The sequence below is a fragment of the Rhodococcus sp. NPDC058505 genome (assembly GCF_042720095.1).
GTDB lineage: Bacteria > Actinomycetota > Actinomycetes > Mycobacteriales > Mycobacteriaceae > Rhodococcus_G.
Map to the genome: position 1 here is coordinate 187,599 of NZ_JBHXNB010000004.1, position 56,695 is coordinate 244,293.

Consider the following 56,695-nt stretch of genomic DNA (forward strand, 5'->3'; position numbering starts at 1 on the left):
CGCTCGGGCAGGCGTCGAGTGCACTTGACTCGTTGGCGGCACTGCTGCCCGACGAGGCCGAACGACTCGGAGCCGACGGCAGCACCGACACCGTGCCCCTGACGGCGCTGCGCGCGGACGACCTGGTGATCGTCCGGCCCGGTGGGCGGGTGCCCGCGGACGGGACCGTCGTCGACGGCGCGGCCGACGTCGACGAGTCGATGATCACCGGCGAGTCCGTCACCGTCCGCCGCGCCGTCGGGGACCGGGTCGTCGCAGGCACCGTCACCACCGATTCGGCGCTGCGGGTGCGGGTCACGGCGATCGGGGAGGACACCGCGCTCGCCGGGATCCGGCGCCTGGTCGCCGAGGCGCAGACCTCGACCTCCCGCGCCCAGGTCCTCGCGGACCGGGCCGCAGGCTGGTTGTTCTGGTTCGCGCTGGGGGCCGCGCTGCTCACCGCCGCGACCTGGCTGCTGCTCGGTCAGCCGGAGTCCGCCGTCACCCGCACCATCACCGTCCTGGTCATCGCGTGCCCGCACGCGCTCGGACTCGCGATCCCGCTGGTGGTGTCCATCGCCACCGAACGCGCGGCGCGGGGCGGGGTGCTGATCACCGACCGCCGCGCACTCGAGGCCATGCGGACCGTGGATGCGGTGCTGTTCGACAAGACCGGAACCCTCACCCGGGGCGAACCCGCGGTCGTCGAGGTGGTGCCCGCGCCAGGCAGCACCCCGGACGAGGTGGTCGCGGCGGCCGCCGCGGTCGAGCGGGACAGCGAACACCCGCTGGGGCGCGCCATCGTCGCCGCGGCCGACGAGCGGGGACTGCCCGCGGCGGCGGCGTCGGACTTCCGGGCGCGCAACGGGGTCGGGGTCACCGCCGTCGTCGGCGGCGCGACCGTCAGCGTCGGCGGCCCCGGCATGCTCGCCGCGCATGGGATCGCGGCGCAGCACGTTGCGCCGACGGCCTCGGGCGCGACGGTGCTGCAGGTGATCCGGGGCGACGCCGTGATCGGGGCACTGGCGCTGGCCGACGCGGTCCGCCCGGAGTCGCGGCAGGCGATCGACGCGCTGCACGCCCGCGGGGTGCACGTCGCGATGATCACCGGGGACGCGCAGGCGGTGGCGGATGCCGTCGCGGCGGACCTGGGTATCGACGAGGTGTTCGCGGGCGTGCTCCCCGAGGACAAGGGTGCCAAGGTCACGGCGCTGCAGGAGGCGGGGCACACCGTGGCCATGGTCGGTGACGGCGTCAACGACGCGCCCGCGTTGGCACAGGCCGACGTCGGTCTCGCGATCGGCGCGGGTACCGACGTCGCGATCGCCTCGGCCGGGGTGGTGCTCGCCGGGGACGACCCGCGGTCCGTGCTGTCGGTCATCGAGCTCTCCACCGCCACCTACCGCAAGATGATCCAGAACCTCACCTGGGCGGCCGGATACAACCTGATCGCGGTGCCGCTCGCGGCCGGTGTCCTCGCACCGTGGGGGATCACGATGCCGATGGAGGTGGGGGCGTTGCTGATGTCGGCGTCCACGGTGGTCGTTGCGCTCAACGCCCAGCTGCTGCGGCGTCTCGACCTGCGACCCGGCGTCGCCGCGCGGGGGACTACCCTCTCCCCGGGAACATGAGCACTGCGAAGGACAGGTCCGATTCGATGACGGCGACGGCAACGGCCACCCTCGGCGGTGTCGACATCCACTACCGGGACACCGGCGGCGCCGATCCCGCGCCGGTCCTGCTCGTGCACGGCATGGGCGGCGACGGCCGCACCTGGGACCGCTTCACCCGCACCCTGATCGGCCGCGGCCGTCGCGTGGTCGCCGCGGACCTGCGCGGGCACGGCCGCAGCGCCCACGCCCCCAGCTACCTGTTCCGCGAGTTCGGCGCCGATCTGCTTGCCCTGTGCGACCACCTCGCGCTGGACCGGGTGGACATCGTCGGGCACTCCCTCGGCGGTCACGCGGCGTCTCTCGTCGCGCAGTCCCGGCCCGCTCTGGTGCGGCGGTTGGTGCTCGAGGAGGCGCCGGTGCCGCTGCGACCGGGGGAGCAGATGGGGCCGCTGGCCCGGCACCTGCCGTCACCGGTGGAACTGTGGCACGCCGCGACCAGCATGGTGCGCAGCCCCCGCGCGACGCTGGCGTTCGACCGATCCATGACCGGCGGAATGCTGACCCAGTTCCACGCCCCGCACCCCGACTGGTGGGAGGCGCTGCCGTCGATCACCGCTTCGACCCTGCTCGTCACCGGCGGGCCGAGGGGCATGGTGGACCCCGCGCGGCTCGCCGCCGCGCTCGCCGCCATTCCCGACAGCAGGACCGTGACGATCGAGGTCGGGCACAGCGTGCACCGCGACCGGCACCGCGAGTTCGCGACGACGGTGGGGCGTTTCCTCGGCCGCTGAGGCGGTACCTGCTCGATCACCGCACGGCCGGGCACAATGGCGGGGTGAGCCAGGGCCCGATGACCGACGACACCACCGCGACCGTACTCGGGTCGGGCACCTGCGCCGCGCTGTCCGCGGTCGACGAGCCGCTGCCCGGCACCGCAGCGCAGGTGACGGCGTGGCTGTGCCTCGAGCATCCGGGTCCATGGGGTCGGGACGTGTTCTCCGGGGAGGCGTTCGGCCCGGAGTTGTCCGCGCGGCTGCAGGAACGGACCGAGCGGGCCGGGGTCCGGCTGATGTTGATCCGGAGGCCGGGTCGCACCGTCCACCGCGGCAGGCGCACGGTGCTGTTCGCCCGGTCCGCACCGGACGGCAGCTGGTGCGCACGGGTCGAGGTGGACGGTCCAGCAGACCTCCTCGACCTCGACCTGGCCGCCACCCCAGCCCCGCCCGGGTGGGGGACCGCGGTCACCGACCCCGTCGCGCTGGTGTGCGCGCACGGGAAACGCGACCAGTGCTGCGCGGTATTGGGTCGACCCGTCGCGGCGGAACTGGTCGCCGGGTTCGGTGACGCGGTGTGGGAGTGCTCGCACACCGGCGGGCACCGGTTCGCGCCGTCGATGATCGTGCTGCCCACCGGCTACACCTACGGCAGGCTCGGCCCGGCGGGGTCCGTCGCCGCGGTGACCGCCGCGGCCCGCGGCGAGGTCTCCCTGCCGGGGTTGCGGGGTCGCAGCTGCTGGACGCAGGCGGGGCAGGTCGCGGAGATCGCGGTCCGGCAGCGGGTGCCCGCAGGCGCCGCGGACCTGACGGTGGACGAGTCCGGCGCGGCACCGGTGGTGCGGCATCGCGACGGCCGATCCTGGGAGGTGACGGTCGACGGCGTCGACCTGCCGCCGCGCCCGGCGAGCTGCGGCGCCGCGGCCAAGCCGGTGCGTGCGCTCGTCGCCGGGGCAGTGCACGACCTCCCGCGCTGAGCGCCGCGACCGGACCGGGTCACCAGTGGGTGCCGGGAACTAGCCGGGCCAGCCTGCGGCAGGCGCGGGCCGCCGCCGACCGTCGGTGCCGCTCCGCGGCGCGGACCGGGGACCGCGTGTCCGGCGCCGCCGGCGCCTGCCCCCGTGCGGCGGGGGAATCGGGGTACGCCAGGTACAGCCGGTGCAGGATCCGATCCTTCGTGGCGGGCGCGAACAGGTTGCCGAACTCGCCGAGGGTGCCGAGGGGAACGTCGATGCGCTTGGGTCGTTCGACCAGCGCGCGCACGACCATCGCGGCGGCGTGCCCCGGGCTGAGCACCCGTCCGACGTTCGCCCTGCCGGACGGAGCGATCATCGGCGTGTGCACCAACGGCATGTGGATGGTGGTGAACGTGATTCCGTCCGACAGGGTTTCGGCGGCAACGGTGTCGGTAAACCCGTCCAGTGCCGACTTGCTCGCAACGTACGCCGAGAAGCGAGGCGTGCGACCCTGCACGCCGGCGGTGCTGATGTTGACGATGTGGCCGAAACGCCGGTCGCGCATCCCGGGGAGCAGCGCGAGGACCAGGCGCACCGCCCCGAAGTAGTTGACGGCCATCGTGCGTTCGTAGTCGTGGACGCGGCCGGTCGAGGCGTACACGCCGCGCCGGATCGAGCGGCCCGCGTTGTTGACCAGCATGTCGACGTGGTCGTGGTCGGCGAGGATGCGGGCGACGGTCGCGGTCACGGCGGCGTCGTCGGTGAGGTCGCACGGATAGCCGTGCGCGTCGCCGCCCGCGTCGCGGATCTCGGTGACCGTCGCGTCGAGATCCGCAGCGCCGCGGGCGATCAGCAGCACCCGTGCGCCCTTCGCCGCGACCGCGGTCGCCGTGGCCCGACCGATTCCCGACGATCCGCCGGTGATCAGCACGTGCCTGCCGACGAGGGGGCCCGCGGGGTCGGGTCTGCGGTGCCTGTCCGGATCGAGATGGCCCCGCCAGTAGCGCCAGAGGGTGTCGGCGTAGGACCCGAACGGGGGGACGGTGATGCCGGTGCCGTGCAGGGCGGCGCGGGTCGCGGTGGAGTCGAAGGTGGTGGGCAGGGCGAGGTGGTCGAGAATGACCGGCGGGATGCCGAGTCGGCGCAGCGCCTCGTTGCGGGCGGCGGTCGCGGCGTGGCCCGGCGGCCGCAGTACCGGTGCGGCAACCAGCGCGGGCAGGTCCGCGACCGGGTGCGGGGCGCCCGCGGCGGCCGCGAGTGCGGCGTAGATCTCCCGGATCGGCTGGGGCCGCGGGTTCACCAGGTGGAAGACCTCGCCGTCGCGGCCCGGTGTCATCATCAACTCCACGACTGCGTGCGCCACGTAGTCGACCGGAACGATGTTGGTGGCACCGAGATTCGGGACCGCGACCGGGAGCCGGGCGGGCAGCGCCGCCAGCGCCGCGATGGTCGGGAACAGGTAGTACGGGCCGTCGACCTTGTCCATCTCGCCGGTGACCGAATCCCCGACCACCGCCGCGGGCCGGTAGATCCGCCACGCGGCGCCGCGGTCCCGGACCAGCTTCTCGGCCTCGAATTTGGTGCGGTGATACGGGGTGGGGAAGGACTGGCCGAGGTCGAAATCGGCCTCGGTGAACGTGCCCCGGTGGTCACCGGCCACCGCGATCGAGGAGACGTGGTGCAGGGTGGCGCCCAGTCGATCGGCCAGGTCGATCACGGCGCGGGTGCCGTCGACGTTCGTCGCGGCCTGCTCGTCGCCTGCCGTCAGGTCGTAGATCGCGCCGAGGTGCAGGAGATGGTCGGCGGCGGGCGGCGGCGAACCGAGGCCGAGGCCGGGCGCGGTGAGATCACCGACCAGCGGGTGGATCCGGTCGCCGCCCAGCCAGCCCGCGGCCAGGTCGGTGAGCCGGTCGACGGACCCGGCCCGGACCAGGACGTGGATCCGGGCATCGGGCACCCGCGCGAGCAGCAGGGGCAGGATGTGGCGGCCGAGGAAGCCGGTGCCGCCGGTCACGAGGAAGGTCGGCATCGGCGCTCCTTCTGTGCGGGCAGGATGCCGCTAACTTACTCCATAGTCAGATGCGGGGGAAGGTTCGCGAACCCACCGGTCAGTGCCCGATGCCGACCTTCGCGTGGACCTTCCGCATCCACGCCGGTGCCCACCAGTTGGCCTCGCCCATCAGCTTCACCAGCGACGGCACCAGCAGCATCCGCACGACGGTCGCGTCGACGATCAGCGCGATGATCATGCCGACCCCGAGGAACCGCATGATCGACAGGCCCGACAGGGTGAAGGCGCCGGTGACGATGATCAGCAGGGCCGCCGCCGCGGTCACGATCCGGCCGGTGCGGGCGGTGCCGACCCGGACCGCTTCCTCGGTGCTCGCCCCGTTCGCGCGGGCCTCGACCATCCGCGACATCAGGAACACCTCGTAGTCGGTGGACAGCCCGAACACCACCGCGAGGATCAGCACCACGAACGTCGGTTCGAGGGGGTTCGGGGTCACCCCGAGCAGGCCCGCCCCGTACCCCAATTGGAAGATCCAGGTCAGCAGGCCGAACGTTGCGGCAAGGCTCAGGCCCGCCATCGCGACTGCCTTCAACGGCAGCACCACCGAGCCGAACGCAAGGAACAGCAGCACCAGCGTCGAGACCACCATGATCGCGATCATCAGCGGCAGGTGGGCGACGATCGAGGAGTTGGTGTCCTCGGTCAGCGCGGCGCCGCCACCGACCATCACGTCGGTGCCGGGCGGCGGTGTGATCGCCCGCAGGTCCCGCACCGCGTCGGCCGGGTCGACGTCGTTGCTGAAGGTGGCATTCAGCACCGACACGTCGCCGGTGGTCGCGGCGAGCTTCACCTGCGCGATGCCGTCGACGTCGCGGACCGCACGGCCGAACTCGGCAAGCTGGGGGGTGGTCGGCGGTGCGCCGTCCTCGCCGCGCAGCAGCACGCTCGCGCCGTCGCCCATGGAGGTGAACTCGGTGGCGAGGGTCTCGGTGGCGACGCGCGCCGGGTCCCCGGTCGGGAGCACCGTGTAGGTGACCTCACCGAGCGCGACCCGCAGCAGCGGGGACGCGAGCACCAGCAGGCCCGCGACGATGGTGACGGAGAAGAAGACCGGCCTGCGCATCACCCCGGTCACCACCCGCGACCAGAACCGCGCCGCCCGTTCCTCGCCGCGTTCGACGGCGCCGCGCCGCCACGCCAGCGCGTTGACGCGGCGGCCGAGGATCGCGAGCAGCGCGGGCACCGCGGTCAGCGACAGCAGCGCCGCGCTGGTCACTGCCGCGATCGCCCCGAAGCCGAGGGACCGGATCACCGGCTGCGGGAACACCAGCATCCCGGCGAACGCGCACGCGAGCAGGAGGCCGGAGAACAGCACCGTGCGGCCCGCGGTGAGGACGGTGCGTCGCACGGCGGCGGCGGGGTCGCTGCCCGCCGCGAGTTCCTCGCGGAAGCGGCTGACGATGAACAGGCCGTAGTCGATGGCCAGTCCGAGGCCGAGGAGGGACGCGACGTTCAACGCGAACGAGGAGACCTCGGTGATCTCGGTGAGCAGTCGCAGCGTGCCGAGCGCACTGAACACCGTGAGGATGCCGACGAACACCGGGATCGCGGCGGCGGTGACGGTGCCGAAGATCAGCACCAGCAGCAGCAGGGTGATCGGAAGGGCGATCGCCTCCGCCTTCACCAGGTCCTGCTGCAGGTGCTGGTTGAAGGCGTGCGCCACGAGGGTGCCGCCCGCGAACTGGGCGTCGATGCCGGGCGGGCTCAGCGACGCGGCCATCGCGTCCAGGTCGTTCAGCGTCGGGCCAGCGTCCCAGTCGACGAACACCGTCGCGAGGGCCTTCGTGCCGTCCTCGGACAGCAGTTGTCGCGCGGTCGCGGAATCCACCGACCAGTACGAGGTGACCGATCGCGTCGGCCAGGTCTGCTGGAAGTCGGCGAGGGTGCGCTGCACCTCGGGACCGATGTCCGCGGCCGTCCGACCGTCGGGAATCGTGTAGATCGCGACGATGTCGGGGGACTGCGGGCCGAGTTCCCTGCTGATCAGCGTGCCGACCTGTGCTGCTTCGCTGTTCGGGTCGAAATAGCCCTCCTGGCTCATCTTCCCGAATACCCCGAGGCCCCAGACGCCCGCGGCGAGCACCGCGAGCACCGCGAGTGCCAGCACCCACCATTTCCTCGCAACGACGAATGCGGCCCAGCGTGTCATGAAGTGGTGTCCTCGGGGGGTCGTGTGGTCGGCGGCGCCACGACTTTACAGACGTGACCGGCTGCCGGGGGCGCCGCCGAATGTGGTCTGGCGCACTGCCCGGGATCGGGGGACAGTGGACGGGTGGACCTCCCCGGCACGATGACCGGTTGGCGGGTGCGCGAGCCCGGACCGATGCGCGGCAGGCCGCTCGCGCGATTGACGATGCCGGTGCCGGATCCGGGACCCGACGAGTTGCTCCTCCGGGTGCGGGTGTGCGGGGTGTGCCGGACCGACCTGCATGTCGTGGAGGGGGACCTGGCGGTGCATGGGCCCTCCGTGGTCCCCGGTCACGAGGTGGTCGGGGAGATCGTGGCGTGGGGTGATCGGGTCGGTGCTCGTTACGGCCTTGGCGATCGGGTCGGGATCGGGTGGCTGCGCGGCACCTGCGGTGGGTGCCGGTATTGCCTGCGGGGCGACGAGAACCTGTGCCCCGACTCGCGGTACACCGGATGGGACGTCGACGGCGGGTACGCCCAGTACGCCGTCGTGCCCGCGGCCTTCGCGCACCGGTTGCCGGACGGCTACCTCGACGAGGAGGTGGCCCCGCTGCTGTGTGCGGGGATCATCGGCTACCGGGCGCTGCGGTGCGCTGCCGTCCCGGACGGCGGACGGCTGGGGATCTACGGGTTCGGCGGCAGCGCCCACCTGGCCGCGCAGGTCGCGTTGGCTCGCGGCGTCGAGGTGCACGTGATGACGCGCGGTGATCGGGCCAAGCGGCTGGCGCTCGACCTTGGGGTGGCGTCCGTGCAGGGAGCGGCGGATCCGCCGCCGGTGCCGCTGGATTCGGCGATCCTGTTCGCGCCGGTGGGTGCCCTGGTGCCCGCCGCGCTGGCCGCACTCGATAGGGGCGGCACCCTCGCAGTCGCGGGCATCCATCTGACTGACGTGCCGCGGCTGAACTATCGAAACCACCTATTCCAGGAGCGGACGCTGCGGTCGGTCACCGCGAACACCCGCGACGACGCCCGCGAGTTCCTCGACTTCGCGGCCGGTCATCGGCTGCGGGTCACCGCCAACGCCTACGCCCTCGACGAGGCCGACCGCGCGCTCACCGATCTGAAGGAGGGGCGCGTCGTCGGCGCCGCGGTGCTGATTACCGGTTGACCCATCCCGCCGCCCCGTGCAAAATAGAACGCATGTTCGAAGCGCTTCCCCGCTTCGGGTTCGCCGACGGTTGTCCCGTCGGCGGAAACCGAACGGGAGGAGTGCACGGTGGGATGGCACAACGGTCCGCCGACCTGGTCGGAGCTGGAGCGGGTGCTCTCGGGGCGGCCGGGGCGCACCCCGCCCGAGGCCATGCACCCCGGCGACGGCAGCGACAGCCCGGCGTGGTCACGCAAGCGCGGCGCCTATCGGGCAGGCGGGATCGCCCCCGGGCCGGGGCCGGTCGTGCCCTACGCCGAACTGCACGCGCACTCCGCGTTCAGCTTCCTCGACGGCGCGGCGCAGCCGGAGGAGATGGTGGAGGAGGCGGTCCGGCTCGGCCTCGAGTCGATCGCGCTGACCGACCACGACGGCCTCTACGGCGTGGTCCGGTTCGCCGAGGCGGCCAAGGAGTTGCGGATGCGGACCGTCTTCGGCGCCGAACTGTCCCTCCCCGCGCAGGGTGCCGGGTCCGCGCCGCCGCGCACCGGGGTGCCGGACCCGGGCGGGAACCATCTGCTGGTGCTGGCCAGGGGGCGAGAGGGGTACCGGCGGCTGTCCCGGCAGATCGCCGCCGCGCACCTGGCCGGGGGGACTAAGGGGAAGCCGACCTACGACCTGGACGAGCTCACCGAGGCCGCCGGTGGGCACTGGCAGATCCTCACCGGGTGCCGCAAGGGGCACGTGCGTGCGGCGCTCGCATCCGGGGGAGTGTCCGCTGCCGAGGCCGAAGTGCGGGGCCTGGTCGAGAGATTCGGCGCGGACCGGGTGGCCGTCGAGTTGACCGTTCACGGGGTTGCCGAGGACGGGGAGCGCAACGCCGCGCTCGCGGATCTGGCCCGCCGCTGCGGGCTTCCCGTGGTCGCGACCACCGCCGCGCACTTCGCCGGACCCGACCGGGGGCGGCTCGCGATGGCGATGGCGGCGGTCCGCGCCAGGCAGTCCCTCGACGAGGCCGCCGGATGGCTCGCCCCCACCGGCGGCGCGCACCTGCGCTCCGGGGCCGAGATGGCCCGCCTGTTCGCCGACCACCCGTCTGCGGTCCCGACCGCGGCCGACCTCGGGCGGGAGTGCGCATTCGACCTCGCGCTCATCGCGCCGAAGCTGCCGCCGTTCGACGTGCCCGACGGGCACACCGAGGACACCTGGCTTCGGGAACTGGCGCTGTCCGGTGCCCGGCGCCGCTACGGCGCACCGGCCGACCGCCCCGATGCCTACCGGCAGATCGACCACGAACTGGGAATCGTTGCGCAACTGGGGTTCCCGGGCTACTTCCTGGTGGTGCACGACATCGTGTCGTTCTGCAAGCGCAGCGACATCCTCTGCCAGGGCCGGGGCTCGGCGGCCAATTCGGCGGTCTGCTACGCCATCGGCATCACCAACGTGGACCCGGTCGGCAACAAACTGCTCTTCGAGCGGTTCCTGTCCCCGGAGCGGGACGGCCCGCCGGACATCGACGTGGACATCGAGTCGGACCGGCGGGAGGAGGCCATCCAGTACGTCTACCACCGGTACGGCCGCGAGTACGCCGCGCAGGTCGCCAACGTCATCACCTATCGCGGGAAGATGGCGGTCCGGGACATGGCCCGAGCCCTCGGCTACTCGCCGGGGCAGCAGGACGCGTGGAGCAAGCAGGTCAGCCGGTGGAGCGGCGTGAAGGACGAGGTAGGAACAGATATTCCGCCCGCCGTCCTCGACCTGGCCGGTCAGATCGAGGGCTTCCCCCGGCATCTCGGCATCCACTCCGGCGGCATGGTGATCTGCGACCGGCCGATCGCGGACGTGTGCCCGGTCGAGTGGGCGCGGATGGAGAACCGCAGCGTCCTGCAGTGGGACAAGGACGACTGCGCTGCGGTGGGGCTGGTCAAGTTCGACCTGCTCGGCCTCGGCATGCTGTCCGCGCTGCACTACATGATCGACCTGGTCGCCGAGCACAAGAACGTCGAGGTGGACCTCGCGCACCTGGACCTGTCCGAGGCCGCCGTCTACGAGATGCTGTGCCGCGCCGACTCGGTCGGCGTGTTCCAGGTGGAGTCCCGGGCCCAGATGGCGACGCTGCCGCGGCTGAAGCCCCGCACGTTCTACGACCTGGTGGTGGAGGTGGCGCTGATCCGGCCGGGCCCGATTCAGGGCGGCTCGGTGCACCCCTACATCCGGCGCCGCAACGGCCGCGAACCCGTCACCTACGACCACCCCAGCCTGGAGCGCTCGCTGAGCCGGACCCTGGGGGTGCCGCTGTTTCAGGAACAGTTGATGCAGATGGCCGTCGACGTGGCCGGGTTCACCGCGGCGGAGGCCGACCGGCTGCGGCGGGCGATGGGATCGAAACGGTCCCCGCAGAAGATGGAACGGCTCCGCGGCAGGCTGTACGAGGGCATGCGCGAGCTGCACGGCATCACCGGGGAGGTCGCCGACCGGATATACGAGAAGCTGTACGCCTTCGCGAATTTCGGTTTTCCCGAGAGTCATTCGCAGTCGTTCGCGGCGCTGGTGTTCTATTCGGCGTGGTTCAAGCTGCACCACCCCGCGGCCTTCTGTGCCGGGCTGCTGCGCGCCCAGCCGATGGGGTTCTATTCGCCGCAGTCCCTGGTCGCCGACGCCCGCAGGCACGGGGTGGTGGTGCACGGCCCGGACGTCAACGCCTCCGGAGCCAACGCCGGCCTGGAGGGCGGGGGTGCCGAGGTCCGGCTCGGGCTGGGGGCGGTGCGGCACATCGGTACCGCGCTGGCGGAGCGGATCGTCACGGCGCGACAGGAGGGCGGGCCGTACGCGTCCCTGCTCGACCTCACCGGACGGGTGGAACTGACTACCGCGCAGGCGGAGTCGCTGGCCACGGCGGGTGCCCTTGCCGGTGTCGCCGGGACCCGCAGGCAGGCGCTGTGGGCGGCGGGGGCGGCGGCGGGCGAACGACCCGACCGGCTGCCCGGCACCGGCGCCTCGGTGCTTGCGCCGACGCTGCCCGGAATGAGCGACGTGGAGCTGGCGGCCGCCGACGTGTGGGCGACCGGAATCTCCCCGGACTCCTACCCGACCCAGTTCCTGCGGCCGCAGCTCGATGCGCTCGGCGTGGTCCCGGCGGCGCGGCTGCTGTCGGTGCCGGACGGGGACCGGGTGCTCGTCGGCGGCGCGGTCACGCACCGGCAGCGGCCAGCCACCGCGGCGGGGGTGACCTTCATCAACCTCGAGGACGAGACCGGGATGGTCAACGTGGTCTGCTCGGTGGGGTTGTGGGCGCGGTACCGCACCCTCGCGCACACCGCGCCTGCGCTGCTGGTGCGCGGGCGGGTGCAGAACGCGGAGGGCGCGGTGACGGTGGTCGCGGACCGGTTGCAGCGGATGGACCTGCGGATGACGGGGAAATCCCGGGACTTCCGGTGACCCGCGCCACCTCGACGCCGGGCGGGGAACACGCCTCGACCCGTCGCCGTTCAGATACCCCAGGGGGTATGGTGTGGTGAACGAGCGAAGGGAGTCGACGTGAAGGTCGTCATCGTGGGTGGGGTCGCCGGTGGAATGTCCGCCGCGACCCGGTTGCGCCGACTGAACGAGGACGCGCGGATCGTGGTGTTCGAGCGGGGCGCGCACGTCTCGTTCGCGAACTGCGGCCTGCCGTACTACGCGGGCGGGGTGATTGAGGAGCGTGACGCCCTGCTGCTGCAGACGCCCGAGTCGCTCGCCGCCCGCTTCGACCTCGACGTGCGCGTGCACACCGAGGTGACCGCCGTCGACCCCACCGCGCGGACCGTCACCGTCCGCGACCTGCGCACCGGCGCCGAGGCCGTCGAGTCGTACGACGAGCTGGTGCTCAGCCCCGGCGCGAGCCCGATCGTCCCCGACCTGCCGGGTGTAGGGCGTGCCCTGGTGCTGCGCGACGTCGACGACGTCGACCGCCTCGTTGCCGCGCTGGATTCCGCCGCGGGCAGCGCGGTGATCGTCGGTGCGGGCTTCATCGGGGTCGAGCTGGCCGAGAATCTGCGCCGCCGCGACCTGGACGTCACGCTCGTCGAGCTCGCCGACCAGGTGCTCGCCCCGCTCGACCCGGAGATGGCGGCGCCCGTCGCGGACGAGTTGCGGGCCAACGGGGTGCGGATCGAACTCGGCACCCAGGTCGTCTCGATCGGCGCCGACGACGTGACCCTGGCCGATGGTCGGGTCCTCCCGGCCGAGGTGGTGGTGATGGCGATCGGCGTCCGTCCCGAATCCGGGCTCGCGGTCGCGGCCGGGATCGCCGTCGGCCCGCGTGGCGGCATCGCGGTCGACGACCGGATGCGCACCTCCGCCGACCGCGTATACGCGGTCGGTGACGCGGTGGAGAAGATCGACGCGGTGTCCGGGCAGGCCGGCCTCGTTCCGCTGGCCAACCCGGCGAACCGGCAGGGCAGGCTCGTTGCGGACGTCATCTCCGGGTTGCCGGTGCGTCCGCGTCCCGTCGTCGGGACCGCGATCGTCGGCGTGTTCGCGCTGATGGCCGCGGCCGTCGGCTGGAACGAGAAGCGGCTGCGTGCCGCAGGTCGGCCGTACCGGGCGATCCACACCCACCCGCAGTCGCACGCCGGGTACTACCCGGGTGCCGAGGGCATGTCGCTCAAGCTGCTCGTCGACCCGGATACCGACACGATCCTCGGCGCCCAGGGCGTCGGCGGCGACGGGGTGGACAAGCGCATCGACGTGATCGCGACCGCAATGGTCGGCGGCATCACCGCATCCGAGCTCGCCGATCTCGAGCTGGCGTACGCGCCGCAGTTCGGGTCGGCGAAGGATCCGGTGAACATGCTCGGCTACGTCGCGGACAACCTGCGTGCCGGCACCGCCGCCACGATCCAGTGGCACGAACTCGACGCCGCGCTGGCGGCCGGGGCCACGCTCGTCGACGTGCGCACCCCCGCGGAGTTCGCGACCGGGTCGATCCCCGGGGCGGTGAACATCGAACTCGACGCGCTGCGGTCGCGGGCCGGCGAGCTGCCTGTCGGGGAGATCGTCGTGCACTGCCAGGTCGGCCAGCGCGGGCACACCGCGGCCCGGCTGCTGCGTCAGCTCGGCCGCGACGTCCGCAACCTGGACGGCGGCTACCGCACCTGGCTCGCCGGCCGGTCACGCACCGACATCCTGGTCTGAGTCGCGAGGCAGCCCCGGTTCGCCGGGGCTTTTCTCGGCCCACCCATATACCCCCACCCGTATTCTGTGAAGGGTTCAGAAAGCCATGACCACCACCGACACCCACGCACCACCGGTACCGGGGCACGAACTGATGGCCCGGCTCGGCGCCACCATGGCCGACCGCTTCCGCCTCGTCGTCCTCGCCTGGATCGCCGTCGTCGTCGCGCTCGGCGCCGCCGCGCCGAGCGTGTTCAGTTCGCTCGCCGGCGCCGGCTGGCAGGCCAACGGTTCCGAGTCCGTCCAGGTCCGCGAACTCGCTCAGGAACAATTCGGTGGCACCGGGTCCGACGCCATCCAGGTCGTCGTGCACTCGCCGACCCGCACCGTCGACGACCCCGAGATGGCGGCCGCGATCGCCGGCGTCACCGACGTCCTGAACGCGGACGACCGCATCTCCGAGGTGGTGCCGCCGCGGCCGGGCATGACGATCAGCCCCGACGGGCACACCGCGATCGTGCTCGGCGGCGCAGGCGCCGACCCGAACGCCATGGTCACCGCGGCCGGTGACCTCGCCGACCCCCTCGCCGCGGTCGCGGGAGAGGGGATCGAGATCCACCCGACCGGCGCGTCGGCGTTGTGGAGCGACTTCAACGCCGCCAATCACGACGCGATGATCAAGGCCGAGATGCTGTCCTGGCCGGTCACCCTCGCGATCATGGTGCTGGCGTTCGGCTCGCTCGTCGCCGCCGGTCTACCGCTGCTGCTGACGATGGCCGGGCTGATCGCGTCCGCGGGCGCGCTGGTGTTGCTGAACGAACTCACGCCGATCTCGGTGTGGGCAATGAACTTCGCGATGATGTTCGCCCTCGCGCTCGGTATCGACTACGCGCTGTTCCTGGTCGTCCGGTTCCGGGACGCGCTGCGCGGCGGGGCGAGTGCCCGGCTGGCGGTCGCGCAGACGATGGCGACCGCGGGCAAGGCGGTGCTGCTGTCCGGGCTGACCGTGCTCGTCAGCCTGTCCGCGGTGCTGTTGGTGCCTGCTCCCGCGGTGCGGACGATGGCGGTCGGGATCATGCTGGCGGTGCTGTTCGTGCTCGCCGCGACCCTGACGCTGCTTCCCGCGGTGCTGGGCAGGCTCGGCGGCAAGATCAACGCGGGATCACTGCCCTACGCGAAGCGTCAGGAACACCGGTCGCCGCTGTTCGCCCGCTGGGGTGGGGTGGTGCACCGCAGGCCGTGGCCGCTGGCGCTCGGCGCCCTCGCCGTCCTTGCGCTGCTGTCGATCCCGGTGTTCGGGCTGAAGGTCGCGATGCCGTCGATCCAGGTGGTCCCGGAGGACGCCGCGGTGCGGCAGGGCTACGAGATCGTGCAGGAGCAGATGGGTGCGGGCGTGCCCGGCACGCTGCAGATCGTCGCGGATGCCCGGGACGCCGACGAGGTGGCCCGGGCCGCCGCCGCCACCGACGGCGTGGCAATGGTGAGCCCGGCCGTGTACTCCTCGGGTGACTCCGGCCTGGTGCTGGTGCAGGCGGTGCCGGACGTCGACCCGTCCGATCCGGCGCTCGCGGACACCCTGGACCGGCTGCGCAGCGACCTGCCCGCGTCCGCGCTCGTCGGCGGCGCCCCCGCCGAGAACCTCGACCTGCAGCAGGCGCTGAACGACTACCTGCCGATCGTGATGGCGGTGATCCTGGTGCTCGGCTTCCTGCTGCTGCTGGTCGCGCTGCGCGCCCCGCTGGTGGCGCTGCTGGGTACGGTCGTCAGCCTGCTGTCCACCGGTGCCGCGTTCGGTGTCGCGGCGCTGATCTTCCAGGACGGGCACGGCGCCGCGCTGCTCGGCTTCGAGCCGCAGGGCTTCCTCGATGGCTGGGGTCCGGTGTTCTTCTTCGCGATGATCTTTGCGATCGCGATGGACTACACGGTATTTCTGCTCTCCACCGTCAAGGAGCACTACGAGCGCACCGGCGACGCCGCGGCCGCTCAGGTCGAGGGCATGGCGCACTCGGGTCGGGTCATCTTCGCCGCTGCCGCGGTGATGGTCGGCGTGTTCTTCAGCTTCGCGCTGGCGCAGCCGCTGCCGCCGAAGGAGATGGGCATCATCCTCGGTGTCGCGGTGCTGCTGGACGCGGCGGCGATCCGACTGGTGCTACTGCCTGCGCTGCTGCGCATCACCGGCCAGGCGGCGTGGTGGTCACCGGCGTGGCTGCGCAGGCTGCTGCCGGAGATCAGCTTCTCGCACTGACGTCAGTGCTCCGGATCGGGTTCGGTGTACTCGTCCGGCCCCGGTTCGGTGTCCGATCCGGGGTCACGGTCGTCGTCGAGTGCACCGACCGCGATGCCGTATGGGAGGAACCGGACCCGGCGGCGCGGGTCGGTGTTGGACTTGTTGGCGCGCAGCGCGTCGAGTTCGGTCGCGTGGATCTGTTCGACCGTTGCTGCGCCGTCGTCTCCGACGACGAAGATCGCCCACACCCCGTCGCCGGTCTCGCCGGTGGTTCGCCGTCGACGCGGGTAGGTCACCGTGCTGGTGGGGCCGTGGTGGGTTGTCCACTCGAGCCCGGCATCGCCGATGATGTCGCCGATCCGGTCGACGGTCTCACGGATGCCCTCCCCGACCTGCCTCGCCAGGCGGTCGAGGTCGTCGGGATCGAATCCGAAGGGGCCATTGCTGGTCATGGAGGTCTCCTGTGGTCGTGGACGGGGGAGCGTTCGCCTCTGTGCCTCCAGTGTGAGCGTGCCACGGCCGCCCCGCCACGAGATCCGTCAAATACCCCGAGGGGTACCCTGGGGGTATCGGGACGTCGAGAGAAAGTGCAGGTGCCGAAAGATGACCGGAGACGAGGAGAGCATCGCCCAGGTGCTCAACCGATTGCGCCGGGCACAGGGACAGTTGGCGGGCGTGATCTCGATGATCGAGGACGGCCGCGACTGCAAGGACGTGGTCACCCAGCTCGCCGCGGTCTCCCGAGCGCTGGACCGCGCAGGCTTCAAGATCGTCGCGACCGGCCTGCGTGACTGCCTGCAGGGCGCCAGCAGGGAGAACCAGGAACCGATGACCGAGGCGGAGCTTGAGAAGCTCTTCCTCACACTGGCGTGACCGAGATGGACGCCGCGGCCTGGGACGAGCGCTACCGGGACCGGCCGGACCCGTGGGGCGGCGAACCCGCGGAGACCGTCCGCCAGCGGCTGGCTGGCGCGTCCCCGGGGCATGCGGTGGACCTGGCCTGCGGGGACGGCAGGCACGCCCGCTGGCTGGCCCGCCAGGGGTGGCGGGTCACCGCCGTCGACCACTCCGAGGTCGCGATCGAACAGGCCCGCGCCAAGGACCCCGACGGCCGGATCGACTGGCGGGTAGGCGATGTCACGAACCTGGTTCCGGACGGCGCCGCTGACCTGGTGCTGATCAGCTTCCTGCACCTGCCGATCCCGCAGCTGCAGGCGCTGATCGCGACGGCAGCGCGGTGGCTCGACCCGGGCGGGCGCCTGCTGTACCTGGGACACTCGATCGACAACCATCACCGCGGGACCGGCGGCCCACCGGACCCGACCATCCTGCCCGGCATCGCGGACCTCGCACCGGCCGCGCGGGGGCTGCGCGTCGACGCGCTCGAACACGTCCTGCGGCAGCAGGGCGACGGTACCGCCATCGACATCCTGCTCGAGTGCGGTCCGTGGGAGCAGCCCGAACACCACTGAGAAGGGAAGACGCACCATGGAACTCGGCATCGGAATCACCCTCACCGCGGACTTCGACGACGCGGTCGCCCGCACCAGGGACGCGCTGCAGCAGCAGGGGTTCGGCGTGCTCACGGAGATCGACATGCAGGCAACGCTGAAGGCGAAGATCGGCGCGGACCTGGACCGCTACCTCATCCTCGGCGCGTGCAATCCCGGACTGGCGAACCGGGCGGTCGGCGCCGACCCGCGGATCGGGCTGCTGCTGCCCTGCAATGTGGTGGTGCGGGCCGACGGTGACGCGGTGGTCGTTGAGGCGATGAACCCCCGGCTGATGGTCGAGGTCACCGGCAACCCGCAGCTCGCTGCCGTCGCCGACGAGGCGGCCGAACTGCTGGAGGCGGCGGTCGACGCGCTTCGCGCCTGACGTTCGATCCGCCGCGGCGGGCGCGTAGATTGCACTCTGTTCGTCACCGAATGGAGTGCGCATGTCTGTGGGAATTGGGGTCCGAATCGGCAGCCTGGTGTCGACGCTGGTTGTCGCGTCGAACGAGCCAGGCACCCCCGATCCGATCGTCATCGTCCGGGACACCGTGCTCTACGTTTGTTCGAACGGCGAGGTGGTCCTCGGGGGCGGCGATCCGCCGGAGGGTACCGAGTTCGTCGCAACGGTGTCGGGATTCGTTGGCCGAGTCGGAGATCCGGAAGGCATCGCCGCCAGTGACGGGACCCGGTATCGCGCCGAGGACGTCGTCGCGTCCGCGATGCGCGGACTGGTGCGCGAGTGTGAGCCCCTCCCCACCTTCGGCGGCCGCGACGGCGGCGCACCGACCGTGGTCGCCGCGTACCCGTCCATGTGGGACGGCGACCTCGTTGCGGACCTGCGCAACTCACTGAACTATGCGGGCCTGAACGATCTTTCGCTCGTCTCCGATGCGGAGGCGGCCTGCGCCTGGTTCGAGTCCGAGGTTGCCGAGAAGCCCGGCCAGCTGATCGGCAGCTATCACGTCGACGACGCGGGCGCGACGGTCACCCTGGTCCGGTCCGGAGTGTCCAGCGGCCGCTCGTTTTGGTTCGCCGCGGGCCGCGGATCGTCGCCGACCGCGCAGTTGTCCACCGCGCTCGGCGCATTCGGCTGGCTGCCGTCGAACCTGGACGCGGTGGTGGTGACCGGCGACGGACTGGTCGCCCGCGACGATGTCGCGCTGCGGGGGGTTGCCGACGCGCTCGCAGGCAAGTTCGGGGTGCACGTCGTCGTCGGCCCGGGGCCGGAGCAGGCCGCGGCGCTCGGTGCCGCGATCCTCGCCGCCGGGTTCCGCAGCTCCACCCGGCCGAACAAGCCGATCGGATTGCCGCCGTCCTACGACGTGACCGAGGTGTTGACCGCGATCCGGGGTCCGCTGCTGCCGCCCGAACTGACGGCGGAGGCGGCCGCGTCGGGTGCGGCGGCGGACGAGACGGTCACCCCGGACGTGGTGGTGATCGAGGCGGGGGCCAGCGCGGCGGCGGTCGCGACGGTCCTGCCCGAGGCGGCCACCGCCGCCGCGGACCCCGAGCCGGTCGGCAGGGACGCCGCCGTAATTTCGGGCGGCACCGCCGCCGTGCCCTCGGGCGGCACCGCCGCCGTGCCCTCGGGCGGCACCGCCGCCGTGCCCTCGGGCGGCACCGCCGCCGTGATCTCGGGCGACGATGACCCCGACTCGGAGCCGGGACCCGCCGGGCGAATCCTGCTGTGGGTGCTCGTCATCCTCGCGGGGGTCGCCCTGATCGTGGCGGCGCTGGCGGTCGTCGTCCTCTGATCCGGGTGGGCAGCTCACGGTTGTCACCCCACAAGCGCTGTTTGTTGCCGAGGTAGTCTGGCGGCCATGCCGCTCTCGCCCCGGGTCCCCGAACTGGCCGCACTCGACGTGCTGGTTTCCGTCGCCCGGCTGGGCAGCATGGGGGCGGCCGGACGCGAGCACGGCCTCAGTCAGCAGGCCGTCAGCGCCCGGGTCCGGTCGGCCGAACGGCAGCTCGGCATCAAGGTGTTCGACCGCACCACCACCGGCGTCACCCCCACCTACGAGGGCGGCCTGGTACTGGAATGGGCCACCGGAACACTCACCGCCGCAGAACATCTCGCCTCCGGCGTCTCCGCGCTCCGGGGGGAGCGGGAAGCGAACCTCACCGTTGCCGCGAGCATGACCATCGCCGAGTACCTGGTCCCGGCGTGGACCGTGACGATGCGCCGCAAGAACCCGAAGGTGGTGACCTCGGTGCGGCTGCTCAACTCCGCCGACGTCGCCGCCCACGTCCTCGGCGGTGACGCCGACCTCGGCTTCGTGGAGGGGCCCGAGGTGCCCGCGGGTCTCGACGCGCGGGAGGTGGCCCGCGACGAGCTGGTGGTCGTTGTTCCGCCCGGCCACCCGTGGGCCCGGTCCGGGCCGATCTCGCCCGCCGAACTCGCCCGCACCCCGCTGATCCAGCGGGAGTTCGGGTCCGGTACCCGCACCACCCTCGAGCAGGCCGTCCCGGGATGCGTGGCACCGCTGCTCGAGTTGACGTCCTGCACCGCCGTCAAGGCCGCCGTCGTCGCGGGCAACGCCCCCGCCGTGGTCTCGTCGCTGGCGGTCGCGGCGGACCTGACGGACGGCCGCCTCGTCGGCGTCGCGCTCGAGGGCCTGCGGATTCCGCGGCGGCTGCTCGCCGTCTGGGATCGCGACCGCGGGGTCCGCGGGTCCGCCCGCGAGTTCCTCGACATCGCGGCCGGGGCGCGGTGACCGCGTCCGGCTATTCGCTTCCGGCGCTGTGTCGCCTATTCGCCTCCCGCGCTGTGTCGTCTATTCGCCTCCCGCGAAGCCGTGCTGGCGCCAGGCCTCGTAGGTGACGACGGCGGCCGCGTTGGACAGGTTCAGTGACCGGCGGCCCGGCACCATCGGTATCCGCACCCGGTCGGTGACGTGCGGGTCCGCCAACACCTCCTCCGACAGGCCCGTCGGCTCCGGCCCGAATAGCAGCACGTCACCCGGCAGGTAGGCGATGTCGGCGTATCCGGTGCTCGCGTGCGCGGTGAACGCGAACACCCGCTGCGGGGACAGCGCCGCCCACGCCGCGGACAGGTCCGCGTGCACGGTCACCGACGCCAGGTCGTGGTAGTCCAGTCCGGCCCGGCGCAGCTTCGGCTCGGAGAGATCGAACCCGAGCGGCCCGACGAGGTGGAGTTCGCACCCGGTGCCGGCGACCATCCGGATCGCGTTGCCGGTGTTGGGTGGGATGCGGGGCTCATGGAACATCACTCGGAACACGGCGTTCAGCTTGCCACCGCGGCGGCGAGCCGCAGCGAACGGGCTGTTGCCGGGCAGGCCTCTCGGGCGATGCCGCGATAACCACCCGTTCGGCGCCGACCCGCCGGCCGAAACGTGTCGGTGGGCCGTGCGACCCTCTCCCACGAAACACCAGCGCACCGAAATCCGGTGGCGTGGCACCGCGGGGGAGCAGTAGGTTCGGGATCCTCCCCTGGCGTGCCGTCGGCCGCCGGCGTGACCCAGCTCCCACCACCCGAAAGGTCAATCGTGACCGAGTCCACCCGTCTCGACACCGCCGACGGGCCCGCCGTCGGCGACCGCATCGAGCGGCGACACCTCCAGGTGATCGGCGTCCTGCTGGTCGCCACCTTCGTCGTGATCCTCAACGAGACGGTGATGTCCATCGCCATCCCGGTCCTCCAGGTCGAACTGGGTGTGCCGCCGAGCGTCGGGCAGTGGCTCACGACCGCGTTCATGCTCACGATGGCGGTGATCATCCCGCTCACCGGCTATCTCATCCAGCGCATCCCCACCCGCTCGCTGTACCTGCTCGCGATGTCGCTGTTCACGGCGGGAACCCTGATCGCGTTCGCCGCACCCGGATTCGGGGTGCTGCTGATCGCCAGGATCGTGCAGGCATCGGGGACGGCCATCATGCTGCCGCTGCTGATGACGACGGTCATGACCCTGGTTCCGCCCGCCCGCCGGGGCGCGATGATGGGCAACATCTCGATCGTGATCGCGGTGGCGCCCGCGCTCGGACCGACCATGTCGGGATTCATCCTCGACCACTTCGGGTGGCGGTGGATCTTCGGGTTCGTTGCCCCGTTCGCCGTGGTGGCGTTGGTCGTCGGCGCACGGTTCGTGGTGTCGGTGTCCGAGACGTCGGCGGCGCGCGTCGACCTGATGTCCGTCCCGCTCGCGGTGCTCGGATTCGGTGGCCTGGTGTACGGATTGGTGGGCATCGGCGAGTCCGCGCAGGGATCCTCGACCACCCCGGCGTGGGTGCCGTTCCTGATCGGTGCGGCCGCGCTGGCCGGCTTCATCGCCCGACAGTCGCGGCTGCAACGCGAGGACCGGGCGCTGCTGGACCTGCGGGTGTTCGGCTCCCGCCAGTTCACCATCTCCGTCGTCGCGATGCTGGTCGGCATGGCGACGATGATGGGCACCTTCATCATCGTCCCGTACTTCGCGCAGTCGGTGCTGCACCTCGACCCGTTCGAAACGGGCCTCATCACCCTCCCCGGCGGCCTGCTGATGGGTATCGCGGGGCCGATCGTCGGCCGCGTCTACGACCGGCGGGGCCCGCTCGTGCTGGTGGTCCCCGGATCGATCCTCGTCAGCATCGGTGTGTGGATGCTGATCGCGGTGAGCGCCTCGACGTCGCTGTGGTGGCTGCTGCTGTCCAACATCGCCCTGTGCCTCGGCCTCGCCGCGACCTTCACGCCGCTGATGACCTCCGGGTTGGGGTCGGTGGCCCCGCACCTCTACGCGCACGGCTCGGCGGTGGTTGGCACCTTCCAGCAGGTGGCTGGCGCCGCGGGCACGGCCATGTTCGTCACGGTGATGACGGTGGTCGCCTCGCGATCCGCCGCGGACGCCGACTCGCCCGACGCGATCGTTGAGGGGGTGCGGGCGGTCTTCCTCGTCGCGGGCATCCTGTCGTTCGTGCTGATCGCGGCGTGCCTGTTCGTTCGCAGGCCCGCGGACGCGCAGCAGGCGGCCGACCATCCGGTGCCCGAGCCAGCCCTGGAACGGTGACCAGCGGAGGAGATCGACGAATGCGTCGGCGCGGACCTCTCCGACGCGCGGTGGTCCCCGGCGGCACCGGGTGCCGCACGCGTCCCCGGCTCCCGGTGCCGGGGACGCGTGCGGCGGGGGCTCACGGCGCGGGGTACGCCCGCGGCAGCTCCATCCCGCGCTCGGCCAGCACGGCCCGCAGTCGGGTCGGGTAGTTGGTGATGATGCCGTCGACCCCCAGGTCGATCAGCGCGTGCATCCGGGCGGGATCGTCGACGGTCCACGGGACCACGACGCGACCCGCCTCGTGCGCGCCGGTGACGAGCGCCTCGTCCACCAGGCTGTGCGAGGGCGACATCACGTCGGCGCCCAACTGCTCCGCGGCCTCGAAGATGTCGCCGCCGACGGCGTCGTAGTCGACGGGGCCGGTCCAGGCCGAGCCCGGGACCCACTTGGGCTCGTTCCACAGCATCACCAGTGGAATGGACGGCTCCGCGGCGCGCACCAGCGGCAGTGACCGCCAGTCGAAGCTCTGGATCATCACCCGGTCGACGACGTCCGCGGCGCGGACCTCGTCGAGGATCGCGTCGACGTACTCCTCGGGCTCCGCGGTGAGCTCGCGGCGGTCCGCCTCGATCTTCGTCTCGATGTTGAAGTGCACGTCCGCCCCGTGCGCGGCGGCGAGCGTGAAGACCTCGCGCAGCTGGATCAGCTTGTTGCCCTCGATCGTCTCGGCGTCCGGGTGTGCGGCGAGCTTCTTGTCGCAGTCGAGGGTCTGGAGCTGGGCCCAGGTGAGGTCGTGGATGGCGTCGCCGACGTACGGGAACTGCGGGTCGTTCTCGGTGGCCGCCGCGGTGTCCGAGCACTTGTTCGACGAGATGGTCGCGTCGTGCCACACCACGGGGACGCCGTCGGCACTCATCACGACGTCCAGTTCGAGCGTCGTCACCCCCAGTTCGAGGGCCTTCCGGAACGCGGGCAGCGACTCCTCGATCGTCTCGCCCATGCCGCCGCGGTGCGCCTGCAGGTCGAAGCCGGCGGGAAGGGTGGTGCCGGGCCCGGCCAGGGAGCCGGTGCCGCTCGAACCGGTCCCGAACATGCCGACGAGGTCGTCGAGCGGGTTCGGGGCGGCCTGCGCGGCGGCGGTGCCCAGCGTGGTGACGGCAACGGCGGCGGCTGCGACGGCTGCGCCGCGCACCAACAGGGCCGGACGGCGTCCACCGGGACGTCGACTGTGCGACATGGAAGTCCTTTCGCGTACGAAGGCGCCCGGATCGGGCGCTCGTCACAGGACGCTAGTGAGCGAAAACATCGAAATCGACTCGTGCGCAGGGAGTTCGGCAGGGTTTCACGACGTCGTCGTGTGGTGGTCGCGTCGTCGTCGGCGGGAGTTCACCGCGTCGGCCGGACCGCCCGCCCGCCCGCGGACGTCGGTACCGCCCGTCCCGCCCTTCGGTGCGGCAGGGCAGTATCGGGGTATGGCGCAGGAGCAGATTCAGGAGTTCGTCGGCGAGGACTACTCGGATGCGCGGCTCGCGGGTCAACACTGGGTGGACCGGCACTACACCGGGTGCACCTTCCGGGACGCCGACCTCAGCGAACTGCGCACCGAGCGGGTGGTGTTCACCGACTGCGACTTCACCGGCGCGGACCTGTCCGGGTCCGTGCACCGGGTCGCCGCCTTCCGGTCCTGCGACTTCGTGCGGGCCACGTTGTGGCACAGCGAATTTCACAGTTCCACGATGTTGGGGTCGAGGTTCGAGCAGTGTCGACTGCGCCCGATCGAATTCGACGAGGTCGACTTCACCCTGGCCTCCCTCGGCGGGGCGGATCTGCGCGGCGTCGACTTCACCGACTGCCGGCTGCGGGAGGCGAACCTCGTCGAGACGGACCTGCGGGAGACCGCGCTGCGGGCGGTGGACCTGCACGGTGCCCGCACCTTCGGTCTGCGCCTGGACGGGGCGGACCTGCGCGGCGCGCACGCCGACGCCTCGCTGTGGACCACCGCAAAACTCGCCGGAGCCAAGATCGATCTGACTCAGGCCGTCGCGATGGCCGCCGCGCACGGCCTCGTGGTCGGGGAGTGACGGCGGGTCAGCGGACGAACTCGCGGGCAAGCAGGTCCATCAGCAGGCCGTCGTCCCAGCTGCCGTCGTGCCGCATCGCATACTCGCGCATCACCCCGACATCCCGGAAGCCGACCTTGCGGTAGCAGCCGATCGCCGCCGTGTTCGACACCGTCGGGTCGATCACCAGACGGTGATGGTGGTGGTCGTCGATCAGGTGCGCGCACAGCACCCGCACCACCTCGGTGCCGAGGCCGCGACCCTGCGCCGCGGCGGACAGAAACAGGTCGAGGCCCGCGCGGCGGTACTCCGGATCGGGCTCGGCGTACCACTGCGCGTAGCCGACGATCACCCCGTCCGCGAGCACCGTGTACCGGGTGGTGTTCGGTTCCGCCGCGTCGGGCCAGTCGTCGTCCGGCATCTGCCACCAGCGCCGCACCTCGGGCTCCCGGTGGATCTCCCGTAGCCGGGTCCGGTGCTCGGCGGTCAGCGGGGTCAGCAGCACCCGCGGACCCCGCAATTCCGGCGCGAGTTCAGGACTGTGTGCCATGAGTCCAGTCTTACCTGAAACAATGGTCGCCGTGACTGCGACGATCCTGGATGGCAAGGCAACCCGCGACGAGATCTTCATCGACCTGAAGGCCCGGGTGGACGCACTCAGGGCCAAGGGCATCACCCCCGGACTGGGCACCGTCCTGGTCGGCGACGACCCCGGCTCCGCGTCGTATGTGCGCGGCAAGCACGCGGACTGCGCGAAGGTCGGGATCAACTCGCTGCGCCGCGACCTGCCCGCCGACATCACCCAGTCCGAGCTCGAGGCCGTCATCGACGAGCTCAACGCCAACGACGAGTGCACCGGCTACATCGTGCAGCTGCCGCTGCCCAAGCACCTCGACGAGAACGCCGCCCTTGAGCGCATCGACCCGGACAAGGACGCGGACGGGCTGCACCCGGTGAACCTGGGCCGGTTGGTGCTCGGCAAGGACGCCACCCTGCCGTGCACCCCGCGCGGGGTCGTGCACCTGCTGCGCCGGTACGACGTGCCGATCGACGGCGCCCGCGTCACCGTCGTCGGCCGCGGTGTCACCATCGGCCGCCCGATCGGGCTGCTGCTGACCCGTCGGTCCGAGAATGCCACCGTCACCCTCTGCCACACCGGCACCAAGGACCTGGCCGCCGAGGTGCGCCGCGCCGACATCGTCGTCGCCGCCGCGGGTGTCGCTGGCCTGATCACCGCGGACATGGTCAAGCCGGGTGCCGCGGTCCTCGACGTGGGGGTGTCCCGCACCGCGGACGGGCTGCGCGGAGACGTCGCCGACGGGGTGCGTGAGGTCGCCGGATTCCTCTCCCCGAACCCCGGCGGTGTCGGCCCGCTGACCCGGGCGTTCCTGCTCAGCAACGTGGTCGAGCGGGCCGAGCAGCTCGCGGCCGAGTCGGCCTGACCGCCGGTGAACGCCTCGGCTGGCACCCCGGCCCGTGAGCCGGGGTTCGCGCGCCGGAACCTGCCGCTGCTCGTGGTGGCAGCGGTGGTTCTGGTCGGCGTCGGATTCGTGCTCGCCGATCGGTGGCGGCGCGGGGCCTTCGTCTTCGGGATCGCGACACTGCTGGCGGCCGGGTTCCGGCTCTGCCTGCAACCGGAGGAGGTCGGCCTGCTCGCCGTGCGCGGGCAGCCCTTCGACGTGGCCGCCCTCACCCTCGTCGGTGGCACCATCGTCTGGCTCGCGGTCTCGATCGACCCGCTCGGGACCGGCTGAGCCGCGGCCGCGCCCCGAGGGGCGGCGGCTACCGGGCGGGGCGCGCGGTCCTGGCCAGCCCCAGGGTCTCGGCAACCAGTTCGGTCACCCACGAGACCTCGGTGAGGAAGCCGTCGTGCCCCGCCAGCGAGTGCACCACTCGGGTGCCGTCGCACCCGGGGAGCAGATTCGCCATCTCCTCGATCTGGTGCAGCGGCATGATCCGGTCGGAGTCGATGGCGCCGACGACCACCGGCACCGGCGTCGAGGACAGCGCGGCGGCGATGCCGCCGCGGCCCCGGCCGACGTCGTGCTTGTTGGCGCAGTGGGTGAGCGCGACGAACGAGCCGGCGTCGAAGGTCGCCACCAGCTTGGACGCGCAATGCTCGAGGTAGCTCTGCACCGCGTACCGGCCGCCGGTCCAGATGTCCTCGCCGTCCTGCTCGGCGTTCTCGAACTGGTCGTCGAGGGCGGCCGCGCCGCGGTACGTCAGGTGCGCGAACCGGCGGGCGATGTTCAGCCCGTTGTCCGGCGAGGTGCCGGTGCCGTAGTAGTCGCCGCCATGCCAGTTCGGGTCCGACGCGATGACATCGATCTGGGCGGTGTGGCCGCCGATCTGGTCCGCGGTGGCCCGCGGGCTGACCGCCAGCAGCAGCGCCGATGCGATCCGGTCCGGGTGGCCGATGATCCACTCCAGGGCGCGCATGCCGCCGAGCGAGCCGCCGACGACCGCGGCGAACCGGTCGATACCCAGCAGGTCCGCCAGCGCCCGTTCCGTCTCGACCTGGTCGCGGACCGAGATCGCGGGAAACCGCGAGCCCCAGGCGCGCCCGTCCGGTGCCGGTGACGCGGGCCCGGTCGTTCCGCGGCAGCTGCCGAGGGCGTTGGTGACGAGCACGCACCACTCGTCGGTGTCGATCGGGGCACCGGGCCCGACCATGCCCTGCCACCAGCCGGGGGTGGGATGGGCGTCATCCGCGGGCCCGATCACGTGCGAGTCGCCGGTCAGCGCGTGCTCGATCAACACGATGTTGTCGAGGTCGCGGCTCGGCTCACCCCAGCACTGGACGGCGACCGTGACGTCGGGCAGCTGCCCGCCCGACTCGAGCGGCAGGGTGCCGATCCCGAGATGGACCACCGTTCCGTCGGTCGGTGGAAAGTCCACCAGCGGCCGGGGGAGCGGCCGGGTGGTGGTCGAGGCGGAAGCTGTAGGGAGCACGGCGCGATGTTATCGAGCCGAGACACGCGCGATGGAGCATTCGCGAAACTGCGTCCCGCCCGCCGGTCAGCCGGTGCGCCCGGCGCGCGCCAGCTCCATCGTCTCGCCGAGCAGCCCGCGCACCCACGCGGCCTCGGTGAGGAACCCGTCGTGGCCGTCCGCGGAGTGGACCACCCGCAGCCCGTCACAGCCCGGCAGCAGGTCCGCGAGTTCCTCGAGCTGCCGCAGCGGGAACAGCCGATCGGAGTCGATGCCGCCGACGACAACCGGGACCGGGGTCGCGGTGAGGGCGGCCGCGACGCCACCGCGGCCGCGGCCGACGTCGTGCCGGTTGATGACGTCGGTGAGCACCACGTAGCTGCCGGGGTCGAACCGGGAGGTCAGTTTCCTCGCCTGATGGTCGAGATAGCTCTGCACCGCGTACCGGCCGCCCGCCCCGGGATCCTCACCCGGCTGGGGATCGTTCGCGAAGCGCCCGTCCAGGCCCGCGTCGCCGCGGTAGGTCAGGTGTGCGATCTTGCGGGCGAGGGCCAGCCCGGCCCGGGGGGAGCGCCCGGTGCCGTGGTAGTCGCCGCCCTGCCAGTCGGGGTCGGCGGTGATGGCCGCGATCTGGGTGGTCTGGGTGCCGATCTGGTCGGCGGTGGCGCGCGCTCCGACCGCCAACACCAGCGCGGACCGCACCCGGTTCGGGTGTCCGGCCATCCACTCGAGGGCGCGCATGCCGCCCATCGAGCCGCCGATGACCGCCGCGAAGCGGTCCACCCCGAGCAGGTCCGCGAGCACGGCCTCGGCGGCGACCTGGTCGCGGATGGAGATCGCCGGGAACCGGGAGCCCCACGCGGCACGGTCCGGTGCCGGCGATGCCGGGCCGGTGGATCCGTCGCATCCGCCGAGCACGTTCGCGGTGACGACACACCATTCCTCGGTGTCCAGCGGCGCGCCGGGGCCGACCTGGTCGTTCCACCATCCGGCAGTGGCGGATCCCTGTCCGGCCTCGCCGGTGACGTGCGAATCGCCGGTGAGCGCGTGCTCGACCAGCACGATGTTGTCGCGCGCTGCGGTTGGGGTGCCCCAGCACTGCACGGCGAGGACGACATCGGGCAGCACGGACCCGCTCTCGAGGCGCAGCGCGCCGATGCCGACCGTGACTCGGGTCCCGTCCGTCGGGAGCAGCCAGGACGCCCCGGGGGCGCCCGGTGCGGACTGCTCGTTCGATGCGGCGATCGTGGGCGGCGAGTCGGGGACGGGCACGATTCCCCATGCTAATGATCGGGGTGCGGGCCGCCAAACACCGCGGGTGTGTCGCGTCGACGGATCCGCTATCGGACCCGGCAGCCCGCCCGATGCGCCCGCGCCAGGGCCATCGTCTCGCCGAGCAGGGTGGTGACCCACGCAGCCTCGGTGAGGAAGCCGTCGTGCCCGTCCTTCGAATGCACCACCCGCAGGCCCTCGCAGCCGGCGAGGTGGTCCGCGATCTCCCGCTGCTGCCACAGCGGATACAGCCGATCCGAGTCGACCCCGCCGACGATCGTCGGCACGGTGCACGCCGCAAGGGCTGCTTCCACGCCGCCGCGGCCGCGGCCGACGTCGTGCCGGTTCATCGCCTCGGACAACAGCACGTAGGTGGCCGGATCGAAGCGGGTGACCAGCTTCGCCGCCTGATGCTCGAGGTAGCTTTGCACCGCGTAGCGGCCACCGTGGCGCGGGTCCTCACCGTCCTGCGCCGCGTTCCGGAACCGGGAGTCGAGTTCGCCCTCGGTGCGGTACGTCAGGTGCGCGATGCGGCGGGCGATGCCGAGACCGGCCTCCGGCGAGCGTCCGGTGCCGTGGTAGTCGCCGCCCTGCCAGTCGGCGTCGGCGGTGATGGCCGCCATCTGCGTGGTCTGGGTGCCGATCTGGTCGGCGGTGGCGCGGGCGCCGACCGCGAGGACGAGCGCGGCCGTCACCCGGTCCGGGTGGCCGACGATCCACTCCAGGGTGCGCATGCCGCCCATCGACCCGCCGAGGACGGCCGCGAACCGCTCGATTCCCAGCCGGTCCGCGAGCGCCACCTCGGCGGTCACCTGGTCGCGCACCGAGATCCCCGGGAACCGGGACCCCCACGCCCGCCCGTCCGGGGCTGGCGTCGCCGGGCCGGTGCTGCCGCGGCACCCGCCGAGGACGTTGGTGGCGACGACGCACCACTCGTCGGTGTCGATCGGCGCGCCGGGCCCGACCATGCCGTCCCACCAGCCGGGCGACGGGTGGTCGGCGGACGCCGGGCCGGTGACGTGCGAGTCGCCGGTCAGCGCGTGCTCGACGAGAACGATGTTGTCCCGGGCCGCGGTGGGCGTGCCCCAGCATTGGACCGCGAGCACGACGTCGGGCAGCACGGCGCCGCTCTCGAGGGTGAGCGCGCCGATCGGGATGTGCGTCAGCCGCCCGTCCGGCGGCGGGAACCCCGCGGGGGTGCCGGCCGGACGGGCGCCCGAGACGGAGCCGACTGTCAAGAGTTCGCCGCCGCGAATCCGGTCTCGAGGTCGGCCAGGATGTCGTCGATCCCCTCGATGCCGACGGCCAGCCGCACCAGTCCGGGTGTGACGCCGGAGGCCAACTGCTCCTCCGGGGACAGCTGGGCGTGGGTGGTCGAGGCGGGGTGGATCACGAGCGAACGCACGTCGCCGATGTTAGCGACATGACTGTGCAGCGTCAGGGCATCGACGAACTTCTTGCCTGCCGGGGCGCCGCCCTCGAGTTCGAACGCGACGATCGCGCCCGGACCCTTCGGGATCAGCGCCCGCGCCCGCTCGTGCCACGGCGAGCTCGGCAGCCCCGCATAGGAGACGGACGTGACGTCCGACCGGGCATCCAGGAACTCCGCGACCCGCTGCGCGTTCTGCACGTGCCGTTCGATCCGCAGGCTCAACGTCTCGATGCCCTGGCTGATCAGGAACGCGTTGAACGGCGACACCGCCGACCCGAGGTCGCGCAGCAGCTGCACGCGGGCCTTGAGCGCGTAGGCGGGCGCACCGAGGTCCGCGAAGACGGCACCGTGGTAGCTGGGATCGGGGGTGGTGAAGCCGGGATGCCTGCCCTGCGTCCAGTCGAAGGTGCCGCCGTCGACGATGACCCCGGCGATCGCGGTGCCGTGGCCGCCGAGGTACTTCGTCGCCGAGTGCACGACGATGTCCGCGCCGTGCTCGAGCGGGCGCAGCAGGTACGGGGTGGCGACCGTGTTGTCGACGATCAGCGGGATCCCCGCCGCATGCCCGACCGCGGCAATCCCGGGGATGTCGAGCACGTCGTTGCGCGGGTTCGAGATGGACTCGCCGTAGAACGCGACGGTGGTCGGGCGGATCGCGGCCCGCCACTGCTCGAGGTCGTCGGGGTCCCCGACGAACGTGACCTCGACGCCGAGCTTCGCGAGGGTGTAGTGGAAGAGGTTGTAGGTGCCGCCGTACAGCCGCGGGCTGGCGACCACGTGGTCGCCAGCACCCGCGAGGTTCAGCAGCGCGAACGTCGTCGCGGCCTGCCCGGAGGCGAGCAGCAGCGCGGCGACGCCGCCCTCGAGCGCGGCGATCCGCTGCTCGACCGCGTCCTGCGTCGGGTTCATGATGCGGGTGTAGATGTTGCCGGGTTCGGCAAGCCCGAACAGCGCCGCGGCGTGGTCGGTGCTGTCGAAGGTGTACGAGGTGGTCTGGTAGATCGGCAGCGCCCGGGCCTTGGTGGTGGCGTCCGAGGTCTGCCCGGCATGGATCTGCTTCGTCTCGAAGCTCCACCCTGCCGTCGGATCGATCGTGTTCTCACTCATGGGTGACTCTGGCTCCAGGGGTGTCGGGAGATGGGGCGCGTCTCCGGCGCCGAGGGCTGATCGGGCCTATCTGCGACAACAACACATGGTGAACCTCCGGTGGGTCGTGGCCCTGTCGGTGGGTCCGTCCCAGCGGACCCGCGCTTGTCATCCGACGTGTTCTCGAACAACCAGGTCATCACCCGGGGCACCCCACCGCGGATGGAGGGTTGCCGACCAGCGAGCCGGGGCTTGGCACTGGCACTCATGACCTGGCAGCGATCTTAGCGTCAGCGGTCGAACCCGCGGCATCGGGGCGGAGCCGCGATCGGGTGACCCGCGTAACACGACTAAAGTCCTGGTCGCACGCATGCCCGACCAGTCTGGGGGATTTCCGCAGTGAAGGACGCCGCGTCGGCGCTGACCCGGGGTTTGTCGGCCCGCCACATCCGTTTCATCGCGCTCGGCTCGGCGATCGGGACCGGACTGTTCTACGGCTCGGCCGAGGCCATCGAGAAGGCCGGACCGTCGGTGCTGCTGGCGTACCTGATCGGCGGCGTCGTCGTCTACATCGTGCTGCGGGCGCTCGGTGAGATGGCGGTCCGCAACCCGGTCTCCGGCTCGTTCGGCGAGTACGCAGGCAAACACCTCGGACCGCTCGCCGGATTCCTGACCGGCTGGACCTACACGTTCGAGATGATCGTCGTGTGCCTCGCCGACGTCACCGCGTTCGGCGTCTACATGGGCTTCTGGTTCCCCGATGTCCCCCGCTGGATCTGGGTGTTGGCGATCGTGTTCTTCATCGGGGCACTGAACCTGCTCAGCGTCAAGGTGTTCGGCGAGCTGGAGTTCTGGTTCACCCTGGTCAAGGTGGCCGCGATCATCGCGATGATCGCGGCGGGCGTTGCGATCCTGATCTTCGGGTTCGGCATCCACGACACCTCCGAGGGGGTGAGCAACCTGTGGGCCGAGGGCGGCTTCTTCGCGAACGGCTTCGGCGGGTTCGTCGCCTGCTTCGCGATTGTCATGTTCGCGTTCGGCGGCACCGAGATCATCGGCATCACCGCCGGCGAGGCCGAGGATCCGGCCCGCACGATTCCCCGCGCCGTGAACACGGTGCCCGCGCGGATCATGCTGTTCTACATTGCGACGCTGGCGGTGATCATGGCGATCACCCCGTGGCATTCGGTCGGCACCGAGGGCAGCCCGTTCGTGCAGATCTTCGAGGGCCTCGGGGTTGGGCCGGCCGCGGCCGTGCTGAACGTCGTCGTCATCACCGCGGCCCTGTCCGCGATCAACAGCGACATCTTCGGCGCAGGCCGGATGATGTACGGCATGGCGCAGCGCGGTCAGGCGCCTGCCGTGATGACGCGGGTGACCCGGGCCGGGGTGCCGTGGATGACGGTGGTGGTGATGATCGGCGCGCTGCTGGTCGCGGTGCTGTTGAACTACCTGATCCCCGAATCGGTGTTCCTCGTCATCGCGTCGATCGCCACCTTCGCCACCATCTTCGTGTGGGTGATGATCCTGCTGTCGCAGTACCGGTCCCGCCGCCGGATGAGCGACGCGGAGGTGGCGGCGCTGACCTTCCCGGTCCCGCTGTGGCCGTACGCGCAGCTCGCGGCGCTCGCGTTCCTCGGCTTCGTGATCGTGGTCCTCGCATTCGACGCCGACACCAGGGTGGCCCTCGTCGTTGGTGCGGTGTGGTTGGTCGGTCTCGCGCTGGCGTACCTGCGGTTCGTCCGGCCCGCCGGTGACCGGCCGGATCCGGTTCCCGCCGACCAGCCCCGATGACACCGCTACCCTGAGCGGCGCCGGGCACCCGGTGACCACCGACCGGGAGGACAACACCGTGCCAGGAACCGGACGATCAGCGAGCGGGCTGGCCGCCCTCATCCCCGTCGCGGTGCTGCTCGGCGGGTGCGGCACGCCCGACGGCGACACCCACGCGGACGGGCCAGCCAGGGGCGGCACGTGTCAACGATTCGAGTCGTTCTCCGGGCAGCTCGTCGTCGGCAACCCGGACGCGGCGCCCCCGACCCGGGTGCTGGTGCCGGTGGAGCCGGGGGCGGCGCTGCCGCAGCCACCCGACCTTCCGTCGCTGGTGTCGATCGGGGTGGACCGGGAACCGGGCCGCGACAGCGTCGTCCTCGAACTCGGGGGCGACGGCACCACGGGGTGGGCCGCCCGCTTCGTGCAGATGCCGCTGCTGCGGGGGACGGACGACCCCGTCGCGGTCCCCGGGGCGTGCATCCTGCAGGTCGACCTGACCGGGATCGACCCCGGCCAGCCGGGGGAGGGCGGCGGTCCGACCCGGATCACGCCGGACGGCGACGCGACCTCCCCGGTCGTCGAGGTGCTGAGCTATCCGACCGGCGACGGGGTGAAGCAGGTCTTCGTCGGTACCCGCAGCGGTGCCCCGGAGGTGACGGTCGGGTCGGTCGACGCCCGCCGCGCGATCACCATCACGATCTCGTCCTAACCCGCATCCTGGCGGCGCGTCACGGCAGCGGGAACCGGGTCGCGGCAAGGGAGGCGTAGTCGGTCCCGTCGTGCCCGACCATCCACGAGCCACCCTGCTGGTGGCAGGTAGCGACCACATCGAAGGCCTTCATCAGGAACAGGATCGCGTCCTCGGCGTTCGGCGCGAGGGCGAGCTGATGGGATTCACCGGGCCGGGCCATGTCCAGCCAGACGCCCCGGTTGCCGTCGAGTCGCATCCCGAGCACGTGGGTGACGTCGACGAACTGGTACTTGCGGTGCTGCCACGGCGTGCTGTGCGAGTAGCCCTGTTCGAGCACCTGAATCAGAATCGTCATCGCTGCCGGCCTCCAGCGTCATTATTCCGCCGGCCGCGGTCGTAAATCCAGGTGTCGGGCCCGGGTGATTGGATGGTCCGGTGGTGCACGCGCTGTGGTCCCCCGGGTCGGGCCTGATGCTCTGGCGCGACGCCGCAGCTCCCGGCGACGCCGCCGATCTGCCGTCGCCGCTGCCCGGTGTGTTGGGTCGCCGGTTCCGGCACCGTGCCACCGTCGCACTGCCGAACGGCGACGGCACCGTCGCGGAGGTGACGGTGCCCGCGTTGGCGTTGGCGCCGCCCGCCGCCGCCTCCCTGCTGCTCGGCCTGCCCGCCGCCGATCCCCGGCTGTCCGGCGACCTCCGCTACCTGATCCACGTCGCGCGGGGGGTGTGTCGGTGGGCGGAGGCCGGGCGGGTGGTGCCGGACCTGCGCCGCGAGGACGGCCAGTGGTGGGTGCGGTGGCGGCTGCTCGGTGGCGACGGGCAGCGCGCGTGGCTCGCCGAACTCGCGGTCGCGATGCCCGGCGTGCTGCGCGCCGCCGGTGGCAGGAAGGCCCTCGAGGCGTTCGTGGAGACGCTCACCGATCCGATCGTGCGGGGCCGGCTCGCGGGCCGGGACGCCGGCCATCCGCTGTTGCACGCGCTGCTCACCGACACCCCGCTCGCGGTGGCCGACGCGGGCGGGGCGGCGCAGGCGGAGGCCCGGCTGACCCGATGGCGGGAGTCGGCCACCGCGCAGGAACCGGATCTGGTGCTCCGACTCCTCGAGCCCGACGACTCGGGGGACGATCCCGAGGACGCGCTGTGGCGGCTCGAGGTGTGCCTGCGTCCGGCGGGGGAGGCGCCGGCACCGGTCCGGCACACCGACCCGGACGGGCTCCGGCTCGCGTTGCGCAAACTCGCGGTCGCGATGGAGGCCTATCCGCGTCTGCGCGCCGTCCCCACCGACCCGGACGGGCTGGACCTGCTGCTGCCGTTGCCGGTGGTCACCGACCTTGTCGCGCACGGTGCCCGCGAGCTCGCCGCCGCCGGGATCGCGCTGCTGCTGCCGAGGGAATGGATGATCGCCGCGCCCTCCCTGCGGCTGACGGTGACCAGCCCGCCGGTGCTGCTCGACACCGACGACCGGGCCGTCGGGCTCGGCCAGCTGCTGTCCTACAACTGGGAACTCGCCGTCGGCGACCTGGTGCTCACCGCCGCCGAACTGGACCGGCTCGCCAGCTCCGCCTCGGATCTGGTCCGGCTGCGGGGTCGCTGGGTGCAGGCCGACGGGGCGGCGCTCGCGAGGGCCGCGAAGTACGTCGGCGCACGACCCGATGACGCTTCGACGCTGGGTGGCCTGCTCGCCGAACTCGGGTCCGGCCCGCCTCCGCTGCCGGTCGACGAGATCGCGTCGACGGGATGGGTTGCGGCGCTGCTCGATTCCCGGTCGCGTCCCGAACCGGTTGCCGTCCCGGCGGGGCTGGCCGCGACGCTGCGGCCCTACCAGCGGCGCGGACTGGACTGGCTGGCGTTCATGTCCAAGCTCGGGCTCGGTGCGGTCCTCGCCGACGACATGGGGCTCGGAAAAACGGTGCAGGTGCTGGCGTTGCTCGCCCACGAGCGGGAGACGGCAGGCCGGACACAGCCCGATCCGGTCCCACCGACGCTGCTGGTGTGCCCGATGTCGGTGGTGGGTAACTGGCAGCGCGAGGCGGCGACCTTCACCCCGCGCCTGCGGGTATACGTCCACCACGGCGCGGGCCGACTGCGCGGCGACGCGCTGATCGCCGCGGCGACCGGACACGACCTCGTCGTCACCACCTATGCGCTCGCCGCCCGCGACCGCGACGTGCTGGGTGGGATCGGCTGGGGGCGGGTGGTTCTCGATGAGGCGCAGCACGTGAAGAACGCGGGGACGGCGCAGTCGCGGGCGGTGCGCGCGATACCCGCCCGGCACCGGTTGGCGTTGACCGGCACGCCCGTCGAGAACCGGCTAGAGGAACTGCGCGCGATCCTCGACTTCGCGAACCCCGGGCTGCTCGGGTCGCCGCAGCAGTTCCGGGCCCGGTTCGCGGTCCCGATCGAACGCGAACGCGACCAGGCGGCGCTGGCGCGGCTCACCGCGGTCACCGCACCGTTCGTGCTGCGCCGGGTCAAGACCGACCCGGCGGTGATCTCGGATCTCCCGGACAAGTTCGAGATGACGGTGCGCGCCAACCTGACCGCCGAGCAGGCGAGCCTGTACCGGGCGGTGCTCGACGACATGACCCGGCGACTGCGGGACGCCGACAATCCGCGCGCCCGCAAGGGGGTGGTGCTCGCGGCGCTGACCCGGCTCAAGCAGGTGTGCAATCATCCCGCGCACTACCTCGCGGACGGGTCGGCGGTGCTGCGCCGCGGCAGGCACCGGTCCGGGAAGCTCGCCCTCGTCGAGGACATCGTCGACGCCGTCCTCGGGGACGGTGAGCGGGTGCTGCTGTTTACCCAGTTCCGGGAGTTCGGGTCGATCGTCGCGCCGTACCTCGCCGAGCGGTTCGGGGTGCAGGTCCCGTTCCTGCACGGCGGGGTGCCGCGGACCGCCCGCGACGCGATGGTGCGGGACTTCCAGCAGGGCGCGTCGACGACGCCGATCATGCTGCTCTCCCTCAAGGCCGGCGGCACCGGACTCAACCTGACCGCCGCCAATCACGTCGTGCACCTGGACCGGTGGTGGAATCCGGCGGTGGAGAACCAGGCCACCGACCGGGCGTTCCGGATCGGGCAACGCCGGGACGTGCAGGTGCGCAAGCTGCTGTGCGTCGGCACCCTCGAGGAACGGATCGACGCGATGCTTACCGGCAAGGCGGAACTGGCGGACCTCGCGGTCGGGGTGGGGGAGAAGTGGATCACCGAGATGAGTGACGACGAGCTCGCCGCGCTGATGCGCCTCGGCCCCGACGCGGTCGGCGAATGAGCAGCCGTGCGGTGCCCCGTCGGGCGGCCACGCCCGGCTGGGGTCGGTCCCTGCTCGCGGCCATCGAACGCTCCGTCGAGGTGGCCCGCCTCGCGCGCGGGCGCAGCCACGTCCGGGCGGGCCAGGTGCTCGGGACGCGGATCGCGCCGGGCCTCGTGATCGGCGAAGTACAGGGCAGTCAGAACGAGCCGTTCACCGCGACGGTCACGGTCCGCCGCCTCGACGCCGCGGAACTGGGCGAGGTGGTGGACCGGGTCCGCGGCACGCCGGGAGTGCTCGCGTCGGTCGCGGCGGGCCAGGTGCCCGCCGAGCTCGGGGAGCTGCTGCTGCCGACCGGGTCGGGCGACATCGACTTCGGGTGCACCTGCCCGGACCAGGGGTGGCCGTGCCGGCACGCGGCCGCGCTGGTCGCGGTGACGGCGGAGCGGCTCGACACCGACCCGACGCTGCTGCTGACGCTGCGCGGGGTGGACCTTGACACCCTGATCCACGGCGTCGACGACCGCTCCGACGGACCCGAGGATCCGGGGGACTGGTTCGGCGACGCGACGGACCTGCCCGGGCTGCCGCGCCCGCCGATCGCGCCAGCGCCGCAGGAGCTGAACCCGGTGCACCTGCATGCCGCGCTGCGGGCGACCGCCCCCGGCGACCACGACCTCGCCCGGGCCGCCCGCGACCTCGACGACCTCTATTCGACCCTCGGGGGATAGCGCTCGTCGTCATTCCGGTCGGGCCGCCATCGGGTCGGCGGACATGGCGGCTACCGGGGTGCGCCGGAGGGGCAGGAATCGATCGGTGCCTCGACGGTGGCGCTGCCTGCGACCTCGAAGACGAAGGTGACCGCCGCGCTCCGCCCCGGCTGCACCCATTCTTCCAGTTGGTACATCAGCACGTGGATCGGTTCGTCCGGTGCCATCGGCGTGTCGAGCTGCTCGACGGGTTGACCGGCGGCGAGGGCGGACCCGCCGGCGAGGAGGAGCAGATCCGGCGCAGCCTCAATGGTCACCGACTGCGCGGCGTCGCTGGTGATTCCGACCAGGCGATCGGGCTCCCGGCCGGTGTTGACCGCCGTGAAGGACAGTTCCGACGGGCCGTCGCGTTGCATGACGCAGGTTCCGGGTTCGACCGAGGGGGTGATTCGAACGTTCCGCAGGTCGATGCCGCCCACCTCGGCCTGGCTGCCGTACGCGTGCGGAATGTCCTCGACCGGGTTTGCGCCACCCCAGCAGCCGGACACCGTGCCGGCGATCGCGATGGAACCGAGAGTCATCCCTGATCTGCGTCGCATGTTGGTGGGATGACCGTTTCTGGGCGCCGTCAAACATCACGGTCCGGGTGGCTCCGGCTGGTATGCGCGGCAGGTCGGGTCGTACCTCCCGGTGCGCCGATCTAGACATGCATGGACATCCAACTATAGGATGAGCACATATTCGCGAGGATCGCTCACGCTCTCAGTCAGGACGGTTGGTCATGGTTCAGGAACTCACGCACTTTGTCGGCGGCAAGCGCATCCCCGGCAGCTCCGGCAGGTTCGCCGACGTCTTCGATCCCAACACCGGTCAGGTGCAGGCCCGCGTCCCGCTGGCCGACCGCGCCGAGACGGAGGGGGTCATCGCCAACGCCGAAGCGGCGCAGCGGGAATGGGCCGCGTTCAACCCGCAGAAGCGGGCCCGTGTGCTGATCAGGTTCCTCCAGTTGGTGCAGGACGAGATGGATTCGCTCGCCCGACTGCTGTCCTCCGAGCACGGCAAGACCGTCCCCGACGCGCGGGGTGACATTCAGCGCGGCCTCGAGGTCATCGAATTCGCGCTCGGTGCCCCGCATCTGCTCAAGGGCGAATACACCGAATCCGCGGGCACCGGCATCGACGTCTATTCGATGCGCCAGCCGCTCGGCGTCGTCGCGGGCATCACCCCGTTCAACTTCCCGGCGATGATCCCGCTGTGGAAGGCGGGCCCGGCCCTCGCCGCGGGCAACGCGTTCATCCTCAAGCCGTCCGAGCGTGACCCGTCGGTGCCGCTGCGCCTCGCCGAGCTGTTCCTCGAGGCCGGTCTGCCCGCGGGCGTGTTCAACGTGGTCAACGGCGACAAGGAGGTCGTCGACGTGCTGCTCACCGACGACCGGGTCAGGGCGGTCGGCTTTGTCGGGTCCACCCCGATCGCGCAGTACATCTACGAGACCGCCGCCGCCAACGGCAAGCGCGCCCAATGCTTCGGCGGCGCGAAGAACCACGCGATCGTGATGCCCGACGCCGACCTCGACGAGGTTGCGGACGCCCTGGTCGGGGCGGCGTACGGGTCCGCGGGCGAGCGCTGCATGGCGCTGTCCGTCGCGGTGCCGGTCGGTGAGGAGACCGCCGACGCGCTGGTCGCGAAGCTCACCGAGCGGGTCCGGAGGCTGACGATCGGCCGCTCCGACGACGAGGGTGTCGACTTCGGGCCGCTGGTCAGCCGGGACGCCGTCGACCGGGTGAACCACTACATCCAGGTCGGCATCGACGAGGGCGCCGACCTGGTCGTCGACGGCCGCGGCTTCTCCCTCGCGGGCAACGAGGACGGCTTCTTCACCGGCGCAACCCTGTTCGACCGGGTCACCACCGACATGGCGATCTACCGGGAGGAGGTCTTCGGCCCGGTGCTGGTCGTCACCCGCGCCGCCGACTACGAGGAGGCGCTGCGGCTGCCCTCCGAGCACGAGTACGGCAACGGCGTCGCGATCTTCACCCGGGACGGCGACACCGCCCGCGACTTCGCGAACCGGGTCAACGTCGGCATGGTCGGCGTCAACGTCCCGATCCCGGTTCCGATCGCCTACCACACCTTCGGGGGCTGGAAGCGGTCCGGATTCGGCGACCTCAACCAGCACGGCCCGGACTCGTTCCGCTTCTACACCAAGACCAAGACGGTCACCCAGCGCTGGCCGTCGGGCACCAAGGAGCATCCCGAGCTGAAGAGTCGCTCCGTGGACTCCGCTCCCGGCGACCACTTCGTCATCCCGACGATGGACTAGGGCGGCCGGCATGTTCACCCTCACCGACGATGAGCGGGCCATCGCCGAGACCGCCCGCGACTTCGCCGCCGAGTACCTGGCACCCAACGCGATCGAATGGGACCAGACCAAGCACTTCCCGGTGGACGTGCTGCGGAAGGCGGGCGCGCTCGGCATGGGCGGCATCTACATCCGCGAGGACGTGGGCGGGTCGGGCCTGACCCGGCTCGACTCCGTCCGTATCTTCGAGCAGCTCGCGGCCGGGGATCCGTCGATCGCCGCATACCTCTCGATCCACAACATGGTCACGTGGATGATCGACACCTACGGCACCGACGCGCAGCGCCGCCGCTGGGTGCCCGCGCTGGCCACGATGGAGCACCTCGGCAGCTACTGCCTGACCGAGCCGGGCGCCGGGTCGGATGCGGCGGCCCTGTCCACCAAGGCGGTCCGGGACGGCGACGATTACCTGCTCACCGGGGTGAAGCAGTTCATCTCCGGCGCGGGCACCTCGGACGTGTACGTGGTGATGGCCCGGACCGGTGATGCGGGCCCGCGCGGCATCTCGGCGTTCCTCGTGCCGAAGGACGCGGCCGGGCTCTCGTTCGGTGCGAACGAGAAGAAGATGGGCTGGAATGCGCAGCCGACCCGGCAGGTGGTCATGGACGCCGTGCGGGTACCCGCGGCGAACCTGCTCGGCGGTGAGGGCAACGGATTCCGCATCGCGATGGCGGGGCTCAACGGCGGTCGCCTCAACATCGCGGCGTGTTCGGTGGGCGGTGCTCAGGCGGCACTGGAGAAGGCCGTCGCGTATCTCGGTGAGCGGCGCGCATTCGGTGCGCCGCTGGTGAATTCGCAGGCGCTTCAGTTTCAGCTCGCGGACATGCGCACCGAGCTCGAGGCGGCCCGCACGCTGCTGTGGCGGGCGGCGGCCGCGCTCGACTCCGACGCCGAAGGCAAGGTCGAACTGTGTGCGATGGCGAAGCTGTTTGCCACCGACACCGGTTTCGAGGTGGCGAATCGCGCGCTGCAGATGCACGGTGGATATGGGTATCTCGCCGAGTACGGTCTGGAGAAGATCGTCCGGGATCTGCGGGTCCATCAGATCCTGGAGGGCAGCAACGAGATCATGCGGGTGGTGGTCGCCCGCAGCGTGGTGGCAGGAAAGGCGGACGCGACGTGAGCAGCGTGAACGAACCGGAGGTCATCGCGGCGCGGGTCGGCGCGATCGGCAGGCTGACCCTCAACCGGCCCCGCGCGATCAACGCCCTCAACCATGCGATGGTGCGGACGATGGCGTCCGCTCTGCTCGAATGGGAGGCCGACCCGCAGGTCCGGGCGGTGGTGGTGGACGGGGCCGGGGAACGCGGGCTGTGTGCGGGCGGCGACATCGTCGCCATCCACGATGACGCCAAGTTCGGCCGCACCGGCTCCCGCGACTTCTGGCGCGACGAGTACATCCTCAACGCCGCGATCGGCAGCTACCCCAAGCCGTACGTGGCGATCATGGACGGCATCGTGATGGGCGGCGGGGTCGGCATCTCCGCGCACGGCAGCGTCCGGGTCGTCACCGAACGATCGTCGATCGCGATGCCGGAGACCGGGATCGGCTTCGTCCCCGACGTCGGCGGCACCCACCTGCTGTCCCGGGCGCCCGGCGAGATCGGCACCCATGTGGCGCTGACCACCGGGCGGCTGAACGCCGGTGACGCCATCGCGCTCGGATTCGCCGACCACTTCGTGCCGTCGGACTCCCTCGGCCCGTTCGTTGCTGCCCTCGAATCCGGGTCGGTCCCGGATGCGCTCGCCGAGTTCGAACGCCCCGCACCGGAATCCCCGCTGCTCGGGCAGCGCTCCTGGATCGACGCCGCCTACGGTGCCGACACCGTGGAGGAGATCGTCGCCCGGTTGCAGGGCAGCGACGTCCCCGAGGCGCGGAAGGCGGCCGAGCAGATCCTCGGTAAGTCGCCGGTCGCGCTGAAGGTGACGCTGCGCTCGCTGCGCCACGCCCGCACCCTGGGCAGCCTGGAGGAGGTACTCAACGAGGAATTCCGGGTCTCCGTCGCCGCACTCGACTCGCACGACCTCGTCGAGGGCATCCGCGCCCAGGTCATCGACAAGGACCGCACCCCGCGGTGGGCGCCAGCCACCCTCGCCGACGTCACCGCGGCCGACGTCGACCGCTACTTCCAGCCGCTCGGCGACCTCGAACTCGGACTCGCCGCACCCGACCTCGAAGGGGTCCGACCATGACCACCCACCCCACCGTCGCCTTCCTCGGTCTCGGGCACATGGGCGGCCCGATGGCCGCGAACCTCGTCCGGGCGGGCCATGAGGTCACCGGCTATGACCCGGTACCGGCCGCGCAGGAACAGGCGTTCAAGGACGGGCTGACCGTCGCCGATACGGCCGCGGCCGCGGTCGCGGACGCCGACGTGGTGATCACGATGCTGCCGAACGGCAGTCTGGTCCTCGACCTATACGCCGAGATCCTCGCGGTCGCCAAGGCGGGCACCCTGTTCATCGACAGCTCCACCATCGACGTCGCCGACGCCCGCGAGGCGGCGGACCGCGCGCACGCCGCCGGTCACCGCGCCGTCGACGCTCCCGTCTCCGGCGGCGTTGCCGGGGCAGCGGCGGGCACCCTCGCGTTCATGGTCGGCGGCTCCGAGGCCGACTTTGCGTCGGCCCGGCCGCTGCTCGACGTCATGGGCGCCAAGGTGGTGCACTGCGGCGGATCCGGGGTCGGGCAGGCCGCGAAGATCTGCAACAACATGATCCTCGGCATTTCGATGATCGCGGTCAGCGAGGCGTTCGTACTCGGCGAGAAGCTCGGCCTGACCCACCAGGCGCTCTTCGATGTCGCGTCCAATGCATCCGGCCAGTGCTGGTCGCTGACCAGCTACTGCCCGGTGCCCGGCCCGCTGCCGACGAGCCCCGCGAACAACGCCTATCAGCCCGGTTTCGCCGCCGCGCTGATGGACAAGGACCTCGGGCTGGCCGCGAACGCGCTGCGCGCGGCGGGCATCGAGGACGGGCTGGGGCTGCGCGCCGCCGAGCTGTACCACCGGTTCAACACCGAAGGGCATGGCGGTCAGGACTTCTCCGCCATCGTAGGCGATATCCGCAGCCGATCCAGGGACAGTGAGTGAGCACCGACGTGAGCGAGTACGAGACCATCCTGACCGAGCGCACGGGCCGCGTCGGCGTCGTCACCCTGAACCGGCCGAGGGCCCTCAACGCGCTCAACAGCCGCCTGATGTGCGAGGTCGTTGCCGCGGTGGAGGCCTTCGACGCCGACGAGCAGATCGGCGCGATCGTCGTGACCGGCTCGGAGCGGGCCTTCGCGGCGGGCGCCGACATCAAGGAGATGCAACCCAAGACGTTCGCGCAGGTGTATGCGGAAGACCTGTTCTCCCAGTGGGATCGGCTGTCCTCGGTGCGCACCCCGATGATTGCTGCGGTGTCCGGGTACGCCCTCGGCGGCGGCTGCGAGCTGGCGATGCTCTGCGACTTCATCATCGCGTCCGACACCGCGAGGTTCGGTCAGCCGGAGATCACGCTCGGCGTCATCCCCGGCATCGGCGGCTCCCAGCGGCTGACCCGCGCGGTCGGCAAGGCTAAGGCCATGGACCTGTGCCTGACCGGACGCACGATGGACGCGGAGGAGGCTGAGCGGGCCGGGCTCGTCGCCCGCATCGTCCCCGCCGCCGAACTGCAGGGTGCCGCGCTCGACGCGGCGACCACGATCGCGTCGATGTCGCTGCCGATCGCGATCATGGCCAAGGAGGCGGTCAACCGGTCGTTCGAGACCACCCTCGCCGAGGGCGTGAAGTTCGAACGGCGCGTGTTTCATTCGACGTTCGCGACCGCCGACCAGAAGGAAGGCATGGCCGCGTTCGTCGAGAAGCGGGCGCCGACATTCGTCAACGGCTGACGGGGGCACCGGCGGCGGCGAGGAGCACCGCCCCCCGCGCCGCCACCGCCGCCGGATCCGCCACGTCCGCAACCGGAAGGCCGAGGAGCTCCTGCAGGTGGGTGCCGAGGCCGGGTAGCTGGGCACCACCGCCGAGCAGGACCGCGGTGGTGGGGGCGACGCCACATTCCCGAACCATCTTGTCCAGCAACGAGGTCGACGCGGCCAGGTCCTCGCGGATCAGCCTGGTGAGGTCGCCTGCGGTCACCACCGTCGCCGCACCGGTGTGCGGATCGGTGACGGTCGCGACCCGATCGATGGTGAGCTGCCGGGTGACCTCCGCGCAGTGCTGCAGGTCCCGCCACACGCCGGCCGCGGCCAGCGTCTCCTGCACCAGCCGGTCGAGGCGGTCCCCGCAGACCAGGGCGCTGCGCCGGGAGGTGATGATCGTTCCGGTGGCCCCCTCGGCAAGGCACAGCGACAGTCCGGAACGACCGATGTCGTAGAGCACCGCGACGGCGTGCCGGGGGAGCGCTCCGGTGAACCGCAGATACCGCACCTGCGCTGCGGTTTCCGCGAGCACCCGGACGTGCTGGCGGCTGGCCACCGAGCCCAGATCCGCCGCGATCTCGGGTTCGAGGCCGGACCGCACCGTCACCGCGGTCGCGGCGACCGCCTCACCCCGCTCGGCGGCCTCCGCACGCAGCGTGCGGATGGCGGACACCGCGGGCTCGCCGATCGACATCCCCGGCCCGCGCCCGACAGCGCAGCGGGCCACCGGCTCGTGGTGGGGCCGATCCGGCAGCGACAGCACCGCGCGTGCCCCGCTCGCTCCCGCCGAGACACCGAGAACCAGCGCCACTGTCGAACTCCTCGTCGCAGATCACGTCACCATCGGGTCGGCGCGCCCCCGGTGTCGAAGTCGCCTGCCTCGCGGCGCAACTCCGCGAGGATGCGGACCAGGGTGTCGAGTTTATCCGCGGACAGGCCGGGGGCCGCGAACACCTTGCTGTTGAGTCGCTCCGTTGCCTCAAGCGCCAGATCGCGCCCGGCCTTGGTGATTTCGACCAGCGTCGTGCGCCGGTCGCTCGGATGCGGCACCCGGCGCACCAGGCCCGCCTTCTCGAGTCGGTCGACGGCATTGGTGACCGACGTCGGGTGAACCTGAAGGCGCGCACTGGCCTTCGCCATCGGCAGCGCCCCGGTGCGGGTGAAGGTCAGCAGGGTCAGCAGTTCGTACCGGGAAAAGGTCAGCCCGGTCGGCTTGAGCGCCTCCTCGACCCGGGCGATCATGATCTGCTGCGCCCGCATCACCGAGGTCACCGCGGCCATCCCGTCGGCGACAGCGCCCCACCCGTGCGCCTCCCACTGGCGGTGCGCCTCCTCGATCGGGTCCAGCGGCAAGGGTCGTGACGGCATGTCCGTCATCATCCCACGCTGCCGCACCGGGACCGGGGTGTGGACCGGTGGCCGAGAACGCGGCGGCGGTACCGTTCTTCGCGGAGGTAGTGACCACGTGACCGAACCGCGCACGCCGTGGGCGCAGCATGCGCTGATCCGCGCCGTGTTCTTCCTGATGGGCGCGGAGCTGTTCCTTGCGTCCCCGCTGCTGCCGACGATCTCCACCGACTTCGGGGTGTCCATCCCCGCGGCCGCCTGGGTGGTGACGGTGTTCGGGTTGTCCTACGCGGCGGCAAGCCCGCTGCTCGGCGCGCTCACCGAACACCTGCCGCGGAAGCGGGTGATCCTGTCGGGCGTTGCCGTGTTCGCGGCAGGCGAGGCGCTGTGCGCGATCGCGCCCGGACTCGGCTGGCTGCTCGCCGCCCGGGTGATCGGGGGAGTCGGGGGCGCTCTGGTCGGCCCGGCGATGTGGGCCTACCTCGCCGAGACGGCGGCCCCGCGGGAACGCGGCCGCGCGATCGCGGGCGGGTCCGCGGCGTACGCGGGCGGCCAGATCGTCGGGGTACCGCTGGCCACCTTCGCCGCGGCCGCGCTGAGTTGGCGGTTCGCGTTCGCCGCGGTGGCGCTGGGTCTGGTCGTCGCGGGGACGCTCATCGCGCTGCGGCTGCGGGAGCCAGCGCGGGTCGCGAACCGCACCGGGTCGCCGCTGCTGGCGCTGCGCTCGTCGTTCGGATTGTGGCGGGTCGGTGTGTTCCGCACGATCATGGCGGGCAACTTCTTCGTCCAGGCCGCGCGGCTCGGCACCTACGCCTACGCGGGCGCGCTGTTCGCGACGTCGTTCGGGTTCGGCACCGGCGTGCTCGGCCTGGTCGGCATGGTCGTCGGCATCGGATCGCTGGTCGGGTCGCTGCTCGCGGGACCGCTGATCGACCACTGGACGTCGGCGGGCAGGCACGTGTCGGTGCTCAGCGTCGGCTGGGGACTGCTGATGGCGGTCGGGCTGGGGGTCGCGACCACTGCCGGGACGTGGCCGGTGGCCCTTGCCGGGTTCGTGCTGTCCTTCTTCGCGGGCACCAGCTTCTTCGCCACCGCGCAGGTGTACCTGACCACGGTGATGGCCGATCGTCGTGCCCCCGCCGTCTCGTGGAACAACTCGGTGCTGTACATCGGGACCGGCGCAGGGACCACCATCCTCGGTGCCACCACGCTCGGCGGCACCGCGTTCGCGGCCTGTTCGGTTCTCTTCGCGCTGTGCGCGGCCGGGTTCAGCGCGATGCTGGCGGCCCGCGGCCGCTGACCCGTCAGCCGACGTTCGGGGGCTGTTCGACGCACTGGGCGAGGTAGAGCTGCTCACCGAGCTTGTCGATCAGCTCGAGCTGCGTCTCAAGGTAGTCGACGTGCTCCTCCTCCTCGGCGAGGATCCGCTCGAAGATGCCCGCGGAGGTGTGGTCGCCCTTGCCGCGGCACATCGTGATGCCGGGTCGCAGCCGCTGCACGACCTCGACCTCGATGGCCAGGTCCGAGACGAACTGCTCCCGGATCGTCTGGCCGATGCGGAGCGGCAGGATCCGCTGGTAATTCGGCAGCGCCTCGAGCATCAGGATGCGGTCGGTGAGGATCTCCGCGTGCTGCATCTCCTCGAAGGACTCCTGGCGAGTCTTCTCCGCGATCTTCGTCAGGCCCCAGTTGGCCTGCATCTTCGAGTGCAGAAAGTACTGGTTGATTGCCGTGAGCTCGCTGGTCAACTGCTCGTTCAGAAGAGCAATGACCTCGTCGTCGCCGCGCATGACACCTCCGATGGGGGTGGGCTGAACAGTGGGTTCAGCCTAACCCTCACCGGGTGCTTTCACACGGTGTATTTGGGGCGCGGGTCGCGTCAGGCGCTGATCGGCTCGTCCTCGCATTCGACGGTGGCGTAGTGCTGTTCGATCATCGACTTGATCCGGTCGCGGCACATGCCGCAGCCGCGTCCGCGTCCGGCGCCGCAGCCCAGCGCGACGTGCTTGGCGGTCCGTGCCCCCGCGGAGATGCACTGATGCACCGTCTCCTCGGTGGTGGCCTCGCAAACGCAGACGTACATGTCGGGGAACCTCCAGCCCTACCTTCTCAGGCGAGGCTACACTAAGAAGCCGTGCCGTGAACAGGGTAGGCTAACCCAATTTTCTGATCTTGATCCTGTTCCGTCGTTGACGCTCCTTCTGTCAAATGCGTAACCTCTCGTCACACATACCTGGGCGAGGGGTGGACATGGCCGACTTCGACATCGTGCTGACCGGTGGACTGTGGTTCGACGGGACCGGGACGCCCGCGCTGCGCCGCAATCTCGGCATCCGGGACGGCGTGGTCGCGGCCGTCAGCCCCGAGCCGCTCCCGATCGGTCCGCACACCGAGGTGATCGACGCCGCAGGCAAGTGGGTGCTGCCCGGCTTCGTCGACGTCCACACCCACTACGACGCCGAGGCGCTGGTCAATCCGGGCCTCGGGGAGTCGGTGCGGCACGGCGTCACGACCGTGGTGCTCGGCAACTGCTCCCTGTCCACGGTGTTCTCGACACCCCGCGAGTGCGCGGACCTGTTCAGCCGGGTCGAGGCCGTCCCGCACGACGCGGTGCTGCGGATCCTCGACGAGAAGAAGACGTGGTCGTCGCCCGCCGAGTACGTCGGCGCGCTCGAGAACCTTCCCCTCGGCCCCAATGTCGCCGCGTTCATCGGCCACTCCGACATCCGGACCGCCGTCCTCGGGATCGGGCGCGGCACCGACCGGACGGTGACGCCCACCGCAGGCGAACTCGACGCGATGGGCGCGATGCTCACCGCCGCGCTCGACGCGGGCCTGCTCGGGCTGTCCTCGATGACGAACGCCCTCGACAAGATTGACGGCGACGAGTACCGGTCCCGGTCCCTGCCGTCCACCTACGCGCGGTGGCGCGAGCTGCGGTTCCTCAACCGGATCCTTCGTAGCCGCGGTCGGATCCTGCAGTCCGCGCCGACGATCAACCTGCACCCGAACGTCGCCGCGTTCTTCGCCGAGAGTTCCGGGATCGGCCGCGGCCGCCGACTCAAGACGTCGCTGCTGTCGGGCGCCGACTCCAAGGCCTACCCGGCGCTGGTGTACTTCATGCTCACGGCCGCGCCGCTGCTGAACCGGTTCGCCAGGACCGACTTCCGCTGGCAGCACCTGCCCGTTCCGTTCACCGTGTACGCCGACGGCATCGACCTTGTCGTGTTCGAGGAGTTCGGTGCTGGCGCCGCCGCGCTGCACCTGCGGGACGAGGTCGACCGCAACGACCTGCTCCGGGACGAGCAGTACCGGCGCTGGTTCCGCAGGGACTACGACAACAAGTGGGCGCCGCGGATCTGGCACCGCGACTTCCACGACGCCGTGATCGTTGGGTGCCCGGACGAGACGACCGTCGGCAAGAGCTTCGGGCAGGTCGCCGACGAGCGGGGCGTGCACCCGGTGGACGCGTACCTCGACCTCGTCGTCGCACACGGTCGCGACCTGCGCTGGCGCACCACCGTCGCCAACCACCGTCCCCGGTACGCGCGAATGCTGGCCGCGAGTTCCGGTGTGCAGATGGGGTTCGGCGATGCGGGCGCACACCTGCGGAACATGGCGTTCTACAACTTCCCGATCCGACTCCTCAAGCGGGTCAACGATGTCAGGCACGACCGTCGGCCGTTCCTGACCGTCGAACGCGCCGTGCACCGGCTGACCGGCGAACTGGCCGACTGGTACGGACTCGACGCCGGGCACTTGCGCCTCGGTGACCGCGCGGACTTCGTCGTGGTCGACCCGGCCGGACTCGACGACACCGTCGACGCGCTGTTCGAGGAACCGGTCGCCGAGTACGGGGGCCTGCGACGGATGGTCAACCGCAACGACCGCGCCGCCGTCGCGACCGCGGTCAACGGTCGAATCGTCTTCCGGGACGGTCGATTCACGGACGGCTATGGGGACACCGGGACGGGCCGGTTCCTGCGCGCCGGGCAGCGCTCCGACCGGGGGACGATCCCGCAGCGGGAACGCGTGTGAGCCGCATCGGCGCGGTCACCCGGTCCGGCCTGGTCTTCGACGTTCGGGACGAGGGCCCGATCGACGGGGTCCCGGTCGTCCTGTTGCACGGCTTCCCGCAGGACTCCCGGTCCTGGGTCGGGGTCGCGCAGCAGTTGCATGCCCGCGGGTTCCGCACCCTCGCACCGGATCTGCGGGGCGCCTCGCCGGGGGCCCGGCCGCGGTCGCGGTGGGCGTACCGCGCATCGGAGCTGACCGCCGACGTCGTCGCGCTGATCGACCAGGCCGGTCTCGGCCCCGTGCACCTGGTCGGGCACGACTGGGGTGCCGCCGCGGCATGGTGGGTTGCCGGCGCGCGACCGGACCTGGTGCGGACCCTGACCGCGGTGTCGGTGCCGCACCCGGCCGCGTTCGTTCGGTCGCTGCTGACCACCCGGCAGTTCCTGCTGTCCTGGTATATGGCCGCGTTCCAGGTTCCGGTCGTGCCCGAGCGGATGTTCGCGGCGGGCACCCGGGTGCGGCGCCACCTGATCGGTACCGGGATGACCGCGGAGTGCGCCGACCGGGATCTGGCGCCGATGCGCGAGCACTCCCGGGCACGCGGCGCCCTGAACTGGTATCGCGCCCTGCCGTTCGCGGATCCGCGTCACCCCGGCGAGCGGATCACGGTCCCGACCCTGCACGTGTGGAGCGACCGCGACGCGATGCTGGGCCGGGCGGGAGCCGAACTCACCGCGCGGCACGTCGCCGGTCCCTACCGGTTCGAGGTGCTCCACGGCGTGAGCCACTGGATTCCCGACGAGGCCCCGGACCGGCTCGCGGAGCTGATTGCCCAGCAAGCCGAATCCGGGGTGTAGGCCGGGACGGTCAGAACGAGAACCGCTCGTCGACCTCGACCTCGGTCAGCCCATACTCCGCAAGGGTGTACCGGTGCGCTGGCTTGCGGTCGCCAGTCTGCGAGTCGGCGTGCAGCGCCTCCATGTTCTGCTGGGCCGCCGAACTCAGCGGGAGGCCGAACCGCGAGTAGATCCCCTCCACCGTGCCGAGCGGGTCGGCGTGGAAGTCCGTGAAGTCGACGTCGATGAACTGCGCCGGGTCGTACTTCGCGCGAGCCGAGGTGAACGTCTCCAGGCCGCGGGCCCACAGTTCGAGCTGCCCTCGGCCGATGACCTCGCCGCGGAACCTGTTCGACCAGCCGTCGGTTGCCTGCTCGGCGAGGCTGCAGGCCGACGCCATGATGGTGCTCGGCGGCCGATGCGTCTGCACGATCAGCGCGTCGGGGTACACCGCCATCAGCTCGTCGAGCGCGAACAGGTGGCTCGGGTTCTTCAGCACCCACCGCCGGTCCTGGTCGGGCAGGCCGATCAGCTGCAGGTTCTTCTTGTGGCGGGCATAGGCATTCGTCCAGTTCTGGCCAGCGAGCCACTTCGAGTACGTCGGCAGGTTCGCCAGGCACTCGTAGGAGACCGACTTGAAGGTCTGCCGAAGCAGCTGCCAGCACTCCTCGACCTCGGCCGCCGACATGTAGTGCACGCCCATGAACTCGGGGTGCTCGACGTGATGCTGGCTGAACTGGGCCTCGATCCCGGCGAACACCGGGTTCGTTTCCCACGTCTCCCGCGGAGGGCGCGGCTGCGGCATCTCGGTCAGCCACATCTCCAGACCCTGGTGCGCCGGGTCCACGGTGAGCAACCGGTGCAGGGCGGTGGTGCCGGTGCGCGGCAGGCCGGTGACGAAGATCGGGCGCTCGATCGCGACGTCGGCGTGCTGGGGATGCTGCTGCCAGGCCGCCTCGGACAGCAGCCGGGCGACCAGGGCCCCGCGCAGGAATACCCGGGAGATCTTGCTGCCGAACGGGGTCAGGTCCTCGTCGCGGGCGTACGAGTCCAACAGGACGCCGAGCGCTTCGGTGTAGTCGTCGACGCCGAAGTCGGTTAGGCCGGTCATCCGGGTTGCCGAGGCGTGCAGGTCCTCAACCGTGCCGACTGTGGTGCGTTCTGTCATGTTGGGTCGTCTCTCCTAGTGGTGGAACTCGCCGCAGTTGACGTCGAGGCACTGGCCGGTGATGCCGCTCGCCATCGACGACGCAAGGAAGATCACCGCGTCGGTGACCTCGTCGGTGGTGGGTAGGCGCTTGAGATCGGTGCCCGCCGCGGTGTGCTCGTAGATCTGCTCGACGGTGGTGCCGTACTTGTTCGCCTGGTACGCGAAGTACTGCTGCAGGGTGTCACCCCAGATGTAGCCCGGTGCGACGGAGTTGATTCGGATCCCCTTGGGGCCCAGCTCGGTCGCCAGCGACTGCGACACCGAGAGCAACGCCGACTTGGCCATCTTGTAGCTGCCGTAGCGCTCCTGCGAGTGCCGCAGCACCATCGAGTTCACGTTGACCACCGCGCCCTTTGAGTCGGCGAGGGCGGGGGTGAACAGCTGGGTCAGCCGCAGCGCACCGAACACGGTCAGCTCGACGGCATCCCGCATGTGCTGGTAGTCGGTGCGTTCGAGGGGCTTCATCGACGGCACCGAGAAGGCGTTGTTGATCAGCACGTCGACCCGCCCGTACGACTCGTCGACCGCCGCGACGAGGTTCTCCACCGATGCCTGGTCGGTGATGTCGGTGGCGACGGTCAGCGCTCGGCGGCCGAGGTCGGCGACCTCCTTGGCCACCTCGTCGAGACGCGACTGCGTTCGCGCGGCAAGCACCAGGTCGGCGCCCGCCTCGGCGCACCGCAGCGCGAGGGTGCGGCCGAGCGCCGGTCCCACCCCCGAGACGACGACGATCTTGTCCTGCAACAGATTCGGCATGTGGTTTACCCCAGCATTCGGTCGGCGACGGCGGATCGGCGCGCCGCGATGCGAGCGGCGTAGTCCTCCGGCGTGATGGTGTTGTTGTCGTGGAACGGGAGGGTCGCGGCGAGATCGTCGAACTTCACGACCTCCACGGTCGGACCGTCGGCGGGCGTGAACTCCCGCGACGTGCGCTGCCACCGGAACTGCAGGTAGCCGCGGGGGTGGCCGAGGGCCTCGAGCCAGTTGACGACGCCGGGATTGCGCTCGGACAGGACCATCCGGATCATCCCGTCCGGATCCACCTGGGCCTGCGCGTTGTTCAGCGACGTCTGGTGGTCGAGGTAGTCGAGCGAGATGTACCACAGGCTACCCAGCTGGAAACCCTGGTACGGCGCATCGGATTTCGGGACGGTGATGATCATCGCCTCGTCGTCGGCAAGCTCGTAGTGCCCCACCGACGAATACTGGGTGGCCAGTCCGCCCGGGGTCAGCCGCGGTGCGGTCATCGTGTTGACCGGCAGGGTGTCGTAGAACCACTGCGGGAATTGCAGCCACGTCTTGACCCGCCCGACGAGGGCCTTGCCCGCGCGGGCGAACCGCTTCTCGGTCTCCTCCATGGTGAGCGCGGGCGGCGGCACTCCGATCCGGTCGGCCCGCTCGATGCGGATGGTGCCGCGCTGCTGGCTCCAGTCGCTGTACACCTCGCGGACCACGAGCTGCGACGAGCCGGGGGCGAGGGTGAAGTGGTTGCGGCGCCCGTCGGCGGGGCTCGGCCCGAACGTGGCGACGAAGCTGCCGTCGCGCTCGATGTGCAGTTCGCGGTCGTCGAATGCGATCTCGCTGCCGGGCACGTTCGAGTTCGTGTAGTTGCCGCTGAGCACCTGGAAGCTCAGATCCGCGGTGGTGCCGCGGGTTCCGGTCACGATGTACTCGGCGTCGTCGTTGATCCGGGCCCCGAAGTACAGGGTGTCCGGGTTGTCGAGGCCCATCTTGGTGAACGGCCCGGTCCCGGAGATGAAGCTCGGATGGGTCTTCTCGGTGGCCCACGCCGCGTGCACGGTCGCGAGGATTCCGCCTGCGAGGTACTGCATGCCCTCGAGCAGGTCCTGTTCCGACCGGATGTGGGGGGCGTCCGCCACGAGTTTCTCGGCCTCGGCGATCGCCTCGGCGAGGGGGTCCGTCAGCACACCGTGCTCCTTCGGTCGAGTGGTACAAATATGTACCTGAGTGGTAGATCACGTGGTGGTCCGACGATAGAACGTGTTTCAAGGAGTGGTCAATGATCTCTGCCGAATCCACCGACGCCGCCGAGCCGGCCGGGCGTCGTTCGCCGCCGACCGCGCGCGTCGTGCAGGTGATCGACTATCTGGTCGCGCGGCCCGATCAGCGGTATGGGCTGTCCGAACTCGCCCGCGCCATCGGTATCAGCAAGCCGACCTGCCTCGGCATCGTGTCCGAGCTGGTCGCGGCCGGGTACCTCACCCGCGATCGACGAGACAAGACGTACGGTCTCGGGCCTGCGCTCATCGCGGCCGGGCGCGCCGCGCAGCGCGGCTTCGCGATCGGTCCGATCGCCCGGACTCACCTCGAGGGCCTCGCCGCCGCGTGCGGCGCTGTGTGCACGGCGTCCGCCGTCGTCGGCGACCAGGTGACGATCCTCGAGAACGTGACACCTCCCGGAGTCACGTTGGGGCGCACCGCGGCCCGCGCCGGACAGTCCTACCCGTTTGCGCCCCCCGTCGGGCTGATGTACGTCCTGTGGGGCGGCGACGACGAGCTGGAGGCGTGGCTGCGCCGCGACCCGGCGTTGCCCGTCGTCCTTGACCGTGACCTGCTCGGCCGCGTGGTCGAGGACTGCCGTCGGGTCGGCTACCTCGTCGAACGGCTCACTCCGGTCGGGCGGAAGCTGTTCTCGCTGATGGCGGGTGTCGCCGGGCGGGACGTGCCCGCCGAACTCAAGGAACTGATCGGTGAGGTGGTCTCGAGTCTCGGGGAGCGGGTCTACCTGCACAGCGAGACCGACGAGGACGTCGACTACCCGGTCAGTCTCATTGCCGCACCCTGCTACGACGGCGACGGTCACCAGGCGCTCGTGCTCACCCTCGACGTCGGCGGCGCCATCAGCGGCGCCGAGATCGCCCGGCGCGGTGCGGCGCTCGTTGCCGTCGCGGATGCCGTCACCGCGGAGATCGGTGGTCGTCCGCCGGTGCGCGGCTGAACCATTGACCATTCGGTGGAACGCGTTCTATTCTCGGCGCACAGGCGAAGTATGAACCGGTGCGGTACAAATGTGTACCACTTTCTCGTCCGAGGAGTTGCGCGTGACAACCCTGAATTCCCCGCCCGCCTACGAGCTGACGCACCTGCAGGCGCTCGAGGCCGAGGCGGTCCACATCTTCCGCGAGGTGGCCGCGACCTTCGAACGCCCCGGGCTGCTGTTCTCCGGCGGCAAGGACTCGGTGGTGATGCTGCACCTCGCCGCCAAGGCATTCTGGCCGGCGCCGCTGCCGCTGCCGGTGATGCACGTCGACACCGGCCACAACTTCGACGAGGTCATCGAGTTCCGGGACCGTACCGTCGACCGGCTCGGCCTGCGGCTCGTCGTTGCGAGCGTCGAGGACGACATCGCCGCGGGCACCGTCGTCGAGGAGACCGGTCCGCGCGCGAGCCGCAACCGGCTGCAGACGCATTCGCTGCTGCGCGGCATCCGGGAGAACCGCTTCGACGCCGTGTTCGGCGGTGCCCGCCGCGACGAGGAGAAGGCTCGCGCCAAGGAGCGGGTGTTCAGCTTCCGGGACGAGTTCGGGCAGTGGAATCCCAAGGCGCAGCGCCCCGAACTGTGGAACCTGTACAACGGCAGGCATCGGAAGGGGGAGCACATCCGGGTGTTCCCGCTGTCCAACTGGACCGAACTCGACATCTGGCAGTACATCGCCGAGGAGCACATCGAGCTCCCGGACATCTACTACGCGCACCGGCGTCCCGTTGTCGAACGCGACGGAATGCTGTTGGCGCACACCCGGTTCCTGACCGTGCTGCCCGGAGAGGAACCCCGGGAGGAGCTGGTCCGGTTCCGGACCGTCGGCGATGCGACCTGCACCGGCTGCGTCGAGTCGTCCGCGGCAACCGCCGACGAGGTCGTCACCGAGATCGCGGCCAGCCGCATCACCGAACGCGGCGCAACCCGCGCCGACGACCGGATCTCCGAGGCGGGCATGGAAGATCGCAAGAAGGAGGGCTACTTCTGATGGCCACCACCCGACACCTGCTGCGCGTCGCGACCGCGGGCAGCGTCGACGACGGCAAGTCCACCCTGATCGGCAGGCTGCTGTACGACTCCAAGTCGATCTTCGAGGACCAGCTCGAGGCGGTCGAACGCAGCAGCCGCGACCGCGGCGCCGCCCACACCGACCTCGCGCTGCTCACCGACGGACTGCGTGCCGAACGCGAGCAGGGCATCACCATCGACGTCGCGTACCGCTACTTTGCGACGCCGCAGCGCAAGTTCATCATCGCCGACACCCCCGGCCACGAGCAGTACACCCGCAACATGGTCACCGGTGCCTCCACCGCGGACCTCGCGCTGATCCTCGTCGACGCCCGCAAGGGCATCCTCGAGCAGACCCGCAGGCACGCGTTCCTGTCCACCCTGCTCGGCATCCCGCACCTGGTGCTGTGCGTCAACAAGATGGACCTCGTCGGCTGGTCGCAGGACCGGTTCGAGGAGATCAAGGACGAGTTCGCGCAGTTCGCCACCAAACTCGACGTGCACGACCTGACATTCATTCCGGTCTCCGCGCTCGAGGGCGACAACATCGTCACCCGCACCGAGAACATGCCGTGGTACGAGGGGTCATCGCTGCTGCACCACCTCGAGGAGGTGCACATCGGCTCCGACCGCAACCTCATCGACGCCCGGCTGCCGATCCAGTACGTGATCCGCCCGCACCAGCAGACCGACTCCGACCTGCACGACTTCCGTGGCTACGCGGGCACCGTCGCCAGCGGGGTGTTCAAGCCGGGCGACGAGGTGGTCGCGCTGCCGTCCGGGGTCACCTCGACGATCTCGGCGATCTGGGGGCCCGGAGGCACCCCGGTCACCGAGGCGTTTGCGCCGTCCGCGGTGTGCGTGCAGCTCGCCGACGAGATCGACCTCAGCCGCGGCGACACGCTGTGCAGGCCGAACAACCGTCCGCTCGTCGGGCAGGAGCTCGACGCGATGGTGTGCTGGCTCACCGAGGCGTCGTCGCTGCGGCCCGAGGCCCGCTACACCGTCCTGCACACCACCCGCGCCAGCACGGCGCGGGTGCAGCGGCTCGACTACCGGCTCGACGTCAACACGCTGCACCGCGACGAGACGGCACAGTCGCTGTCGCTCAACGAGATCGGACGCATCCAGCTGCGCACCCAGCAGCCGCTGTTGTTCGACCCGTACCGCCGCAACCGGGTCACCGGCAGCTTCCTGCTGGTCGACGACGCCACCGGCAACACCGTCGCCGCGGGCATGATCACCGGGCCGACCCTGCCCGACTCGAAGGTGGTGTGG

50 protein-coding genes and 1 riboswitch (2 of these 51 only partly in view) are annotated in these 56,695 nt (G+C 71.2%); of the genes, 31 read left to right on the forward strand and 19 right to left on the reverse strand.

Translation table 11 applies throughout. The features are described from left to right. The 3 genes in view from ACFWPA_RS05120 to ACFWPA_RS05130 are tightly spaced (at most 59 nt apart) and all read left to right on the forward strand, a layout consistent with a single transcriptional unit that may run on beyond the window. Window positions 1-1,610, forward strand: the 3' portion of a protein-coding gene (locus ACFWPA_RS05120; protein ID WP_378569741.1) for a heavy metal translocating P-type ATPase. 418 nt of this gene lie to the left of the window's left edge; the window shows 1,610 of its 2,028 coding nt (coding positions 419-2,028); the start codon falls outside the window, past its left edge; the stop codon is at window positions 1,608-1,610. After that, window positions 1,607-2,383 carry an alpha/beta fold hydrolase gene (locus ACFWPA_RS05125; RefSeq protein ID WP_378505953.1) on the forward strand — a complete coding sequence of 259 codons (777 nt, stop codon included), beginning with the start codon at window positions 1,607-1,609 and terminating at the stop codon, window positions 2,381-2,383. Before ACFWPA_RS05120 ends, ACFWPA_RS05125 begins: the two co-directional genes overlap by 4 nt. Window positions 2,384-2,442: 59 nt before the next feature. Continuing rightward, window positions 2,443-3,342, forward strand: a complete 900-nt coding sequence (locus ACFWPA_RS05130; protein WP_378506057.1) for a sucrase ferredoxin — start codon at window positions 2,443-2,445, stop codon at window positions 3,340-3,342. A 19-nt stretch (window positions 3,343-3,361) separates the two neighbouring features. On the opposite strand, the gene ACFWPA_RS05135 is transcribed toward ACFWPA_RS05130, so the two are convergent. Continuing rightward, complete coding sequence (locus ACFWPA_RS05135; RefSeq protein WP_378505954.1) at window positions 3,362-5,350, reverse strand: SDR family oxidoreductase; 1,989 nt, start codon at window positions 5,348-5,350, stop codon at window positions 3,362-3,364. Between the two features lie 79 nt (window positions 5,351-5,429). Beyond that, the gene (locus tag ACFWPA_RS05140; protein WP_378569742.1) at window positions 5,430-7,541 is read right to left on the reverse strand and encodes an MMPL family transporter; all 2,112 of its coding nucleotides are present in this window, start codon (window positions 7,539-7,541) and stop codon (window positions 5,430-5,432) included. A gap of 141 nt (window positions 7,542-7,682) precedes the next feature. Between ACFWPA_RS05140 and ACFWPA_RS05145 the strand changes: the two genes are divergently transcribed. From ACFWPA_RS05145 to ACFWPA_RS05160, 4 genes are all read left to right on the forward strand, one after another. Continuing rightward, window positions 7,683-8,687, forward strand: a complete 1,005-nt coding sequence (locus ACFWPA_RS05145; RefSeq protein ID WP_378506058.1) for a zinc-binding alcohol dehydrogenase family protein — start codon at window positions 7,683-7,685, stop codon at window positions 8,685-8,687. A gap of 108 nt (window positions 8,688-8,795) precedes the next feature. Continuing rightward, the gene (locus ACFWPA_RS05150) at window positions 8,796-12,104 is read left to right on the forward strand and encodes an error-prone DNA polymerase (RefSeq protein WP_378505956.1); all 3,309 of its coding nucleotides are present in this window, start codon (window positions 8,796-8,798) and stop codon (window positions 12,102-12,104) included. A gap of 99 nt (window positions 12,105-12,203) precedes the next feature. Next, window positions 12,204-13,841 carry an FAD-dependent oxidoreductase gene (locus ACFWPA_RS05155; protein ID WP_378505957.1) on the forward strand — a complete coding sequence of 546 codons (1,638 nt, stop codon included), beginning with the start codon at window positions 12,204-12,206 and terminating at the stop codon, window positions 13,839-13,841. An 85-nt stretch (window positions 13,842-13,926) separates the two neighbouring features. Next, on the forward strand, window positions 13,927-16,065 hold the full coding sequence (locus tag ACFWPA_RS05160; RefSeq protein WP_378569743.1) for an MMPL family transporter: 2,139 nt from the start codon (window positions 13,927-13,929) through the stop codon (window positions 16,063-16,065). A gap of 2 nt (window positions 16,066-16,067) precedes the next feature. Here the strand turns inward: ACFWPA_RS05160 and ACFWPA_RS05165 are convergent, their stop codons facing one another. Further along, window positions 16,068-16,499: a hypothetical protein gene (locus ACFWPA_RS05165; protein WP_378569744.1), complete on the reverse strand. Its 432-nt coding sequence runs from the start codon at window positions 16,497-16,499 to the stop codon at window positions 16,068-16,070. Between the two features lie 151 nt (window positions 16,500-16,650). On the opposite strand from ACFWPA_RS05165, the gene ACFWPA_RS05170 reads away from it, so the two are divergent. From ACFWPA_RS05170 to ACFWPA_RS05190, 5 genes are all read left to right on the forward strand, one after another. Beyond that, a complete protein-coding gene (locus ACFWPA_RS05170) occupies window positions 16,651-16,920 on the forward strand; it encodes a metal-sensitive transcriptional regulator (protein WP_378505960.1) in 270 nt (89 codons plus the stop codon). 5 nt (window positions 16,921-16,925) lie between these two features. Beyond that, a complete protein-coding gene (locus ACFWPA_RS05175; protein WP_378569781.1) occupies window positions 16,926-17,519 on the forward strand; it encodes a class I SAM-dependent methyltransferase in 594 nt (197 codons plus the stop codon). A 16-nt stretch (window positions 17,520-17,535) separates the two neighbouring features. Then, on the forward strand, window positions 17,536-17,925 hold the full coding sequence (locus ACFWPA_RS05180) for a DUF302 domain-containing protein (RefSeq protein WP_378505961.1): 390 nt from the start codon (window positions 17,536-17,538) through the stop codon (window positions 17,923-17,925). Window positions 17,926-17,986: 61 nt separating this feature from the next. Then, window positions 17,987-19,297, forward strand: a complete 1,311-nt coding sequence (locus tag ACFWPA_RS05185; protein WP_378569745.1) for a hypothetical protein — start codon at window positions 17,987-17,989, stop codon at window positions 19,295-19,297. Window positions 19,298-19,363: 66 nt separating this feature from the next. Then, on the forward strand, window positions 19,364-20,257 hold the full coding sequence (locus tag ACFWPA_RS05190) for a LysR family transcriptional regulator (protein WP_378569746.1): 894 nt from the start codon (window positions 19,364-19,366) through the stop codon (window positions 20,255-20,257). A 60-nt stretch (window positions 20,258-20,317) separates the two neighbouring features. On the opposite strand, the gene ACFWPA_RS05195 is transcribed toward ACFWPA_RS05190, so the two are convergent. Beyond that, a complete protein-coding gene (locus ACFWPA_RS05195) occupies window positions 20,318-20,782 on the reverse strand; it encodes a tRNA (cytidine(34)-2'-O)-methyltransferase (RefSeq protein ID WP_378505964.1) in 465 nt (154 codons plus the stop codon). A gap of 267 nt (window positions 20,783-21,049) precedes the next feature. On the opposite strand from ACFWPA_RS05195, the gene ACFWPA_RS05200 reads away from it, so the two are divergent. Next, window positions 21,050-22,543, forward strand: a complete 1,494-nt coding sequence (locus ACFWPA_RS05200) for an MDR family MFS transporter (protein WP_378569747.1) — start codon at window positions 21,050-21,052, stop codon at window positions 22,541-22,543. 121 nt (window positions 22,544-22,664) lie between these two features. Here the strand turns inward: ACFWPA_RS05200 and ACFWPA_RS05205 are convergent, their stop codons facing one another. Next, on the reverse strand, window positions 22,665-23,765 hold the full coding sequence (locus ACFWPA_RS05205) for a glycerophosphodiester phosphodiesterase family protein (RefSeq protein ID WP_378569748.1): 1,101 nt from the start codon (window positions 23,763-23,765) through the stop codon (window positions 22,665-22,667). A 235-nt stretch (window positions 23,766-24,000) separates the two neighbouring features. Between ACFWPA_RS05205 and ACFWPA_RS05210 the strand changes: the two genes are divergently transcribed. Next, window positions 24,001-24,609: a pentapeptide repeat-containing protein gene (locus tag ACFWPA_RS05210; RefSeq protein WP_378569749.1), complete on the forward strand. Its 609-nt coding sequence runs from the start codon at window positions 24,001-24,003 to the stop codon at window positions 24,607-24,609. 7 nt (window positions 24,610-24,616) lie between these two features. Here the strand turns inward: ACFWPA_RS05210 and ACFWPA_RS05215 are convergent, their stop codons facing one another. Continuing rightward, a complete protein-coding gene (locus ACFWPA_RS05215; RefSeq protein WP_378569750.1) occupies window positions 24,617-25,138 on the reverse strand; it encodes a GNAT family N-acetyltransferase in 522 nt (173 codons plus the stop codon). Window positions 25,139-25,169: 31 nt separating this feature from the next. Here ACFWPA_RS05215 and ACFWPA_RS05220 point away from each other — a divergent pair, with 31 nt between their 5' ends. Together ACFWPA_RS05220 and ACFWPA_RS05225 are read left to right on the forward strand one after the other, a co-directional pair. Further along, entirely contained in the window at window positions 25,170-26,030 is an 861-nt protein-coding gene (locus ACFWPA_RS05220; protein WP_378505969.1) for a bifunctional methylenetetrahydrofolate dehydrogenase/methenyltetrahydrofolate cyclohydrolase, read from the forward strand. A gap of 6 nt (window positions 26,031-26,036) precedes the next feature. After that, window positions 26,037-26,342, forward strand: a complete 306-nt coding sequence (locus ACFWPA_RS05225; protein ID WP_378569751.1) for a DUF3017 domain-containing protein — start codon at window positions 26,037-26,039, stop codon at window positions 26,340-26,342. Between the two features lie 28 nt (window positions 26,343-26,370). Here the strand turns inward: ACFWPA_RS05225 and ACFWPA_RS05230 are convergent, their stop codons facing one another. From ACFWPA_RS05230 to ACFWPA_RS05245, 4 genes are all read right to left on the reverse strand, one after another. Continuing rightward, window positions 26,371-27,486 carry a homoserine O-acetyltransferase gene (locus ACFWPA_RS05230; protein WP_378569782.1) on the reverse strand — a complete coding sequence of 372 codons (1,116 nt, stop codon included), beginning with the start codon at window positions 27,484-27,486 and terminating at the stop codon, window positions 26,371-26,373. Between the two features lie 120 nt (window positions 27,487-27,606). After that, window positions 27,607-28,713, reverse strand: coding sequence for a homoserine O-acetyltransferase (locus ACFWPA_RS05235; protein ID WP_378569783.1), 1,107 nt, complete (start codon window positions 28,711-28,713; stop codon window positions 27,607-27,609). Window positions 28,714-28,859: 146 nt separating this feature from the next. After that, the gene (locus ACFWPA_RS05240) at window positions 28,860-30,029 is read right to left on the reverse strand and encodes a homoserine O-acetyltransferase (protein WP_378569752.1); all 1,170 of its coding nucleotides are present in this window, start codon (window positions 30,027-30,029) and stop codon (window positions 28,860-28,862) included. After that, the gene (locus ACFWPA_RS05245; RefSeq protein WP_378505972.1) at window positions 30,026-31,330 is read right to left on the reverse strand and encodes a bifunctional o-acetylhomoserine/o-acetylserine sulfhydrylase; all 1,305 of its coding nucleotides are present in this window, start codon (window positions 31,328-31,330) and stop codon (window positions 30,026-30,028) included. Before ACFWPA_RS05245 ends, ACFWPA_RS05240 begins: the two co-directional genes overlap by 4 nt. Window positions 31,331-31,465: 135 nt before the next feature. Then, window positions 31,466-31,582, reverse strand: a riboswitch (SAM riboswitch). A gap of 126 nt (window positions 31,583-31,708) precedes the next feature. On the opposite strand from ACFWPA_RS05245, the gene ACFWPA_RS05250 reads away from it, so the two are divergent. Both ACFWPA_RS05250 and ACFWPA_RS05255 read left to right on the forward strand, forming a co-directional pair. Next, a complete protein-coding gene (locus ACFWPA_RS05250) occupies window positions 31,709-33,103 on the forward strand; it encodes an amino acid permease (protein WP_378569753.1) in 1,395 nt (464 codons plus the stop codon). Between the two features lie 58 nt (window positions 33,104-33,161). After that, complete coding sequence (locus tag ACFWPA_RS05255) at window positions 33,162-33,791, forward strand: hypothetical protein (RefSeq protein ID WP_378505974.1); 630 nt, start codon at window positions 33,162-33,164, stop codon at window positions 33,789-33,791. Between the two features lie 19 nt (window positions 33,792-33,810). On the opposite strand, the gene ACFWPA_RS05260 is transcribed toward ACFWPA_RS05255, so the two are convergent. Continuing rightward, complete coding sequence (locus tag ACFWPA_RS05260) at window positions 33,811-34,128, reverse strand: hypothetical protein (protein WP_378505975.1); 318 nt, start codon at window positions 34,126-34,128, stop codon at window positions 33,811-33,813. Window positions 34,129-34,244: 116 nt separating this feature from the next. Between ACFWPA_RS05260 and ACFWPA_RS05265 the strand changes: the two genes are divergently transcribed. Both ACFWPA_RS05265 and ACFWPA_RS05270 read left to right on the forward strand, forming a co-directional pair. Continuing rightward, window positions 34,245-37,043 (forward strand): DEAD/DEAH box helicase, encoded by a 2,799-nt coding sequence (locus tag ACFWPA_RS05265; protein WP_378569784.1) that lies wholly within the window; start codon window positions 34,245-34,247, stop codon window positions 37,041-37,043. Further along, window positions 37,040-37,753 (forward strand): SWIM zinc finger family protein, encoded by a 714-nt coding sequence (locus tag ACFWPA_RS05270; protein ID WP_378569754.1) that lies wholly within the window; start codon window positions 37,040-37,042, stop codon window positions 37,751-37,753. Before ACFWPA_RS05265 ends, ACFWPA_RS05270 begins: the two co-directional genes overlap by 4 nt. 50 nt (window positions 37,754-37,803) lie before the next feature. Here the strand turns inward: ACFWPA_RS05270 and ACFWPA_RS05275 are convergent, their stop codons facing one another. Continuing rightward, entirely contained in the window at window positions 37,804-38,313 is a 510-nt protein-coding gene (locus tag ACFWPA_RS05275; protein WP_378569755.1) for a hypothetical protein, read from the reverse strand. Between the two features lie 200 nt (window positions 38,314-38,513). On the opposite strand from ACFWPA_RS05275, the gene ACFWPA_RS05280 reads away from it, so the two are divergent. Genes ACFWPA_RS05280 through ACFWPA_RS05300 form a run of 5 tightly spaced genes read left to right on the forward strand, consistent with a single transcriptional unit; the run spans window position 38,514 to window position 43,968 of the window. Next, entirely contained in the window at window positions 38,514-40,052 is a 1,539-nt protein-coding gene (locus ACFWPA_RS05280; RefSeq protein ID WP_378505978.1) for a CoA-acylating methylmalonate-semialdehyde dehydrogenase, read from the forward strand. A 10-nt stretch (window positions 40,053-40,062) separates the two neighbouring features. Then, window positions 40,063-41,214 carry an acyl-CoA dehydrogenase family protein gene (locus ACFWPA_RS05285; RefSeq protein ID WP_378505979.1) on the forward strand — a complete coding sequence of 384 codons (1,152 nt, stop codon included), beginning with the start codon at window positions 40,063-40,065 and terminating at the stop codon, window positions 41,212-41,214. Beyond that, window positions 41,211-42,284, forward strand: a complete 1,074-nt coding sequence (locus tag ACFWPA_RS05290; RefSeq protein WP_378505980.1) for an enoyl-CoA hydratase/isomerase family protein — start codon at window positions 41,211-41,213, stop codon at window positions 42,282-42,284. The genes ACFWPA_RS05285 and ACFWPA_RS05290 overlap by 4 nt, the downstream gene beginning before the upstream one ends. Then, window positions 42,281-43,183 carry a 3-hydroxyisobutyrate dehydrogenase gene (mmsB, locus tag ACFWPA_RS05295; protein ID WP_378505981.1) on the forward strand — a complete coding sequence of 301 codons (903 nt, stop codon included), beginning with the start codon at window positions 42,281-42,283 and terminating at the stop codon, window positions 43,181-43,183. The genes ACFWPA_RS05290 and mmsB overlap by 4 nt, the downstream gene beginning before the upstream one ends. An 8-nt stretch (window positions 43,184-43,191) precedes the next feature. After that, the gene (locus ACFWPA_RS05300; protein WP_378506063.1) at window positions 43,192-43,968 is read left to right on the forward strand and encodes an enoyl-CoA hydratase; all 777 of its coding nucleotides are present in this window, start codon (window positions 43,192-43,194) and stop codon (window positions 43,966-43,968) included. Here the strand turns inward: ACFWPA_RS05300 and ACFWPA_RS05305 are convergent. Continuing rightward, the gene (locus ACFWPA_RS05305; protein ID WP_378505982.1) at window positions 43,958-44,809 is read right to left on the reverse strand and encodes a hypothetical protein; all 852 of its coding nucleotides are present in this window, start codon (window positions 44,807-44,809) and stop codon (window positions 43,958-43,960) included. The genes ACFWPA_RS05300 and ACFWPA_RS05305 overlap by 11 nt on opposite strands. A 26-nt stretch (window positions 44,810-44,835) precedes the next feature. Continuing rightward, window positions 44,836-45,366 (reverse strand): MarR family winged helix-turn-helix transcriptional regulator, encoded by a 531-nt coding sequence (locus tag ACFWPA_RS05310; RefSeq protein ID WP_378505983.1) that lies wholly within the window; start codon window positions 45,364-45,366, stop codon window positions 44,836-44,838. A 97-nt stretch (window positions 45,367-45,463) separates the two neighbouring features. On the opposite strand from ACFWPA_RS05310, the gene ACFWPA_RS05315 reads away from it, so the two are divergent. After that, the gene (locus ACFWPA_RS05315; RefSeq protein WP_378505984.1) at window positions 45,464-46,645 is read left to right on the forward strand and encodes an MFS transporter; all 1,182 of its coding nucleotides are present in this window, start codon (window positions 45,464-45,466) and stop codon (window positions 46,643-46,645) included. Between the two features lie 4 nt (window positions 46,646-46,649). Here ACFWPA_RS05315 and bfr read toward each other — a convergent pair whose 3' ends face one another. Both bfr and ACFWPA_RS05325 read right to left on the reverse strand, forming a co-directional pair. Beyond that, the gene (gene bfr / locus ACFWPA_RS05320) at window positions 46,650-47,135 is read right to left on the reverse strand and encodes a bacterioferritin (RefSeq protein ID WP_378505985.1); all 486 of its coding nucleotides are present in this window, start codon (window positions 47,133-47,135) and stop codon (window positions 46,650-46,652) included. An 89-nt stretch (window positions 47,136-47,224) separates the two neighbouring features. Continuing rightward, complete coding sequence (locus ACFWPA_RS05325; protein WP_378505986.1) at window positions 47,225-47,428, reverse strand: bacterioferritin-associated ferredoxin; 204 nt, start codon at window positions 47,426-47,428, stop codon at window positions 47,225-47,227. A 167-nt stretch (window positions 47,429-47,595) separates the two neighbouring features. On the opposite strand from ACFWPA_RS05325, the gene ACFWPA_RS05330 reads away from it, so the two are divergent. Further along, entirely contained in the window at window positions 47,596-49,383 is a 1,788-nt protein-coding gene (locus ACFWPA_RS05330) for an amidohydrolase family protein (RefSeq protein WP_378569756.1), read from the forward strand. Then, entirely contained in the window at window positions 49,380-50,219 is an 840-nt protein-coding gene (locus ACFWPA_RS05335; RefSeq protein ID WP_378569757.1) for an alpha/beta fold hydrolase, read from the forward strand. Before ACFWPA_RS05330 ends, ACFWPA_RS05335 begins: the two co-directional genes overlap by 4 nt. A gap of 10 nt (window positions 50,220-50,229) precedes the next feature. On the opposite strand, the gene ACFWPA_RS05340 is transcribed toward ACFWPA_RS05335, so the two are convergent. From ACFWPA_RS05340 to ACFWPA_RS05350, 3 genes are read right to left on the reverse strand one after another with little or no spacing between them, the layout of a single operon-like run. Continuing rightward, window positions 50,230-51,366: a sulfotransferase family protein gene (locus ACFWPA_RS05340; protein ID WP_378569758.1), complete on the reverse strand. Its 1,137-nt coding sequence runs from the start codon at window positions 51,364-51,366 to the stop codon at window positions 50,230-50,232. A 15-nt stretch (window positions 51,367-51,381) separates the two neighbouring features. Then, a complete protein-coding gene (locus tag ACFWPA_RS05345) occupies window positions 51,382-52,164 on the reverse strand; it encodes an SDR family oxidoreductase (RefSeq protein WP_378569759.1) in 783 nt (260 codons plus the stop codon). 5 nt (window positions 52,165-52,169) lie between these two features. Continuing rightward, window positions 52,170-53,336 (reverse strand): hypothetical protein, encoded by a 1,167-nt coding sequence (locus tag ACFWPA_RS05350; RefSeq protein WP_378569760.1) that lies wholly within the window; start codon window positions 53,334-53,336, stop codon window positions 52,170-52,172. A gap of 92 nt (window positions 53,337-53,428) precedes the next feature. On the opposite strand from ACFWPA_RS05350, the gene ACFWPA_RS05355 reads away from it, so the two are divergent. From ACFWPA_RS05355 to cysC, 3 genes are all read left to right on the forward strand, one after another. Continuing rightward, on the forward strand, window positions 53,429-54,367 hold the full coding sequence (locus tag ACFWPA_RS05355; protein WP_378569761.1) for an IclR family transcriptional regulator: 939 nt from the start codon (window positions 53,429-53,431) through the stop codon (window positions 54,365-54,367). 70 nt (window positions 54,368-54,437) lie between these two features. Then, window positions 54,438-55,397, forward strand: a complete 960-nt coding sequence (gene cysD / locus ACFWPA_RS05360) for a sulfate adenylyltransferase subunit CysD (protein ID WP_378569762.1) — start codon at window positions 54,438-54,440, stop codon at window positions 55,395-55,397. Beyond that, a protein-coding gene (cysC, locus tag ACFWPA_RS05365) for an adenylyl-sulfate kinase (protein WP_378569763.1) crosses the window boundary here: on the forward strand, window positions 55,397-56,695 show its 5' portion. 555 nt of this gene lie beyond the right edge of the window; only the first 1,299 of its 1,854 coding nucleotides appear in the window; it begins with the start codon at window positions 55,397-55,399; its stop codon lies off the right edge, out of view. The genes cysD and cysC overlap by 1 nt, the downstream gene beginning before the upstream one ends.

Bases quoted from the DNA above. Each gene is read 5' to 3' on its own strand.
- ACFWPA_RS05125 (WP_378505953.1), top strand. From the start codon at position 1,607: ATGAGCACTGCGAAGGACAGGTCCGATTCGATGACGGCGACGGCAACG.
- ACFWPA_RS05130 (WP_378506057.1), top strand. From the start codon at position 2,443: ATGACCGACGACACCACCGCGACCGTACTCGGGTCGGGCACCTGCGCC.
- ACFWPA_RS05135 (WP_378505954.1), bottom strand. From the start codon at position 5,350: ATGCCGACCTTCCTCGTGACCGGCGGCACCGGCTTCCTCGGCCGCCAC.
- ACFWPA_RS05140 (WP_378569742.1), bottom strand. From the start codon at position 7,541: ATGACACGCTGGGCCGCATTCGTCGTTGCGAGGAAATGGTGGGTGCTG.
- ACFWPA_RS05145 (WP_378506058.1), top strand. From the start codon at position 7,683: ATGACCGGTTGGCGGGTGCGCGAGCCCGGACCGATGCGCGGCAGGCCG.
- ACFWPA_RS05160 (WP_378569743.1), top strand. From the start codon at position 13,927: ATGACCACCACCGACACCCACGCACCACCGGTACCGGGGCACGAACTG.
- ACFWPA_RS05165 (WP_378569744.1), bottom strand. From the start codon at position 16,499: ATGACCAGCAATGGCCCCTTCGGATTCGATCCCGACGACCTCGACCGC.
- ACFWPA_RS05170 (WP_378505960.1), top strand. From the start codon at position 16,651: ATGACCGGAGACGAGGAGAGCATCGCCCAGGTGCTCAACCGATTGCGC.
- ACFWPA_RS05175 (WP_378569781.1), top strand. From the start codon at position 16,926: ATGGACGCCGCGGCCTGGGACGAGCGCTACCGGGACCGGCCGGACCCG.
- ACFWPA_RS05180 (WP_378505961.1), top strand. From the start codon at position 17,536: ATGGAACTCGGCATCGGAATCACCCTCACCGCGGACTTCGACGACGCG.
- ACFWPA_RS05185 (WP_378569745.1), top strand. From the start codon at position 17,987: ATGTCTGTGGGAATTGGGGTCCGAATCGGCAGCCTGGTGTCGACGCTG.
- ACFWPA_RS05190 (WP_378569746.1), top strand. From the start codon at position 19,364: ATGCCGCTCTCGCCCCGGGTCCCCGAACTGGCCGCACTCGACGTGCTG.
- ACFWPA_RS05205 (WP_378569748.1), bottom strand. From the start codon at position 23,765: ATGTCGCACAGTCGACGTCCCGGTGGACGCCGTCCGGCCCTGTTGGTG.
- ACFWPA_RS05210 (WP_378569749.1), top strand. From the start codon at position 24,001: ATGGCGCAGGAGCAGATTCAGGAGTTCGTCGGCGAGGACTACTCGGAT.
- ACFWPA_RS05215 (WP_378569750.1), bottom strand. From the start codon at position 25,138: ATGGCACACAGTCCTGAACTCGCGCCGGAATTGCGGGGTCCGCGGGTG.
- ACFWPA_RS05245 (WP_378505972.1), bottom strand. From the start codon at position 31,330: ATGAGTGAGAACACGATCGATCCGACGGCAGGGTGGAGCTTCGAGACG.
- ACFWPA_RS05260 (WP_378505975.1), bottom strand. From the start codon at position 34,128: ATGACGATTCTGATTCAGGTGCTCGAACAGGGCTACTCGCACAGCACG.
- ACFWPA_RS05265 (WP_378569784.1), top strand. From the start codon at position 34,245: ATGCTCTGGCGCGACGCCGCAGCTCCCGGCGACGCCGCCGATCTGCCG.
- ACFWPA_RS05270 (WP_378569754.1), top strand. From the start codon at position 37,040: ATGAGCAGCCGTGCGGTGCCCCGTCGGGCGGCCACGCCCGGCTGGGGT.
- ACFWPA_RS05275 (WP_378569755.1), bottom strand. From the start codon at position 38,313: ATGACTCTCGGTTCCATCGCGATCGCCGGCACGGTGTCCGGCTGCTGG.
- ACFWPA_RS05280 (WP_378505978.1), top strand. From the start codon at position 38,514: ATGGTTCAGGAACTCACGCACTTTGTCGGCGGCAAGCGCATCCCCGGC.
- ACFWPA_RS05285 (WP_378505979.1), top strand. From the start codon at position 40,063: ATGTTCACCCTCACCGACGATGAGCGGGCCATCGCCGAGACCGCCCGC.
- mmsB (WP_378505981.1), top strand. From the start codon at position 42,281: ATGACCACCCACCCCACCGTCGCCTTCCTCGGTCTCGGGCACATGGGC.
- ACFWPA_RS05310 (WP_378505983.1), bottom strand. From the start codon at position 45,366: ATGCCGTCACGACCCTTGCCGCTGGACCCGATCGAGGAGGCGCACCGC.
- bfr (WP_378505985.1), bottom strand. From the start codon at position 47,135: ATGCGCGGCGACGACGAGGTCATTGCTCTTCTGAACGAGCAGTTGACC.
- ACFWPA_RS05325 (WP_378505986.1), bottom strand. From the start codon at position 47,428: ATGTACGTCTGCGTTTGCGAGGCCACCACCGAGGAGACGGTGCATCAG.
- ACFWPA_RS05330 (WP_378569756.1), top strand. From the start codon at position 47,596: ATGGCCGACTTCGACATCGTGCTGACCGGTGGACTGTGGTTCGACGGG.
- ACFWPA_RS05340 (WP_378569758.1), bottom strand. From the start codon at position 51,366: ATGACAGAACGCACCACAGTCGGCACGGTTGAGGACCTGCACGCCTCG.
- ACFWPA_RS05345 (WP_378569759.1), bottom strand. From the start codon at position 52,164: ATGCCGAATCTGTTGCAGGACAAGATCGTCGTCGTCTCGGGGGTGGGA.
- ACFWPA_RS05355 (WP_378569761.1), top strand. From the start codon at position 53,429: ATGATCTCTGCCGAATCCACCGACGCCGCCGAGCCGGCCGGGCGTCGT.
- cysD (WP_378569762.1), top strand. From the start codon at position 54,438: ATGTGTACCACTTTCTCGTCCGAGGAGTTGCGCGTGACAACCCTGAAT.